Source organism: Brumicola pallidula DSM 14239 = ACAM 615, assembly GCF_000428905.1.
GTDB classification, from domain to species: Bacteria; Pseudomonadota; Gammaproteobacteria; order Enterobacterales; family Alteromonadaceae; genus Glaciecola; species Glaciecola pallidula.
Genome location: NZ_AUAV01000023.1, coordinates 57,672 through 110,571, shown reverse-complemented (window position 1 = coordinate 110,571; position 52,900 = coordinate 57,672). Strand labels below are relative to the sequence as shown.

The following is a 52,900-nucleotide window of genomic DNA, read 5'->3' as shown; positions in this document are numbered from 1 at the left end:
ATACTCGATCAGGGCTGGGGAGAATTCAGGCGGCAGCTGGACTACAAGGTGGCATGGAACGGTGGTATGCTGCTTGCGGTGCCGCCGCACCACACCAGCCAAACATGCCCGTGCTGCGGGCATGTCAGTAAAGACAATCGACTCACGCAAGCACAGTTCCTGTGCGTCGATCGTGGTTATGCAAATAACGCCGATGTGGTCGGCGCGATCAATGTTTTAGAGCGAGGATATCGCTTGTTAGCCTGTGGAGAGTCGGCGCAGTCAGGCCGCTCTGTGAAGCAGGAACCCACCGAAGGTAGGGCGCAGAAGTTGCGTTCACCCGCAGGGATCCCCGCCCTTCAGGGCGGGGAGGATGTCAAAAGTATCCTTATCAATATCAAATACAGGTTTTAGTAAAGGGATTACCATGTCAATCTATGAAATAAAGCACCCGCTCATTCAACATAAAATTGGTTTGATGCGCGCTTATGGTGTCAGTAGTAAAGATTTTAGAGAACTCGCGAGTGAAGTCGCTAACTTACTCACATATGAGGCTACGCGTGAGCTACAAGTTGAAGATATCAAGATTAAAGGGTGGGCAGGTGAGCCTATTTCGGTCAACCAAATTAAAGGCAAAAAAATAACAGTGGTGCCGATTTTACGGGCGGGTTTAGGCATGCTCGATGGTGTTTTGAGCTTGGTTCCTAATGCCAAAATTAGTGTGGTAGGCCTATATCGAGATGAGGAAACGCTGCAGCCGGTGGCTTATTTCGACAAAGTAGTTAGTGATATTGACTCACGCATTGCTCTGATTGTTGACCCGATGTTGGCCACCGGTGGCACCTTAATCGCGACAATTGATTTACTTAAAAGCAAAGGTTGTAAGCATATTTTAGGTTTGTTTTTGGTAGCAGCCCCTGAGGGAATAGAAGCCGTTGTCAAAGCACATTCTGATGTTGATATATATGTGGCCGCTATTGACGACCGACTGAATGACCAGGGCTATATTTTGCCAGGCTTAGGTGACGCTGGTGATAAAATTTTTGGTACGCGCTAATTCACAAACCACACAAGAAAAGGCTATTTGCGACCGACAAGATTTATGCTGCAATGTCTGCTAACAGTCAAAAATCGCGTCGAGTCGTGTGATGCTTAAAGATACCTTTACGTGATAATATCTGTAGTTGAATTAAGTCTGGTGACTTTTTGTTTTTAAAAGGGATTTAATCTGAATACGTCCTTACAAATACGTTGGCTTAGGGGAGGGGTAATTGCACTACTAAGTAGTGCTGTTTTGGTACTCGTGACTTTGCTGAGCGGCTATGTGTTTAGAGTGTCACTTGCTAAGTGGGTAATTGCAGACTCCTTGCCAAAGGGCGCGCAAGTTACCTGCCTTGAATTTGATTTAGGGTTGTCGCCTACGCTTTCTATAAATGAGCTATGCCTAAATACACAGTCTGTCGATATTGAAATTCATAATGCTAGCTGGTTTTTAGATAACTGGCGACGTAAAACGAGTCGCTTGAATATCGATAAACTGCGGATTAATCATAAAAATACTGACACTCAAGTAGGCGCTGCACCAGTTTCGCTGGAACTACCCAATATTGCTTTGCCTGCTAGCTTGCCTCGGATTACCATTAAGTCGCTTAACCTTCAGTCATATTTTTTGCAGCAGCCATTGGAGCTTGCGTTAAAACAAAGGTCAGCATCGAATTTTATGCTGTCAGGCGATGTTAACGCAACTGCAGACTACATCGATGGGACACTGCAGGGGACGATAAACTGGACACCGAGCCGAGTCATCGAGCAAAGCCAACTGTTGCAAGAAAAAACCCAATTTTTGCACCAGCGCCTGAACTGGCAGGCTTTGATTAATACCAAGATAGATAGCCAGTTTGCTATGGCGGGAAATCGTATTGAAACGTCACATAGCTTGCACATTAAACCGCAAGTCAAGCTCGAAAGTTGTCCCATTAGCGTTGAGGCTAAAGGTAAACTCCTAATTGATCTGACATTGCCTAATTTTGAGGCGCGCATTGATGCCAGCGATTTTCCAATATCAGCGGATCTGGCAGAATGTCAGCTCATACCAGCACAGCTAAAGGATCTTAAAATAGCCACGGCACTTTTAACCGCAACACAGCCCCTCATTATAAAAGGGAATGCTTTATTGACCAGCAGCGTCGAATTATTCCTGCCTGAATTTCAGCTAAATCCGATAGTGACACTATCAGCTATTGAACTCGGGTTTGATCAAAGTTTATCACTGGATTACGCATTCGATCTGGCCGCGAGTTTAGCTGATTTGCGAAATGATAAGCTGGCGTTAAACGGTGAAGTAGCAATCAACTCCAATGGCAAACTAACCAAAAACGATAATAATTGGACTATGGTATCTGGATCAGCAGAAATGCAGGTCAGCGCACCCGCTACTCGCTGGGCCATTGCAGATAGTCTGACTAACTCATTTAACTATCGAGTATCGTTTTCAAATACTGACAAGCTCGACTTATCGCTGTCGGGTCGGCAACATATAAGCGGCATTAAAACGACATCACAATTGGGTTCGATAATTCAGCTCAGTGAGATAAAGACCGATTGGCAGATGTCAAATTCGGCTGCTAAAACGTGGCAAATTAAACTAATTAACAAGATCCCTGATGTGATTTTTGCGCAGACAAAGCTGGTTAAACTTATCAATACCAGTGATATTATTATCAAAGCGGACAGTGGGCTGCAGTTAACCGGGCAATCAACACTGGAGAGTATTGGGTATACTGATAAAAAGCTCAATAAGCTAACTTTTGAGCATGAGTTAAGCGCAAATCTGTCGACTATGAAAACGGCGGGTAAGCATAGCCTTCAGTTGGGATCTGGTTTAAGTATGCAAATTAATCATACAGAAAAAGACGTCAAGGTGCTGATGGCGGAGCAGCAAATCAAGTCCTTACACAACCTAGTTAATCAGTTCAATAGCAAAGTACAACTATTGGCAGGTACCTTCAGCAGTGAACTTTCAGGCACGTTTTCATCTTCAAATTATTCTGGCACCTTGAAGTTGACAGACACCAGCTTAACATATGATGATTTTGAGGTACTTTTCCTGCAATTAAATGAAGGTTTCAGTTTCAATTCAGCTGGGCTTCAGCTAAGCCGTGGCAAAATTAATATAGAGGAAATCAATGTTGGTATCCCGATCCGTAAGGTAGCATTGATTGTGGATATTGTTGATAGCGTAGCGAAACTTGAATCAGCTGAAGGTGAACTTATTGGTGGCACTTTTAAAGTCACCAACCTATGGTTTGATGGCAGAAAGCAGCGTACTAATATCAGTGTCAGCAGCCTAGACTTAGCCGATATAGCGGCGCTGCAAAAACAGCAGGGTATACAGGTGACTGGAGAAATGTCCGGCATATTACCTTTTCAGCTTGGCTCTGAGAATGGAATTATTCAACATGGCATGCTTGCCAGCGATGGCCCGGGGAAGCTAAAAATACAGGATAACGCAGCCTTTGATTTAATTAAAAATCAACAGAAAGAGCTATCATTTTTGCAAAACGTTGAGTATCGCAAACTATCCAGCAAAGTCGAATTAGCTTCTGATGGCTGGTTGGATTTAGAACTCTCCATCGCCGGACGTAATCCGGAAAAGGAGCAAGAAGTGATATTTAACTATGGTCATAAAGAAAATATATTTACCTTGCTGAAATCCCTTAGGATAACCGGTTCAATACAAGACTCTATTGAAAAACGAATTGAAAAACGCTACTTGGAAAAAGGAAAATAAACGTGAGAATCTTAGCTATAACCATCGGTTTTGTGCTCTTAAGTGCATGTACTCATACGGTACAGCTTGAAACAAAAGAGCCCATTACTATAAATATTAATGTCAAAATAGATCATGAAATTCGGGTCAAAGTTGACAAGGAACTGGATGATATTTTCAGTGACGACAGCAAATTATTTTAGGAGTAAAACATGAAAACAATGACAACTTTAAAAACGCTACTGCTTGCCGCCATTCTATTCAGCGCTACCGCTTTCGCAATCGAGCTTGATTCGGCAAAAGCAACGGGCTTAGTAGGCGAACAGGAAAATGGTTATCTAGGAGCGGTTGTTATGAGCACTGAAGTCATGACATTGATCACTGATATCAACGCAAAACGTAAAGCCAAATATCAGGAACTGGCGACTAAAAACAGTATTACCTTGAGTCAGGTAGAATTACTCGCTGCTAAAAAAGCGTATGAGAAAACTGAGGCTGGCCATTATCTGCGTAGTAATGGACAGTGGATCAAGAAATGATATAAGCGATCCGCCATAAAAATTGATATGAGTCAATACTGACGTTGTTAAGCCTCTGAATTTATTATTATACTTGCTTTACCTATAAGGTGGCGTTGCATTACGTGATATTATTAAGTGGATAAATACTTAGGGGAATGCGCGAAACATGAAACTGAAGATTTCACTCTTATTTTTCGGACTATTTTTTTGGTTATTTTTGCTAAATATGCCAAGTGCTCACTCTGCTGAAGCACAGGCAAGTCACCTTTCATTTTCAGACGCTTGGAAGCTCCTGCAAAAAAGCAACAATTCTTTGGCTGCTCAGTCCGCTAATGTTGACCGTTACAAATATTTACAAGAAGCTAAAGAGGATTTGAACTTACCTTCAGTTTCATTAGGTGCTAATTATACGCGCCTAAACGATGATATAACTTTGTTAGGCAGTCAAATTTCAGAGAGTCTTGCCGGGCTTACCTCAACGGTTGAAGATAAAGATGTGTATTTCTCGTCCGTGCGTGTCATTTGGCCCATTTATACCGGCGGTAAAATAACAGCAGCTCAAAATGCGGCAAAAGGGCGATTCGATGAAGCGCAAGGCCAACTTGGTATGGAAACCCACGTTCGATTTGAAGAACTGAGTCAATATTATTTTTCAGTTTTGTTGGCTGAAGACGTCCTAAAAGCACGAAAAAATGTTGAAACAGGCCTTAAACAGCATCTTGATTTTGCCATAAAACTCGAAGAGCAAGGGCAGGTTGCCCGTATTGAGCGTTTACAAGCAGAGGCCTCTTTGGATAAAGCGCATGTTGATTACAAGAAAGCGCAAAAAGATTTAGATATTACGTCATCCGCGCTAAGCCAAATCTTAAATCAAGAAACGGTAGTTCTACCCAGAGACGCACTCTTTATCAACAGCACAATGCCATCAATGCATAGCTTTATTGAGAAAACACTCAATACCTATCCTGGTTTAGATATCCTTGATTCTAAAAAGAAACAAGCGAGCAGCTTAATCGCGGCTGAAAAAAGTAAATACTACCCTAATGTGTTTTTATACGGCGATTATAATATTTATGAACAAGACTCATTAACCAGTGAGCTAAAACCTGATTGGTTTATAGGAATAGGTGTAAACGTCACATTATTTGATAATTCGGGTCGCGCTGATAACGTCAAGGCAGCGCACAGTGCGGTTTATCAAGTTCAATATTTAAAAGCACAAGCTAAACAAGATTTGAAAGTGTTAGTTCAAAAAACCTATCTTGAGGCACAACAAGCGATTGAAGAAGTTATTGGGCTTGATTCTAGTTTAGCGTTAGCAAGAGAAAACCTACTTTTGCGCAAAAAAGGATTTACCCAAGGACTGTCTAATTCACTTGATGTTGTTGATGCTGAGCTATACCTATCAAGCATCCAAACCCAACAATCTGTTGCTCGATTTCAATACATAAGCTCATTAACCAAACTGCTTGCATTAAGCGGTGAAATGAATACGTTTACGCATTATCAAAATACGGCCTTATCAACAGACTTCTAGGAATAAAAGGACATTATGAAAAAGATAAAAATTGGCGTTATGGTATTAGCAGTCGTGTTATTAATCGGCTGGTTATCTTTTCGTTTTTATCAAGCGTATCAACCTCAGCCTGTTCGTCTTCAAGGTCAAATTCAAGCTCAACAATATAGTATTTCCTCCAAAGTATCGGGTCGGATTGACCAAGTGTTCGTGCGAAAAGGGGATATAGTAAGCAAGTCACAATTGATATTTACATTATTTAGCCCTGAAATTGCAGCGAAGCTTGACCAAGCCATTGCTGGGCAAAAAGCCGCTGGCGCCATGGCGAAAGAAGCAGAAAAAGGTTCCAGAACACAACAAATTCAGGCATCAAAAGACCAATGGTTAACAGCAAAATCAGCTGCGCAATTAATGGAAAAAACTTACCAACGTATTAATAATTTATACAATGATGGTGTTGTTGCCGAACAAAAAAGAGACGAGGCAAATACTCAGCGACAGGCAGCAAAATATACCGAGAATGCGGCATTTCAAATGTATCAATTAATGCAAGAAGGCGTGCGTGAAGAAACCATAGTGGCAGCCCAACAGAAAGAAATTATGGCCGCAGGCGTTGTAGCGGAAGTACAAGCTTCTGTTGCTGACACAAAAATAACCAGTTGGTTTAACGGTGAAGTTTCACAGGTCCTACTCAACAGCGGAGAACTCGCGCCTCAAGGATTTCCAGTTGTCACCATCATCGATACAAAAGACGCTTGGGCGGTGTTGAATGTGCGAGAAGATTTACTAAACAACTTTGAAAAAGGAAGGCGCTTTACGGCTTATCTCCCTGCTTTAGATAAGCGTATCATTTTTGAAGTGTCGCACGTCGCCGTAATGGGCGATTTCGCTACATGGCGCTCAACAGACGCAACACAAGGTTTTGATTTACGTACCTTTGAAGTTGAAGCAAGGCCGGTCGAGTCAATTGATAATTTACGCATGGGTATGAGTGTGATGGTAGAACTCTAAGTTAATTTATTTGGAAGAAAGCAATGACTTTTCGAGCACAATGGCAACTGTTTTACCGAGATAAGTGGCTATTCTCTTGCCTTACTTGGGTACCTATTTTATTGGCACTTTCTATTTGGGCAATTTTTTTTCATGGCACTGCCCGCGATTTGCCTATCGGTGTTGTTGATTTATCTCACAGCCAATTATCCAGAACAATAAGTCGTCAATTAGATGCCAGTGCGACTCTAGCGGTCAATGACAACTATTCAGATGTAAGCCAAGCAAAAAATGCCTTAATCAGCGGTGATATTTACGCATATGTTGTTATTCCTGGGCAATTTGATCGAGATATTTATAGAGGACAATCGCCACAAATTTCGGCCTTTTATAACAGCCAATATATTTTAGTTGGCAAACTAGTCAGCTCAGCGATTATTAGCGCCGTAGGCACTGCTAATGCACAAATAGAGGTGTTGGGATCTCTTTCTGATGGCAATACTACAACACAAAGTGCCGTCGGCAGAGCGTTGACTATAAGAACTCAAATTACGCCGTTATTTAATAAAAACACCAATTATACGCAGTTTCTTGTTTCCGCCATTATTCCCGCGCTCTGGCAAATTTTTATTGTTGCTGGCACGATATTAATTATCACTGCCAATGCCGCCAATAAAGGCGCTGCCGCCGGGTCAACTAGATTATCCGTAGGGCAGGTGATGACTACCTTGAGTTTTTATATACCGTTGTTTCTGCTGCAGGGGGCACTTTTTTTACTTTGGTTTTATGTTGGCTTTGATTGGCCAATGAATGGCAGTTTTGTGGCCTTACTGTTTGCTCAATTTGTCACCTGTATAGCGTGTATGATCATGGGCGCATTTTTCTATTTTCTAACGCATGATGCTGCCAGAGCAATCAGTGTAGCTGGCGCGTTTACGGCACCCAGTTTCGCATTTATGGGTATCACATTTCCGGTTACTGATATGAATACGGCCGCTCTAATTTGGCGAAGTTTATTACCTATCAGTCACTATATTGAAGTGCAAGTGAGTCAGGTTAGCTACGGTGTTTCTTGGATAGTCGCATTGACGCAATTACTGCCCATGCTTGGCTACTTGTTGCCTTTATTCCTAACTTACTTGTTGATAACAAAACGGCGTAATAGCAGTGAGCTTGCCGTATGAAGAAGCTTGCCGTATGAAGAAGCTTGCATTATGAAGAAGCTTGCATTATTGATGCTTGAAATTAAAGCAATAATGGGCAATTCTGCTGTGGTGTTAACTATGTTTGCTGGCGTGATTTTCTATTCATTTTTATATCCACTGCCTTATGCGAATCAGACGCCCAGAGAACAAAACATCAGTATCGTTAATCTAGATAAGAGTCAGGCAAGTTACCAGTTAGAACGAATGGTGGATGCAACACCGCAAATTACAGTGGTGCAAAGGGATTATTCAATTAAAGCGGCAGAAGAAGCCCTTTTAACACACCGCAATAATGGTATTAGCGGTATTAGCGGTATTCTCGTTATTCCAGAACATTTTTACAAAGACCTATTACTTGGAAAAAGTCCTGTATTGGCTTATGCAGGAGACGCCTCTTTCTTTTTAGTGTACGGCACCATAATAGAAGGATTGGCGAATGCTGGTAGTACACTTGCGGCAAAAACGAAGGTATCGCATTTATTAACACAAGGTCTGCCTGTAGATTACGCGGGTGACCATGTATCTTCCGTGAAATTAAACATGAAACCCACGTTTAACCCTGGTATGGGCTATATACATTATGTTGTCCCTGCGGTATTTGTGCTTATTTTGCAACAAACCTTAGCAATGGCAGCAGGATTAATGGGAGGAACGCAAAAATCAGGCCACGGGTATTGGCGTCAATACAGTTCGGGTCAGGTTTTTGCTGTAAGAAGCATAACGTTAGTCGGTATTTATGTCTTTTTAAGTTTATATTACTTTGGTGTTGGTTTTGAAATGTACGGCATTAATCGGCTTGCTGATATACCCACAATGTTGGCTATTTTGATGCCGTTTTTACTCTCAACTTGCTTTATTGGTATCTGGTTAGGCGCGATTTTACCAAGACGCGAATTGGTCACTTTTGTGGTCCTGATAAGCTCAATGCCGCTTATATTTTCTGCGGGTGTTATTTGGCCACTTGAAATTATTCCAAGTCCTATTATTTGGCTATCATCATTATTTCCAAGCACACCTGCGATCCAAGCTTTTGTTGCTGCCAATCAGATGGGGGCAACACTTTATCAAATAATGGATAAGCTTTTATTACTGTGGGGATTAACGTTTCTTTGGGGTGTCGTTGCATTTATATCCTTTAAACGTAGCAATGAGTCGGATTAATTCAACCGAGTAGTGGCTCTCAACATCCATAATGAAGTAAAGCCAATTAATAAACCGATAAGTAAAACGTTCGCTATTTTCTTGTTATTATTGGCCTTCAGGTGCATTGACTGAGTTACGGTTCGAGCTTAATCACAGAACGATTATTTTTTGATTTCGGAAACCGTAAAATCAAGTCCCTCATAAAAATCGCCAGTCTCTCCAGAGAGAACGACCACGCTAAGGATTTCTTCTTCAAGCGTGATGGTTTCGCTGCCCAAGTAATTTATTTTCAGCTTATATTTTCCTGGTTTTAGGTCTTGTAAGACATAGAAACCGTCATACTCAGGCGTTATGCTGGTGTAATATTCATTATTTTTTTCAACGACTATTTCAACATAGCTAAAAAACTTCTTAGTTATTTTATCTTCTGTTTCTGGTAGGAGGATAGACCCCATGATCAAGGATAAGGGGACAAGTCCAACAGATATCTTTTTACCCGATGCAGGCAGCAGCGTTATTGTTTGATCACTATCTGCGGTGAGTGTCGGATCGAGCATGATACCGGAATAATCATAAAGCAATTTGTTACTTCTATATGGCTTTACATCGCTAAGATAAAAAATACCTGCGCTGTTGGTCTTTACTTTATTTTGACCTATACCCACTCCTACGCCGACAAGAGGTTCTTCGTCGTTATCCTTTTTGCCATTGGCATTTTTATCAATAAAAATGGTTCCCTCTACATATCCACTATCAGGATATTTGGCATTATTAGCCACCAATGGTTTTTTCAAATTGATCACCGTTTCATAGCTAGCTCTCACTTTGTATTGCTTTTCTCTATTGCTTCTGTAGTTAGCATCTGTTTTTAGAAAGTCGTTAAATTTATATTCAAAAGACATTTCTAGGCGTACATCATCGCTTTCATCATAACTCACCTCAAGTTGATAGGCATAGTTACTATCCTGACGCAGCCTCTTTCTTAGCCTAGCGGTATACTGCCACTTAGCGTCACGGCGCTGATCATAACTCGCGTCGACATTGTAGGTGAAATCTCCCTGGTTATAATCTAAGCCTATTTCTCCTGTGTAATTAGACTGGCGCTCATTTTGGTTGCGTACGGTTTTGCCTAGATCTACATTAATGCGTATTGCTTTGCTGACATCATAGCTAAGTCCGCTATCGTAAATATTTTCTGTTCTGTCTTGGTATTTTTTACTTGAGAATCTGAAAAAATAATCACTTCTGCCATAATTGCCGCTCATTTCTGCTTCTTGATAACTGTCCTTGTTTTCATCTTGAGCCAATTGATGACTATAACGCTCATAACTGTATGATAATTTATGAGAAAACAACTCACTTTTTATCTCACCAATATAGCCCTCACTATCGTCTAAAAGTGAATCATAATAGGAAACTTTGGTTACTAAGGGGACAAATAAATTTGAAAAGCGGTATCCCGCCATGTGCTTACCGTATTGATAAAGCTTGTCTTCATTACGCGTGTCATAATAGTCAAAGGCATACGTTAGATTGTTGGTCACACCATAAGCGATGCCGAATTTTTGGTCGTCCCAGGCTTTATTCTCTCCCTGCGGGTTTTGGCCATAGAAAAAGTTATAGTCCCATTCGCCTTGACTTAGAAAATCACGGCCCTGCATAACATTGACTACTCTGTCTTCGAGCAAGACACCGTTGCGGTCATATATTTTTATTTTGAACGCATCGTTGTTACTTCTCATCTCTAATGTGAACTGATATTCACTTCCCTCAATACGCTGATAATCTGCTACTTTGCCGTTTTGGTAGACTTCAACCATGGCATTTCTGGGTGCTTCGCCCCTGATGGTCACGTCCCTACCTGAACGACTGACTGTGTAATCATTGTCACTTACTGATAAACCACGGATCCTAGTGTTGTAGCCCAGAATATCGTTTTTCTGTATAAAACTGTCACCAATAGTGACCGTCTTATCTTTAAAGATATAGGGGTATTTCAGACTGATATCTTCTAACTCGCCTGTGGCATAAATGTTATGTCTAATATTAAAGTCGCCGTAAAGTAGCTGCGAGCTATATTCTGCTTCCACATCTCCTTTGTCTTGTTGCGCTCCGTTTTTAAAATAAGTACTTATATCATCTATGTCATAGCGCAGCTTAAGCATACCGAGGTCGACGAGTCTCCTGTCTTTTGGCATAAAAAAGTCAGTCTGTTGAAGATTTTCTTGGCTATTTTTGTCTTCTTCAATTGCGCGCTTTCTTTTTTGTGCTGCAACCTGATAGTCCAGCGGCAGATTAAAATCCGGTATTATTGCCAATGTATAGCTCTCTGGCAGCCACTTTATTGACTTGAGGGGAAACAAGTCACTGATGGCCTGTTCATCAAAATATAGGCGCTCGTTTACGATTATAATATTGAGATTTTTTACTTCTTTACTAATGTGCCTTGCTTTTGTATCGTCAAACAGACTGCCTGCCATATGGAGATGTATATTTCCGCCTTCGATAGTAAGTTGGCTATATTGGCTAAGCTCGGTCATTGCCAGAAAATCATTGATATCGAGATAAATGCCGCCATCAAAATCGCTTTTTACTTCATAGAACTCTAACTTCAGGTAGCGGCCTACCTTAAGGGTGATCATATTGTCAAAGTAGTCATCTTGCGTGTCGGCAATGGCAGGCTTAAGAAGCCCTAGGGTGCATATCATGATCAGTAAAGCACTTGCTGAGATCATCGCCGTTTTTTTCATGATAGATAAAACAAAAATGAGACCACAAGTTAATTTAATTACCATTTTTAGAGTCGGCGACGTAATCAAGGGGATGGCATAAAAAAGATAAAAAGATATACAGTGCATGCGAAAAAAGGGGTGGCCTTGTAGGATGTTTTTTGCAAAGAAACGTGCCTGCAGATAAGGTCATAGTATCCTTCTTTTATTTAATATGAAGGTAGGTAAAACGTAATAGGGTTATTAACTCAGTCGATTTAATCAACATAGTTGACTTGATATTTAATTGATTTCCTATACTTACCGCTGACATGCTTTTCTCCTCGTAGCGAAAAACCTATAGCAAATTCCCCTTCCCCGTATCTATCTAGGGTGATAATCGGGTCTTTGGCACGAAGATCTACAACTCTGATCCCTGGTGCAAAATAGATAACGCCACTTTGTTTAATATCCAATTTAACCCGTTTATTGGCTTTACCTTGCACAGAAACCAGCGCTCCCTCCTCAGGGTAAATTGTTAACCGGCTACCGTTATAAAGATAGAGGTCTTGCAGTTCTGCATTTTTCACCCCGATAATCTCTAGCGAACAAGCTGATGCTGAATAGACAAGCATGAATAAAAATAAAAATTTGTTCATTGTTTTGTAACCAAAATAAAAAGGGCAGCCATTAGGCTGCCCGAAAATGATTAAGTTTATACGGCTGCTGCTTTATCTGATGTTGTATCAGCAATAGCATTATATTTAACAGTGAAGGTAACAATCTCACTAGTATCTGCATCAGTCATGTCGGTGGTATTTAGACCAACATCAAAGCTAAGCGTTTGTTCTGTCGTATCAGCGAAATCCAATGTACTACCAGCATCAGAAAGTGTCACATTGTCACCATCGGATGCAATAGTGTAGGTAAATGTTTCGCCAGCTTCACCATTTATCGTAGCAAGTACCGTCTCAACATCAATAACCGAATCCGTAAAAACATCCCCAAAATTAATTGTTGATGTATCTAAACCAAGCGCAAGCGGTGTTACATACTTAGCCGTTACCGTTAAGGTATCTGTTACCGCTGTATCCAATAATGGAGAAGTATTGGCAGCGATTGCCGTTGATGAAATGGCTAATATAGACGATGCTAATAATAACTTTTTCATCGGTGTTGCTTTGAATAATTTATTCATTGTATTTTGTCTCTCTTTCTTACTTTGCTTCAAAATGAATAAACGTCCAACCTATGAAAGGACATTTATTCGTGGATATCGTTGTAGGCCACCTGCACAGTAATAGTGGCGGATAAATCGCCGTTCATATTTGCTGTATCGAAGTCTACATAAAATTCGTGGGCTTGGTCAACCCCGTTAGCAGTCTGTATATAAGTAATGCTATTTGCGGTATACCCTGCACTGGCGTTGCGCGAAACTTGCACAATACCCATGCTGTCGTCATTACTTATCTCTACCGTATAGTCATAGCCATTTTCGGCATTGACCGAAAAATCTACCATCTCACTGTCGACCTCCGTATCATTGTAAACATCGCCAAAATCAATATTGCTGACACCCAACGTCAGGGAGATGGCTTTTACTGCATTGCCATTAATATAAAAATCACCTTCTTCAGCCCACACAAAACTTGAAAAAAACAGCAGTGTAAAAAGAACTTTATTCACTTGCTGTTTTTCCGAATGGAAAACTGGATCCGATTGGAAGAGTGAATCGCTGCGAAAAATCAAGCTTTTCATTGGCAAAAACAATCTCTACACGATCAGCAACTGCATTCATCAAGATTGATTTATTTAGCTCGACTAAATGCTCGCGATAGAAACCCTGCTTAAAGCTTTCTTCTTTGACGATCTTCTCATTTTGGTAAAATTTAATGTTGATATAAAGTGGGTAAGAAAAGTTGCCATTGTTTTGTGCCGCTCCCAGCAGCTGATAGCCATTTTCAATTTTTGTCATACGTAAATTGTCAAAATCCATGGCGGTTTCCAGCTTGCCTTTTCTACCGTAGTAAGGCACTCCCAGATTCATCAGCATGGTGACCTGAGCGTCACTGTTTCGTGGTGGCAGTTCTTTAAATACCAACAAGGCCACATACTCACCGTCTGCTAATTCTTTTTTTATCCGTGGGGCTATCTTTACTTGGATTTTGCCCTTAGGCGGAATAACCACAATTTTCGGATAAGCCACTAGCTGATCGCCCAAATAATACTTATCTTTGGCCCATTTCGGTTTTTCAAAATCCACCCTGACCCGTACCGGCTTATTACTCTGGTTGATCAGGGTCGTGTCTTGAGTCACAGGTCTGTCAAGATCCACCCCAAAACTTGTCTGAGTGACCATAAAGGCACTGAAACTACTAATTGAATACGTGCACAGCAATACTGCTATCGCTAGGTGTAGGTAATTGTTAATTTTAACGGCGGTTCTTCCTATTAATTTTTGGTAATTATTTTCAACATACATTACAAAATTTAAGGCAAAAAAAAGGTCTTCATAAAGAAGACCATGTGTAAAACAGCTCAAAAAACAAAAAGTGCTAATTCACTTTCGGCAACTGGCTACCATTTTACAGGTCCTTTAGTTTTGCGTCCCTAAGTTTCCCTAGGTTTGCGATGCATCAATGCGACAATTAAATTATCGGTTGGATAATGAAAATAAGCTTGAGTGTTAACATTTTGTTCATTTATAAACTATTTTTTTTCTCACTTTAATAGTCAGTGTGATGGCGCGCATCTGTGAACATCATGTTTTGAATAAAATCGATTTCTTCTCTGTCCAGCCGTGAAACAACATTTTTCCCTTTTTTAGTTGTTACGTTGCCCTCGACAACTAACGATGTAATCGCTTCAACAGCGGCTGAGCAAAACTGTAGCCTTTCTTGTGAACTCGATATGCCAGTGCCTCGCATCGTGAGCAATAAAGAGTAATCTGCCGCGCCTTTTATTTTTTCGTTATCACTGTAAGCTCGTCGATAAAAGTGTATCAATGAAATCAGGTTCAGGGTGGTTTCATGCAATTGAGGATGCATAATCAACAAACGGCGCTATTTCTGATTTCATTAAAAAAGTAGCCCTGCATCATGCACTGCTGTTCTTTGCAAAAAATGTATTTGTCAAAGCTGTCAACACCTTCTATCACGATAGTATTGGATTTTCTTTTAATCATTTTGATCAGATGTTTTAGTAAAATTTTATCATTTTCGTACAAGTCCCAAAAAAGCTCCTTGGACATTTTAACGCCGTCAAAATTGAGCATATTCAAGACATCAAAATTTGATCGGGCAGACCCAAAATCATCCAACCAGATACGTACTTTCGGATTTCCTTTAATTTCATTTAATCGGTTTTGAATTTGGATTATGGATTGTAAAGAGCTGGTTTCCAATAGCTCTAATATGATTGTACTGTTGCCAAATGCTGACAAAAGCATGTCAACGTGATGTGAGTTTAAAAAATTAATATTTATATTAAGTGACACAGTTGACGTCGTTTGTGTTTCTAGACTTTCCAGTATATGACGGTAAATCACATAGATTTCATCATTACTTAATTCATTAAAAAAACGCATAGGGCATAATTGTTCTGAGTCTTTCATCACAATGCACAACACTTCGAAAATGCCTTTCTTGTTCGATATGCAATCTGTAATCAACTCAACTCTGGGATAAACAAGGTATTGTATATCTTGTTTTTTAATAGATATTGAAGGGACTGTTATCATGCAAATCGACCTTTATTTTTATTAAACATTTGATATCCTTTTCCGTGGATTGTGATTATTTCCAAATTAGATTTGTTTTTTAATAAAGCGCGTAGCTCAGAAATAGCCACAGTGACATTATTGTTAACTTTATTATGTCTTCCCCAACCATATGCTAATAAAAACGCTCTGCTCACTACCTCTCCTTCATACTCGTGAAAAGCACAAAGAATTCTGAACATAGGGTTGGATATTCTGTGTTTAGTCCCTTTTACTGACACAGCGTGTCGTTCAATAAACACGCCTTTGTCGATATAAATAGGATGACGTTGCTTTGGACATAAAACGCAGTGCTCATCACACACATTTGTTGCCACGGCTCTAGTTGTTTGATGAAGGCCTATGAGCTGATTTTTACCGCATTTATTAGATTCTGCCACAGGGCCAGAATTGAACATTTACTCTCCTAATATTTGTATCTTGACTTGTTTTTACAATTAATCCATTCATGCAAAGTTAACTATATTCTAGGAATGTAATATCATACGTTTTGTGCGGCAAAAGTAGTAATCCACATACCCGTTATATACTTTAGTTGTGTTTAAAGTCCAAATTTATAAAATTTATAAAATTTATAAAATTTATAAAATTTATAAAATATAGACCTTTGTAATTGCTGGTTTTATATGTTTATTGATGTCTAATATTTTGGTCGCTTTTAATCTGTTTTTAAGGTCAAAATTAACGCTCCTTACAACTAACACCCTTGGTAGTCAGATAAGCCGATAAAGTTCAATTAGTTTGTGATGTTGGTAGACGATCCTGCGGCTGCAAATCTGCGTCTGCAGATAGGAGTAGGCGCATAAAAGTGAGGTTTTAGCCATAAAAGCCAACCTCTCATTATGTCACCGAACTATGGCACTATTCATTTCCGATCAGCGTAAGTGAGCAGAATAGCCCAGTAGCAAAATTTGGATTTATGCTTTGCTATTGCGCATTATTTTCTTCTTGAAGCTTAAAACGCACCAGTTCAGCTAGCGTTTTAACGGCTAACTTTTTCATCACTTGCGAGCGGTGTACTTCAACTGTTCTTTCACTAATACCAAGGTCATGGGCAATAACTTTGTTCATGTCACCTTTGGCAACGCGTTCGAATATTTGTCGCTCGCGCTCTGAAAGTAGTGCTAGCTTACTTAATATAATGCTGCGGTCGCTTTCATGCTTACTTCTGCCTGCATCGATAGACAAAGCTTGGTTGATCCTATCTAGTAAGTCTTGTTCTCTAAAAGGCTTACGAATAAAGTCCAGAGCGCCTTGTCGCATCGCTTCAACCGCCATGGGTATATCGCCATGCCCAGTAATGAAAATAATGGGTAAGGTTGCACCTAGCGCGTTCAGTCTTGTTTGTAAATCTAGGCCGGTCATGCTCGGCATGCGTATATCTAAAATAAGGCAGCCACGTATTTTATTATGGTAGTCATCTAAAAAGTCTAGCGCACTACTATATAACTTGGTTTTTTGGCCGGTAGTTTCTAGCAGCAGGCTCAAGCCCTCTCTGATACCTTCATCGTCGTCAACTACATATACTATTTGCTCTTCTTGCATAGTCGTTACCTCGCGTGTTTTTAGTCATCTCGCACAGCACCGGGCAACGTAAAATAAAACGTTGCACCACAAATTGTATTATTGTGAAAGTTAATTCGTCCGTTGTGTGCTTGGATGATTGCGCGGCTAAGCGACAAGCCCATACCGCTTTCTTGGGCACTTAAAAACGGTTCGAACAGCTTTTTTTCAACCTTAGCCGATACGCCCTCACCGCTGTCAATAACCGCAATTTCAACTTCGCCAATACTATTTAGGCTAGCCCGTAAAATAACTACGTTACCATTATGGCGAGTAATTTTTCGCATAGCTTGCATGCTGTTGCGTAGCAAATTGAGTATCACTTGCTGCACTTGAACCACATCAACTACTACCGATGGAAGTTTTTTAGCAACACTCACCTTTATTTCAATGTCATGAATACTTGCTTCGGCCTTTGCTAGTTGAGCAACTTCAGTCACTAAAACATAACAATCGGTGGATTTCTTTTCAGTGTCATGCAGTTTAGCCATCGACTGTATGCGTTCAACAATAGCACCTGCTCGTTGGGCATGCTGACTTAACTTATCAAACACCTCTGCTACTCGTTCGTATTGACCACTGTCAAGCAGCCGCTTGCCTGCTTGAGAAAATAAAGAAATAGCCGCCAATGGTTGATTTACCTCATGTGCAATGTCTGACGCTATTTCACCAATAATAGTCAGTCTAGCCACATGAGATAGCTCTTCTAGTTGCAATTGGGCTTCATTTTGAGTGGTCCCTTGCTTAATAATTGATGTGCGCTTGAGCATATTTTGACGACACCTCCAGAGTGAATATTTTCACATTGTATTGACTTCTAGCCCTTTATCCAATTGTGGTTATCCACATAAGCGTAGGGTAATTACTAATTGTTGAGTAGCGGTACCGGCTGATAGCTTAAACCGCATGCTTGGACCGCTTCGTTGAACGAAACGCTAAGTAAACGCAAGTTGGTTCATCGTCGTCAATGATCTGATTTGGTCGCGTATGGTGCACGACTACCTAATGGTCGAACGTACTCATATTAACGATTTAATGGCGTGGAATTTCGATACCACCAGAATGCCCTACAAAATGCATTCACAATACTTACGTAAGCTGTTTTTAAATAATGAGTTATCCGAGGGTCTATATATTGTTGATGGCAAACCGATTTCTATATCTGATATTCGGGCCCCTGTATTTGCGGTAATGTCAGGCGATGTTAACCCTTGTGATGAAGTCGCTTTACTTGGTGCTATGGAAGCAAAAAATAGAGGCGTAATTGAGCCCATATTAATTGGTCCAAAAGATAAAATTATAGCTGTTGCCATAGAAGCATCATGCAATTTAGACGGCATAAAGATAATCGATGTGCCACATAGTGACGCAGCCGCTGCTGCAGCTGTAGATGCAGTTCACCAGAATGTCGTGGACGCAATAATGAAAGGAAAATTGCATACCGATGAGCTAATGGCTCCTATCGTGGATGCCAAAAAAGGCTTACGTACTGAGCGCAGAATGAGCCATATATTTGCTTTAGATGTGCCTACTTATCATAAACCGCTGTTTATCACCGATGCGGCGATTAATACTGCTCCCGATTTGGCTACAAAGCGGGATATTGTACAAAATATAATTGAATTTACAGCCGGCATTGGTGAAAATTCAGCGCTAATACGTGAACAAACTTGTGAGCGTCTGACATGGTTAGGGGTCACGCTAGAACTAAGTGCAAACCGGCTCAACAAGAACGTTATTAGTCACGTGAATTCGCTGGTGAAGGTGTTGGTAATACCTACCAATGAAGAGCTGGTGATGGCTCAGCTAAGCCAATCACTGATGTTGACTAAGTAAGCAGGGCTTACCTAGTCGCCTATTTTTTTATAGTATAAGTGGTGGCTATAAAACCAAGGTGTAAACAATCAAAGTACTATCTTGTGGATGTGTTTTTGCGGTCATACCAAGATGCTCAGCTAATTTATGCATTCTATAGTTCGTGCTTAAATCGGTAGAAAAAAGCGTTTTAACATTATTACTTTTCGCGTGTTTAACTAAGGTATCAATTAACACCGTTGCAATCTCATCGTACGGGTAGTCATCGGCAACAGTGATCGCCATTTCGCATTCACCTGGCGTTTTGTCTGCCGCATAGCGGCACACACCAATTTCTTTTTCGCCGGCAGGGCTAGCAATAGTAGCAACATAGGCCATCGTATTTATGTAATCGATGTTGCACAACACGTTCAACATCGATGGTGACAAATCATTGATCCCTTCAAAAAAGCGCTCATATTTTGTTTGCAGCGACAGGTTGCGTACAAAAGAGGCTTCTATCTCCTTGTCTTCAGGCGTTATAGGACGGATGGTAATATCAAGGTCGCCAATGCTAACGTGCTTATGATCGCTAATGAGTTGCTCAGTCATGTCAAATCCTCCGGTGACGAATTTATTAGTTATTGTTAAGTAGACGCTTTTCATTCCCTTATTCTACAAGCGCCAGTTTTACTCAACAATTAGGGGTAACCACATTTCACTGTCGGACATCCCTAATATGTGCACATCCAACCTTGGCCCTGACGGGGTAGGTAAATCAACCCTTATGGGTTTAATAGCAGGTGCTCGCAACTTGCTATTATTATTTGCTTGGGCACTGTATTTTTCGTTGCTAGCCTTGCATTATTTCGTCGTTCTTTAGAGAAAATTACATAAGTAAAACAGAGCTACGATCGTGTTTTGTGCTGTATGACAGAGGTGTAAAAGCGATTGCTGAGTTGTCTATTCGACCAAAGGCAATATAAAGTAAAACACCGATCCTGTCGGTGTATTGCTGGCATAGTGAATAGTACCGCCATGCTCCTCAATGATACTTTTAGAAATAGACAAACCAATGCCCATGCCATTTTTTTTAGTAGATGAAAACGCGGTAAATAACTTATTAGTCATATCGCTGGATAAGCCACAACCGGAGTCAATAACCGAGATCTTAATTACGCTCTTGGGAGGGGCTTGCGGAGGTATCTGCGGGGCTATCTGCGGTGATATTTGCATACGTAGTTCAATCATGTTCTGATTTTCTGTATTTGAAGCCTGCATCGCCTCCATCGCCTCCATGCCGTTACGCAATAGATTGAGCATTACTTGCTGTATTTGTACTGTATCGACAAATACGCTTGCGTTGACTTCGCGACCGCTTATTTTAATAGTAATATTTCGTATCCTCGCATCCGGCTCGGCTAATTTCACTACGTCGTCAACAAGTATGTTGCAATCAACCTGCTCTTTTTGCCTTTCTCCCTGTTTGGTCATTGCTTGCATGCGTTCGAGCACCGCACCAGCTCGGCGTGAATGTTGACTGACCTTTTCAAGTATCTCAGGCAGGCGCTCAAATTTACCGCTATTACATAAATTTTTACCCGACTGCGAAAATAATGATATTGCGGTTAAGGGTTGATTCACTTCATGTGCAATGCCCGCGGCCATTTCGCCAAGGGAATTCAGCCTCTCGGCGTGGGCCATTTGTTCAATGTGCTTACGCGTCTGATCCGCAGCCATGCGCTGCAGAGTGATGTCCCTAATTAAACCGACAAACATGGTATCTTCATTGGATTGGATTTCGTTCACCGATAAATGAATGGGAAACATGCTACCGTCTTTGCGCAGGGCCAGAAGCTCGCGCCCAACACCAATAATGCTGGCTTTTTGATTACGTAAATAGTTAGCCAAATATTGATCATGCTGGTCTGCAAAATTACGTGGCATTAAGGCTTTAACGTTTTTATTTTTTACTTCATCAAAGGTGTAGCCAAACATAGCTTGTGCAGCATTGTTAAAGCTTTTAATAGATCCTTTTTGATCAATTGTAATAACGGCTTCAACTACCGAATTTACAATCGCATCAGAAAAAGCATGACTACGTACAATCTCTTTTTCAGCTAGTTTAATACTCGTAATGTCGGTAATAAACCCCTCAAGAATAGCTTGGTTATTAAGTATAGAAGAAACCGCTTCGCCTTTCTCCCAAACCAATCGAATGTTATTGTTCTTGGTGATTATACGATATTCAAGTTCAAAAAAAGTTTTTTGAACTATGGCTTTATTGACAACTTCATTTACGTGCTGGCAGTCATCAGGGTGGATCAGCTTTCCCCACATTACCGTACCCGATTCAAACGCCGCTTTCGACCAACCTGTTAATTCTTCGCATACTTTACTGACGAAAATCATTGGCCTGTCTTGCTTATTGTAAGATTGGTAGGCAATGCCCGGCAGATTCTTCAGTAGATGGTCTATTTTATTACGGTCATCTATCATGGCTCTCGCTTTGTTTCTTGCAAATAACGCTGTATAAGCGGCTAAGCCCACAAAAATAATTAACAAGGCACCGAGCATGGTTAAAATAGCCATCATTCGATAGTGAGCATCACTTAAAAAAGCGTCTTTTGGCACTATGCTTATTTCCCAAACGTGGTCATTTAGCAGAAAGCTTGCTTGTTTTTTCCAGGTGCTGTTGTGTACCTCGGGAGTGATGTCATCTGAATAAATGCGTTGTTCATCGATAAGTAGTGAAAATTGATGATCGGCTAACAAATATAAAGGCAATACCGTATTAATATACTCATCAAACAATAGTAGGCTGGTAACAAAGCCTTGTAATTCTTTGTCTAGCGGTAGCTTTTTATTCAGCGGTAGCTCTTTATTCAGCGGTAGCTCTTTATTTGGCGATAGCTCTTTAAATATAGGAACATAAATACCGAGGCCAGGCCGTTCTTGGATAGAAGTCGGAGGAATACTTACTGATGCGGTCCGTTGCTGTTGTGCTTTGTGCGCTGCTAATAACTCATGAGAATTAAGTGCTAAATTAACGCCCTTAGCTAATTCATTGCCCTCATTGGGCATCACTCTGCGAATGTAATAGTTATTATCAATCCATCCAATCGCTTGATAATCACTGCGAATATTATATAGCGTTTTACTGGCAGACTGCCACTGATCGTTAGTCATATCGCCAGTTAATTGTGACAGTTTAGCAAACTCAGACAGCGACTCGATACGGTGATTCATATCGTACTTTAGCAGCGAGGCAATACCATCTGCGGTACTCTGGGTTAACCGATTTATATGCGTGCGGCTGTGAGCTTCAATAGATACTAGTGTAAACACAATTAACAAGGCCGCAATGACAATGGGCATGAGGGAGTAAAATAGAATAGTTCGCCAGGGTGAAAGGATATGTAAAAACCCCAGTGAAACAGAGTTCCCTTTAACCTTGTCGTTAGTATTCATAATCAATGTAAACTCAATATTAGTTAACGCAGCATTTACATTGTCAAATACTGTAAGAAAACCCTGTTTGAAGTTAACGACATTTTTCTACTATGTCCCCTTTCGTTGTGACAACAATAGACTGCATGAACGCGCCATGCAATGCCACTATCGACTTAGCTTTCGTATTTCTTGCATTTTTATAGAGGAGAGGAGAGTTGAGTTGTCTCTATCTACAAGTTTCTATCTACAAATTTCTATCTACAAATTTTGCATAACGTAAACGGTCGTTGACTTGAAAAACGATCAACCGCACTATATTCAACATCATTCAACATCATTCAACGTGAACTGATAAAATCACACTGGTTCGCGTCATGCATATTGTATAACTATGAGGAAAATATTATGAGTAAGGCAATTCGAGCGTCTGATACACCCTATGCTGTTGAGGTAGAATCTGGCAAAAATTACTTTTGGTGTTCTTGTGGTAAAAGTGGTAAACAACCTTTTTGTGATGGTTCTCACAGTGGTTCTGATTTTGCACCAGTGAAATACACGGCAACAGAGTCTAAAAAAATATTTTTTTGTGGTTGTAAATTAACTGCATCGCAGCCGATGTGTGATGGCAGTCATAAATAAATGTAAATAATTAATGTTTTTTACTGACCTCCAAAACCACGTCCATATCAATTTTTCTAGTGTTTGAACTATTGAATGATGAGCCATTTTAAGGCGTTATTTTCAACTAAATCGGAGGCAACTAAATGAGTCCTATTATTTTACTCGATGGTGGCATGGGGCAAGAGTTATTACGCAGAAGTTCTCGTGCAATAACGCCAATGTGGTCTGCTGACATCATGTTAAATGAGCCCATGTTGGTGAGAGATTTACATCGTGAGTTCATCAACAGTGGTGCGCGCGTCATTACCCTCAATACCTACACTGCGACACCACAACGGCTTAAACGAGAAAATCATCTTGAGCAATTAGCACTGTTGCATCGGCTAGCGATGAGTGCAGCCCAAGAGGCAATTGACTTAGCGCAGTGCAATGACGTCCAAATAGCAGGTTGCCTGCCACCGTTAATTGCTAGCTATCGCCCTGATGTATCGCTGTCGTTCGAAGACTCTCTTGCTACCTACCGTTGCCTTGTTGAACTGCAATCGCCAGCTAGCGATCTGTTTATATGCGAAACCATGTCGTCCATAACCGAAGCACGCGCGGCCTGCACTGCTGCACTTGAAAGTGGCAAACCGGTATGGCTTGCATTGACGGTCAGTGACGATAATCCAGAGCAATTACGCAGTGGTGAATCGTTAAAAGACGCGTTACAAGCGCTCGAGTCTTTCGATACCCAGGCAACGCTATTAAACTGCAGTCAGCCGGAAGCAATCAGTGCATGTTGGCCGCTATTGAGTGCGAAAAGGGAAAGAGTTGGTGCATATGCTAATGGTTTTGTATCGGTAGACTCCTTATACCCTGGTGATACTGTCGAGACGCTTGAAATGCGCAAAGATATGAGCCCTCAACAGTATGCTGAGCATGCTGTGAGTTGGGCGAAGCGCGGTGCATCTATTATTGGTGGCTGCTGTGAAATTGGACCGCAACATATTAAAGCCTTGCATAGCAGGCTATGCAAGGAGGGATATATTTAGGTGTTTTATTTAGGTGTTTTATTTAGGTGTATAGAGGGCGGTCACTACTTTTCGATGAAGGCCATTTCAATCACATATTCCCCTAAGTTACGTGAGTTAGCCTTGCTAAAGCCTTTATCATCTAGGATCTTCATTAGATCTTGCAACATATCGTTATTTCCACAGATCATGAATCTGTCATCTTCAAGGTTAATATCCGGCATGCCTAGGTCTTGAGTGAGCTGACCGGATATTAATAAGTCCGTAATACGAACATGGTGACTTGCATCATTCTCTTGTTCGTTTACTGATTGATAATGGAAGTCTTCTCTTGTTACGGTTGGGTAATACAGTAGCTTCTCTTGAACGTCGGGACCAAAAAATTCATTTTCAGGTAATTCGCGCTCAATCACATCTTTATAGGCAAGTTCGGATACTAAACGAACGCTGTGTACTAATATTACCTTGTCAAATGCATCATAAATAAAAGGGTCTTTAATGATGCTCATAAAGGGCGCTAATCCGGTACCTGTGCATAATAAATATAAATGCTTAGCTGGTTTTAGATAGCCTGCTACTAGCGTACCCGTTGCCTTCGTCGTGAGTATTACCTCGTCACCAATTTGAACTTTTTGGAGCCGTGATGTTAACGCACCATCAGGTACCTTGATGCTAAAAAATTCTAACTCGTCTTCATAGTTAGCGCTGGCGATACTGTAAGCACGTAACAAAGGCCGGCCGTCTACTTCAAGTCCTATCATCACAAATTGACCATTTTCAAAGGTAAAACTTTGCGAGCGAGTAGTTTTAAAGCTAAATAAGGTATCGTTCCAATGATGTACGTGGGTGATGGTTTCAGTAACTGTATTGCGCATGCGTTCCCTGAGGTAGTTCGTTCTGCGTTGTCTCGTGTAACCTCGCTAAGTGCGGGATACCTAACAACTCATTGAAAGTGTATTTGCAAATAATAACACACTAACCAGCGGTCTAACTATCAAGTAAGGTATCTAAAAAAACATTCGTCTGTTAGGTATTGAATACACCACACAACTAGGCCCCGAAAACATGCTCAGGCTTTACAGTCGAGTTCTTAAAAGGTAAACCATAAGCATATAGATTGCGGGATCAAGATTGATAGTATAAGCTTTTAAACTAGGCCTGCTTACGTTGTGAGTTACCAGCCTGCTTATTATAAGTGGGTCGTATTGCCATAATTGTGTAAATAGTAATGGGCTATAACATCTTACTAACCGTAAGAATCTGATATTATTATTCTAGGCCAAAGTGAATTACTTATGAATAAACCTACCAAAATAATCGCCATGTTACTTGCGTTCGCGGGGATTGCGTTTCTTGTACATATTGCGGGCGAGCTTGCGTTGTCTGGTAAACCCTTAATTGCAATTCTGCCAGTTGGGGTGGTGCTGTGTGTTATCTTGTTGTATATCAAGTTCAGTGATAAAAAAAACTGATTGCCTTTGCTGGTTTAGGTGGTTTTGTAAAATAGACCACCTAATTATAGCTTCACATAAACTGTCTAATTCCGCTTTTTCTGTTTCCAAGTGCCGCCATATACATAGTCAGGTTGCATTTTTGCTTTTGATTGGCAGCCAGAACAGGCAAAAAGCCAAGCTTCCTGACACTGCGGCTTAATCCTATAAAGCACCGGTTCGCTGAGCCCGCAGCTATCGCAGGATTTTTGTCTGCGGTCTCTTGTTAATTTTCCCATGTAATTATAGTCGTCTCGTCTCGCTTAGATTCGGTTTATCTGCTCTAACGCAATCCGTGCTTAGTATGTCTAGATAAACCCAAGAAATATAAACTCTCCACGATTTTATACATAAACCAGCGCGTACGGATCCGAGCCTACACGTTTTAGCGTTTTCCTTTATTCTTTAATAATAACGACCATATGGCGTATATTCATAAGGTTTTACTTTATATTTAGATTGCAAATAGGTCACTAAATCAACCAATTCTGTGACCGTCATAACATCATTGTAATTTCGCATTTTTGACATGCCAGAGTCGGTTATTGCGTCGAGCATATAACCTTTTGCAATCTTATGCGACGGATTAATTATGCTTGTCACCAGTTCAGCGTAAGTAGTCACTTTAGTTGCCTCTCCTCCTAACTGGACCCGAAGTTGTAGCTCAGGTTCAATAGTCTCTACGCTGACTCCCTCTAATGTATGACAGGCCAGACACTGATGTTTGACCAGTACTTGTTCCCCTTTTACGGCATCGCCTTCAGGCAAACTGAACCCGCGAGGAGAGTCTGGACCGGAATCACAAGCGGTCAAAGAAATAACCCCAATTGCCATCAGTAAAACAGAATATTTGTTCATCTTTTTTCCTTTATTATCAAGTTGTGGGTCAACTAATAAGTTTCACAAGCTTTCACACATCTAAGATAGCGCTTACGTGTTTTTAATTATTGATATAGATCAAATTGAAGGTGCTTGGCTTTTAGTCGCCGCCAAAGGCTCAAGTAATTCAATATCCTGAGTGGTTTTAGATATAAGTACCTTCCGCAATTGAGTTATGTGATTAAGTTGCGTAATTAAATTTCTATATTTGCGTGCCGTACTGTTGACTGCCAGATGTTTGTACTTTTCAGCTTACAAACTTTATCTCTGTGAGTAATCGTCAATTATCAATTTTGGACTCTCAAGCCTTAAATTATATTTTCTCAAGGGGCGTGCGCTCGAATCAATCGGCATTTAGTCTGCACAGTAATAAGTCGCTTAAGGCGGTTTTTTGAAAAAGCAAACTAGTAATTATTAATTGAATAAGTAAGTTCAAAATTTTAGGGCTTTGCAGGCATATATGAAAATTTATAAACGCGTCATCACTGTGATCGATGTCTACTCAGGATATAACCAAGTGCTCAGAAGTGCTCAGAAGTGCTCAGAAGTGCTAATGAGGGCTCAGCCGAGTAAAGTACCAATGCGAAAATGATTTACGAACGCTTCAATTATTACAGTAACCTACTAAACCTACTCAATCTGCTTTTGAGCTGGTTATTTTCTTGTTTCAGTTTCTCTTTCTCTTTCATTAAATCTATCACCAGGCTGATAGCTACCCAATCCAGTAAAAGCTGCTGGTTTAACTGAATCGCTTTTTTAATCCAATGAGCACTTTCTAAATCGAAGATCCACTCTGACAACGTCTCCCCACTTTGAGGGGTTGCGATGCCATATTCAACGACTTCTAAAATCACCTCTTGGTTGATGCCTGCGTTTGCGCATAATTCATCAATAGCAATGTATAGGGTGATGTTGACCATATCTTCTAACTCCAGTCAGCTCTAGGATTATACTTGTCGGCCTCAGCTAACTCGCTCCACAAGCGTTTCGTTTCAGTATTAGTTAAGGGTGGAATATCAATTTTTATAAGCGCAAGTAAATCTCCCTGACCTGTTTTACTTTTGAGTCCTTTACCCTTTATTCTTAATTTTTGACCAGAGCGGCTATTAGCAGGGATATTGAGTTTTACTTTACCGTCTAGGGTGGGAATTTCAAGTTTGATGCCTAGTGCAGCCTCCCAAGGAGTAAGAGGTAAACTCAATATCAAATTACTACCTTGCAGGTCAAATAGTGGGTGGGGAACTAAGCGAATAACTAAATATAAGTCACCATTTAGTTTGCCCTGACGCCCAAGTGCGCCTTGTCCTTTTAGCCTGATGCGTTCGCCATCGGTCACACCGGCAGGAATTTTTACTTTAAGTGACTTTTTGATTTGTTGCCGTTGATTATTCGTTATTACCGGTACATGATAATCAAGTGCTTTTGTGGTGCCAGAGAGGGTCTCTTCTAAAAAGACAGGTAATTCCATTTCGAGATCTTGGCCTTTAAATAAATCAGGGCTATGCCTCTGTGAACCCTCGTAATTTTGCCCTCTATCAGCGAAAAATGAATTAAAAAACTCAGAAAAATCACCATGCTCGTTGCCCTGATACTGATTATTACTGGTTGTAGATTGCCAACCGGGAGGTGCATCAAAACCGTCAGTTGAACATCCACCATAGCGCCTCAACTCATCATATTCTGCTCTTTTCTTTGTATCTTTTAATACTTCATAAGCTTCGGCTACTTCTTTAAAATTTTCGTCGCCATCGGGTTCGGGGCTAGTATCAGGGTGATATTTAAGAGCAAGTTTACGATAGGCCTTTTTGATTTGTTTTAAGTCTGCAGTGTCGCCTACCTGTAAAATTTTGTAGTAGTCTTTAAATTTCATCGATTAATCCTTTTGTATAAACAACCGTGGCTCCTGTGTTTATCGTGATCCATTTGGCAGTTTTTCAAACATCAATTTGACCGTTTCATTAATCTTAAATTCAAGGTTATCGTAGGTGCTGTTGGATACTTTGCCGATGGCCACGCTTTCCCATAATAAAAGATTCGTTTTTTGATCAATTAGGTCAATGTTAAGGCTACCTTCAGTATATTGTCTAATGCGTTCTTGCATCATTGGGTAGTCTCCCCATACACCGTAACCACGTCTAAACCGGTAATATAAGGACATCGATGGGGCGCTATCTACTTCTAATTTGTCTTTAACAAACACAGTAAAGTTTATCCATAGTTCAGCATCTTGTGTTTGCGTAAAACCTTTTTCCCGCATTTCATTTTCTATTGCCAGTTTTATATAACGAAAAGACAAACTATCGTAATCGCTACCAGTTGGGGTGATATTGGGGTGAAAAGCGTAGGTTTGGTAACTATCGAATTGGGCTGTATCGTCAACTAAACTGCGGATCTTTGGGCTTGACGTGCAAGCAAATAAAATTGACATGCAAACTAATAAAACAACCGTTTTACATGTTGAGGTTACTTTTGCGACCATGGTGGCTCTCCCAAAAACTGGATAAATAAAATACTTGACTGGTATCGCGATGCTAACTGTACGTTTTATTTGCAAAGGTATTTTGATACAGGTCAACATAATAGATGTTTGTTAAAAGACGGTGAATTTGGCCTTCCTGAGGAAAATATTTCCAGACGTGAAAGTGACGACATTAGTCCAACATAAATCGCTCGGCAAAATAGCGAGTACAACGATGATTATGCCATGGGCACGGTGCTCGCTATTTTAGAATTCTTCAAATACGAGCGACGGATATTGATAGGGGTCAAAAACTATACTCCGCTAATAAAGTAGTCTTATATGCACTACTAGAGGACAAGGAAAACTAATGGCAACAATTACGTTTCATGGTGCAGCACAGAAAGTGGCGGGGCCTTGTCACATAGTTGAATCATCTAGTTTTGGGTGTGTCCTGCTTGATTGAGGGATGCATCAGGGAGGGCATAATGTTAAACGAATTCAAAAAGAGGTTTTTGAGTTTAACCCGGAAAAAATGTACGCAGAGCTAGAAAAGGTAAAGACCCGCTTCTGCCTGAATATACTGAGGAAGATGTAGAAAGGACGCTTAGGCTTTGTAAAGGTATTCAATACAAGAAAGAAGTTGAGGTGTTAAATGGCTTAACTATTCAATTTCAAGATGCGGGGCACATACTTGGCTCGGCAATTGTAACGCTTTTTATTCATGAACATAATGTGCATAGAAACCTGGTTTTTCGGGAGACTCAGGAAATACTATTCTACCTTGGCATTTTGCATAACGAGGGGCTCTTAAACAACGAATTTGGGATCCTCGAAATACGATTATTTTCTGTGGCTACCAAGCCATATGCTGCATTCCATAAATTGGATAAACTGTGTATGGCCATGGAGTAACTTTGTAATATGGTTGTATGTAGGAAACCACATCTATTAATTCTGAGACCGTCAGAACATCGTTGTAAACAGGCATTACAGAATGCCTATTTTCATCTATGGTTACCCATTGAGCGCCCCTGGATATCCTATGTGAAGGATTGATAATACTCGTAACCAATTCGGGATAGGTTTTCACGATTGCTGAATTTGAACTAAGTGCAATTGGAGGTTCATGCTCATGTTCGACACTGTCATCTTCTAAGTCGGCGATGCTATGACAAGACAGACATTGATGCTTCACAAACACAAGTTTACCTGCTTCAGGATCGCCCTCAGGTAAACTAAAGCCCTTTGGCGAGTCGATTCCTTTTTCACAACTAGCCAATACGAAAATACATGTTAGGCCAAATAACATAGTGCGTTTACTCATGACAATATCCTTTTCAAATAACGTGCGTTATGAAGACGGCGTTCACGTTTCAACTTGGTATTATTACACCTAATTTAAAATAAACTAAAAATAGGATTTAGATTTGATTTGGGTCAATTCCCACTGACTTTACTTTGATAATATAAGGTTACTTTTAGATAAACTGCCGATACACGATCGCACGTGTGATTGAACGGCTTCAAGGGAAGAAAAATATGAGTAATTATAAAAAGATAGTAGTCGCAATAGATATTAGTGCAGATTATGAGACCGTTATTCACAAAGCACTGACTGTTTGTCAGTCTCCAGACGATCTAAGGCTTGTATATATCCCGTTATCGGCGGTTTATATTCAACCTTATCTTTATGGGGCAGATTATAGCGTGATTGATGATTCTGATCGGATGGCTAGGGCTCAAAAAAAGCTAGATGATATTGCTCATAAATTTGGTATCAAACAGGAAAATGTTCATTTGAAGGCCGGCGATGCCTCTGATGAAATACAAAACTTTGCAAATGAAATTCATGCTGACTTAATTGTGATCGGCACGCATGGTCGAAGTGGGATCAAATTACTTCTTGGTTCGACAGCCAACGCAGTGTTGCACGGCGTGAAACAAGATGTACTTGCGGTTCGAGTGCATGATCAAAAATAAGTGGTGTTGTCATTTCAGCCCTGCTAGTTGACTTTACAGACGAGCTAATCATTTCAATAAATTTTGTGACTTATTCGCAACGACTTAAAGATAAACTCAGTAACTTTGCAAACTTACAAGTCAAACTCAACTTGCCAATAAAGCTAAATAAAGAGAAAGAGACAGGCGTCAAAGTGTAGATCTTTTAGAGACTCATTCGGTAATAACCGATGGATTACTTATTTAGCTTTCCTAATTAAGTGTATGTTCTATACTTCCTTGTCTTAGGCACTTTATTTTATTTTTAGCGCACTAGTGCGAGAGGCTCGATGTAGATGTTGATTGCTAAACATATTAGTAAAAAATTTGGTGCATACCAAGTGTTAGAAAATGTTTCATTCGAAATAAATAAAGGTGATATTGTTGGCTTCTTAGGTAAAAACGGCGCAGGGAAAACCACCTTAATGCGCATACTGACGACTTTCCTCACTGCGTCCGCTGGTACCGTTATTATTGATGGTGAGGACATTGCCAAGCATTCTTTATCGGTTAGGGAAAAAATAGGTTATTTACCCGAAAAACCCCCTTTATATAGCGACATGACAGTCAAAAGCTACTTAAAATTTGCAGCTCAAATAAAAGGAGTCTCAGCAAAAAAAGAATCATTTCAGGTTGCTAAGGTACTGGATGACTGCGATTTAAATCGGGTTGAAAAGCAAAAAATTGCGACCTTATCCAAAGGCTATCAGCAACGTGTAGGTATCGCTCAGGCTATTATTCATGAACCTAAATTACTTATTTTGGATGAACCGACGAGTGGTCTTGATCCAATACAAATTCTGCAAGTGCTTGCTTTAATTAAAAACCAGAGAGATCAGAGAACTGTTTTATTAAGCACCCACACCTTAAATGAAATTGAGCAAGTTGCGCAGCGTGTATTAATGATGAAGTCCGGAAAAATTGTGCTTGATGAACCCTTAAATGAGTTGCTGGAAAAGAAACAATTAGCTCAATCATATCCTATTACCTTGGAACAAATCTTCATCGAGTATCATCAAGAGACACCACCAAGACCTCTTGTGTCTGCATCATCAGTGCAGGGGTAGTGTAAAATGAATAAAACCTTCGCAATAGTAAAAAAAGAATTACACAGCTATTTTAGCTCACCCATCGCATACATCATTCTGATAGCCACGCTTTCGCTGTTTAATGTTTTCTTTTTTCTCATTATTGACCAGAATCACGAAGCATCTTTGCGTGATATTTTCATACTGATGGAGTTTATGTTTGTGTTCTTAATTCCGTTACTCACGATGAGAATGTTCTCGGAAGAAAAAGCCAATGGCACGATGGAGTTTTTACTCACGTCACCACTAACGCTTACCATGATTGTATTGGGTAAGTATTTCAGTATGTTGATCTTTTTCACCTTATTGATAGGCATGACCGCAACTTACTATTTTATTTTGGACTATTTTGGTGATCCAGATCCAATCAGTATTCTTTCTGGGTATGTTGGGATTTGGTTAGAAGGGGCATTTTTTATTGCTATCGGCTTACTTGTTTCTTCTTGGACGCGTAATCAGATAATTGCAGCATTAGTATCTTACGCGTTGATATTTTCACTTTATTTTGCGGCTAGTTTCACTAAGTATTTTACCGGTTCTGTAGAGAATTTTTTTATGCAAATTAGCACTCGAACACACTTAGAAAATTTTGCGGTTGGCATAATTACGCCCAGTAATATTACGTATTATCTAACTGGCATCATTCTTTGTTTAGTTTTAACAAGGTTGAGTATCGACAATAGGCTGTGGCAATAATGAGCAAATCAATTTTTAGCATGCGCTCATCTTTGCTTGTACTGCTGCCATTCTTTTGTGGCTTGTCACTCTTCGTTCTTGCCCTAGGCGTCGCTCTTTTTTATATTGAACAAGAGCTTTCTTATCTAAGCACAGGCTTGCTAATTTGCAGTGGCATGGTGCTTATTATTTTACTAGGCATGGCCATAACGTATCGATTTAATACAGCCAACTCTAGGTTAGTAACGATTTTTGAGCCCAAACGTTGGAAAAAATTTGCTACTGTTATGATGATAACTATTGCCAGTGTGACGTTTATTGGAGGTAGTAATTATTTAGCTAATAGCTCGACACTTCGATGGGATATAACAAAAGACAAGCAACATACCTTGTCTGCAAACACAGTTGAATTTGTTAGCGTACTTGAACGTGATGTTCAACTAACTGCATTGTATGTGGGGGTTCCTCCGAAATATTTGCAAGACCTTTTCAACGAATATGAGAGAGCGTCTGGCGGAGTAGTGACAACTGAAATCATCGACCCTATTGAACAAGTTGCCTACGCCGCAACATTTGGCAATGTGATTAATAGTCAAGAGCAAAAAGTGATTGTTCAATCTGGCAACAACCGCAAGGACGTCGACTTTACTCAGGACTCCTTGTCAGAAGAACGTCTAACAAATGCGATTGCGAGTGTCAGTCGTGCTCAAAAGACGGTTTACTTTCTGACCGGGCATGGCGAGTATTCAATGGAAAATGAACAAAATACGGGCTTGTCTAAGTTTACTCAGTTACTTGCGGCCAACAATATTTTAAGCAAACCGTTGATGCTTGGTATTAGTCAGTCGATTCCTGATGACTCCGATGTATTGATTATAGCGGGTCCAAAAAATGAACTAACCGAAGAAGAAGAAAGCTTAATTGAAGGCTATTTATTAAAAGGCGGGGACGCTTTATTTCTGATTGAACATACCGTTGTTACTACACCAGATAAACCCTTGAATGCAGCGCAGATGCGACAAAATCCTGATTTAAATTCACTTCTCAACAAATGGGGACTCAATGTTGAATCGGATATTGTGGTTGATTTAACTAGCCATGTTGGTGACGACGTTGGTAGTCCAGCAACCAAAAATTATCAAAAGCATAAAGCCATAACCGAAGGTTTGGATTATACTTTCTATGTTCGCCCGCGCTCGATCAATTTATTGGAAAATCGTCGCCCAAACATAAAACATGCCGTCATTGCCTCAACCGCATCGACAAAAAATAGTTGGGCTGAAAGTGATCGAAATTTAGAGGTGAAATTTGATGAAGGCATTGATACAGCCGGTCCTGTCCCTTTTTCTTATGTTGTTATTGAAGAAAAGGATGCCCAGAGTATAAAGCAAGGTAAAACCTCAGATACCCGATTAATAGTGTTCACCGATGCAGACTTTTTAACTAACGTTTATATTGACCAATATAGTAATGCACAAATGGGACTGAATATCGTGAACTGGTTGTCAGAGCTAGATTACAAAGCATTTCTTGGTAACAAGAAAATTGCTGTCGAGCGTCTAGATTTAACCAGTAAGCAAAAACGACAAGTTATCGTTATACTCTTTTTGTTACCTTTTACTTTCATTATTGCAGGCTTAATTATATGGTTGCGAATTAGGTATATAGTGTAAATTTAAAAAAGAGACTTCAGTGGAAACAATTATTACACAAAGTGCAGTTGAAATTATCCAGTTGGCCCTGGCCCCTATTTTTCTTATTGTCGGTATTGGTAATTTGGTCAACGTAGCCACTGGCCGCGTATCTAGGATCATAGATAGAGCAAGATGGTTTGGCAATTTGGCAAGGGAAGAACCAGAACGTATAAATGAGAAAGCGATACTAGAAATTAAAGCGTTAAACAAACGCATGAGACTTGCTAATTGGTCAATAAATTTCTTAATTGCATCGGCTGTAGTGACGTGCTTTACCGTTATGTTAGTGATGATAAATGGCTTGATCAGCACGAATTTGGATATCACAATTATAATCACTTTTATGATGTGTATGATCTTCCTAACCGGAGGCTTGATTGCTTTTTTTCTTGAAGTTAGCTTAGCCACGGCAACATTAAAAATTAGAGCCGTGGATGTAAGTCAGTTTAACCAGAATTAATTATTAAGCATTAACCGATGCTCCGAATAAGCTGATACCTTGCAGTTACCTGTGTTTCTTTTTTAATAGTAACGTAACTTCTCAGCCTTACCTCTAAACGTATAATATGAAATCACGGTGTAGCCGCCAATAAACGGCAATACAAATAAACTTCCAACTAAAATAATACGCAGTGACTCGGGCGCACTTGCGGCTTCAAATAGAGTCAGTTCGCCAGGCACAACATAGGGATAAAAGCTAAAGCTCAAACCTAAGAAGCAACAAATAAACACAATGACCACCATATAAAATGGTAATGAAGCACCATGATCGTCCGCTAACGGTAACCGTGATAGCACTAAGTAGCCCAAAATAAACATTAAAAAGCACAGTAGTGGGATAGCTGCATAAAGATAAGCCCATGGTAATTGAGTCCATATTTTAAGCACCGACTGATTTACCAACGGGTTGATTAAGCTGACGGTCAAAATGCCTAATGCACTTAACACGCCGGCTTTTTTCGCCCAGCCGATTGCTCTTTTCTGAAATTCCTCGGTCGTTTTCATTATTAGCCAAGTTGACCCAATAAGGCTATATGCCGCAACAACACAAAACCCGCTAAAAGTGGCGAACAATATCGAATATACATTGTACTCAAGTCCCATCACGTAGAGTCCTAGCATGAAGCCTTGCATAAAAGCAGTTATGTAGGAACCGACTTTAAATGTGTAATCCCAGACAATTTTACGCGTCTGCTTAACTTTTGCTCTAAAATCAAAAGCGACGCCTCTTAATATTAACCCAATTAACATTAGGGTCGCGGGTAAGTAAAGTGCTTTCAAAATAGCACTATGTGCTGCAGGGAAGGCTACCAATAACAATCCTACAGCGAGCACTAGCCAGGTTTCATTGGCGTCCCAAAAAGGCCCTATAGACGATATAGCGACATCTCTTTGCTCTGCGTTGTCCATAGGCAATAAAATACCAACACCTAAATCATAGCCATCTAATATTGCATACAATAAAATTGAAATAGAGATTAAAACACCAAAGACAATAGGTAGGCCTTGCGCTGAAAACATAAAATCCATACTAAACCCCTTTTGCTTGAGTTAACGGAACCGAACGAGTCGTTGGATCCCCTGTTGCTGCGACCTTATGCTCACCGGTTTTCTCGCTCTGAGTTGCAGCAATACCAGGTGGAGCTAAATCATATTCTTCGACTTCGATGGCTTTACGCGCTAGTAAAAACAACGTTTTTACATACACGGTGAGCAGCACAATGTACAACGTCACATAAAGTATAAAAGTAAAGAGCACATTGTCTGAGGCTATTGTTGTGACAGCATCAGCGGTTTTCAGTACGCCACTGACCAGATATGGCTGACGACCAATTTCTGTTACATACCAGCCAGCTAACGTGGCAACCCATCCGATGAAAGTCATCCCAATTAAAATACACAATTGCGTTTTAGCCAGTGCTTTTTTTCTAATTAGACTGTAACTGCACCACCAAGCGACAAGTATCATACTAAACCCAATGCCAACCATGACTCTAAAACTATAGAAAACAGGAGCAACTGGGGGATGCTTACCCTCAAACTCGTTAATACCTTTGACTTCACCATCCAAGTCATGGGTTAAGATAAAACTAGTCATCTTAGGTATTTCAATTGCAAATTTATTGGTTTTTGTTTCCTTATCGGGAATACCAAATAACACTAATGGTGCGCCTTTCTCAGTCTCCCACAAGCCTTCCATAGCGGCGACTTTCTGTGGTTGATGCTCCAATGTATTGAGGCCATGTAAATCACCTACAAAAACTTGCATAGGAGCCAACAAAGCCGCACTAAAGATAGCGGTTCGCAAGGTTATTCTGGGGGCTTTTTTATTATCACCTCGATAAATTCTATAAGCTGACAGCCCCGCCACTAAGAAACAAACAGTCAACGAAGACGCCATTAGCATGTGCGTAAATCGATACGGAAATGAAGGATTAAATATAATGGCAAACCAATCTGTGGCGTGGACCACTCCGTCAATTAATTCAAAACCTGCTGGAGTTTGCATCCAAGAATTAAGTACAATTATCCAAAACGCTGACATCGTAGTGCCAAAAGCCACTAAAAAAGTTGCTCCGGTATGCACCCACGAAGGCACACGACGAAATCCAAATAACATAATGCCGAGCATGGTGGCTTCTAAGAAAAATGCAGTCAGTATTTCGTATGCGAGTAATGGCCCTGCTATATTTCCGATAGTTTCCATGAAACCAGGCCAGTTGGTGCCAAACTGGAAAGACATTGTAATTCCACTGACAACGCCTAAGGCAAACGTTAACGCAAATACCTTTACCCAAAAACGATATGCACGCATCCAGACAGGGTGTTTTGAAAGGTCATAACGCACTTTAAAATAGAATAGTAACCAACCAAGTGCGATAGTGATGGTTGGAAAAAGAATATGAAAGCTGATATTAGCAGCAAACTGGATCCTGGAAAGTATGAGTATATCAAACATGATAATCTCCTGTAGAGATAACAAATCCGTTTAGGAAAAGACAACAAAAGAAGGCGATCGCCCTACTTAATTTGTCGCCTTGAAAATAACAATCTAGCGATAATTGCCTTATATAGTGAAACTGCTTACATGGCTCTTATTATCCTTCCTTTTTCATTAACAGCTTATCTCTCATGTCTAATACTTTTCCTACACCAGAACCTAGCTTCATTAACGTATTGAGTTTTTCTGGACTCAACGACTGTAAACTCTGTGTCCAATGTGTAATGTTTTCTAATAGATCATGAATTTCTGATATTTGACTTTGCGCGTACTTCTCAGAGTCATTAGCAGCTTGGTCAAGTAAAATATCGCGCAATAGGGTTAGGGTGGGATCAATTTCACGTTTGCGTCGCTCTTCAAAAACTCGATTAGCCATATCCCAAATATTACCTTTGTTTTGATAGTATTCTTTGCGATCACCCGGTTTGTGAATAGTTGCGGCAAGTTGCCACGCATTTAGTTCTTTCAGTCCCATACTGACATTGCCTCGTGAAATACTCAGTGTTTCTGCAATTTCATTGGCAGTGAGAGGGTTCTCAGTCATGACAAGTAGTGCGTAAATTTGCCCTACGGTTCGGTTAAATCCCCATTTATTCCCCATCTCGCCAAAGTGCATTACAAAAGATTCAATCATGGGTGTCATCATTACCTTTCTCCATATTCAGTGTGAGATTATTTCAGAAGTGCGCTTATGTTCTGAAGTTTCAATAATTTTTGAAAGTATAATGCATTATTGATTTAAATCAATAGAATCTTTTGAAAACCGGGTAATGTAGACGACATTTTTATATGGTCGGGTGTAACGCGATGCTGACATTTTTGACAACAACACCGTGCGCAGCAAATAAGTGAGCTAATATCATCTAGTTAGTTAACGTGTCGGTTAGTTTAGTTTGAGTTCGGTGTTGCTAGAAAAGCATCGTTGTTGTTGTGTCACAGGGTCAATAAACTGTAATTTTTGTGCTAATAGTTGCAAAGGTTTAGCGTAATCATCTGGCTTACTAGGCTGTAACTCAGGGTAGTAAGTATCATGTAATAAAGGCCAACCAAGGCTCTGCATATGTAGACGCAGTTGGTGGGTTTTGCCAGTGATGGGATGTAGCTCAAATAAGGCCTTGTCGACCGAAGTTTGCAGGCAGCGAATGCGGGAATGGCTGTTCGCAAGGCCCTCAACAATGTGCATTAAAAACCTGGGTTCGGTTTTCTGCAAACGGTTTTTAATCTCCCATTGCTGGTTTTTTATTGGGATATTGTCAATCGTGTTAGCGATGGCCTGATAGGTTTTGTTGACCTGTTGTGTTTCAAATAGAGCATGGTATTGCTGACGTGAATTGGGATTAACTGAAAATAATACCAAACCTGCGGTGGCTTTATCGATGCGATGCACTGCTTGCAGGTTATGATTGCCTAAGGTGTTACGCAAGCGATTTTGTAGGCATTCTTCAATATACTTACCACCTGGTGTGACGGGCAGAAAATGAGGCTTATATGCCACCACAATCAAGTCGTCCTGAAAAATGATTTTTTCCGCAAAAGGGATCACAGGCTCATGTTCAACTTCGCGATAGTAATAAACCCGTTGCTGGGCCACAAAAGGAGTTTGTGTATTAATTAAAGACCCGTCATGCCAATGAACTTTGCCATCAGTCATGCGTTGTTGCCACGTAGCGTTCGTTATGGCTGGGAACTTGAGAATAAGAAATTCCAGAACAGTAGTTACACCCGGATTATGCTGAGGAAGGCTGAGCTTGGACGGGGACTTGGCTATTACCATAATTATGCTCGTAGTTGACCCTATAAGAGCCTTTTTGATCGAAGTTGATGCCAACAGTATATAACGTTTTTATCTTTACTTGTGAGAGAAGTGAGGAGGGTGGCACAAAAACGGTAAAGCAAATATTCAAGGTAGTCTGGGAATACTGAAATGGCGATGAAAAAAAACAATGTTGGCTAATCATCATCAACGCTGATTAAAGACAGCGCAATATACATTGCAAACTGCAAATCTAAGGGTTACAAAAATTGCAATAAAACGCACTTCCTGTTTTACATTCATTGAGGTCGGTTTGATGATATCCGCAATAAGAACAGGTGGGACGCAGCGGCTGCATTTGATTAGTCGGTAATGTGCATATTTCACACAACAAATAGGTAGCCTTAGCGTGCTCGGGCGAGTAATCTACCTTGGCGCATTGAGGGCAAAAAGAACTCAGTCGTTGTATCAAATTCTCCCCCACTTTGCTGATCACTACTTGGCGCTGTGGGCAATACATGGCCCGAAAGTCGGGCTCAAGGTAAACAGGAAAGGTTAAGGTTTGTGCCATTAGATGACTCACGCTGAGTCCTTTTTCCCAGCCGTCCATAGTTTTTAACATCCAATATTGATTGTGTTCAAACATGCTTAACTTATCGTATAGTTCATCTTTATGCTTTGCATCAATAGGCCCCAGCTTGATGGGTTGTTGTACTCTAGCCACAATCTCAATATTGTTTTGTGTGTCTACAAAAGCTAAAAATTCTTCATCTAACAAGCCAATCCCAAACAAACTACTAATACTGCCTTCGCTACCCAGGCCCTGTGAGCAATGTGTCAACTCGCAAGCTAAGTAAGCCTTCTTCAATGCTGTTTGTGCTGCTGACAATTTGCGTTCAGTAACGTGATCAAAGCTACCGAGCGTATCTGTGTCGAAGGCATTGGTGTGCTGAATTTGGCTATTATAAGTGTTAGCAAAAATAGGAGAGAGCAGGGCTTCTTTGCCATGTTTAGTTAAAAACGCAATCTTTTTATTTGGGATTTGAGAGCTTTTATTCATATTAATTAGATCAGTCTAGAAGTAACCTTCGCGCTTTTTCTTCTCCATTGAGCCGGTTTGATCTTTATCTAACAAGCGACCTTCACGTTCGCTTGTTTTACTCGAAATCATTTCCAGGACAATCTCTTCTCGTGTGGTGGCTTTGCTTAATACAGCCCCAGTTTGTGGATAACAACCCAATGTCCTAAAGCGTATCCAGCGTTTTTGTAAACTGGCAGTTTCATTCTTAGTTAAGTGCGGTAGCATCCTATCGTCGTCCAAACCGAGTAACTGTGCGCTGTCTTCGTCTACCCAGCTCATGCGTTCGGCGGCGAAATATAGCGGTACGATATCGATTTTTTCTTCAAGAATATAAAGCCAAATATCGAGTTCGGTCCAGTTTGATAATGGAAATACACGAACCGATTCACCCTTATTTATTTGCGTGTTGTAAATAGACCAAAGTTCGGGACGTTGTTGTTTAGGGTCCCATTGGTGGTCTGCATTGCGCACTGAAAATATTCGCTCTTTGGCGCGGGATTTTTCTTCATCACGTCTAGCACCGCCTAATGCAGCATCAAACTTATACTTATCGAGTGCTTGCTTTAGTGCAATGGTTTTCATGTGATCGTTATATTTAACCGAGCCTGACTCAATAGGATGAATGCCTGAATCGAGCGCTTCATGATTCGTATGCACGATTATATCTAAGTTGTGCTTATCTTGCAGATTATCGCGAAACGCACCCATTTCATGAAATTCCCAAGTGGTGTCCACATGCAAAAGTGGAAAGGGAACTTTATTTGGATAAAAAGCCTTACGCGCTAAATGCAGCATCACCGTTGAATCTTTACCAATTGAATAAAACATACATGGATTCTCAAAGCCAGCGGCAACCTCGCGCATAATGTGAATAGCTTCTGCTTCTAACAATTTAAGGTGGGCCATGGAATTCCTTTATTCATACGATTTCGAGCGTTGATAATTCAAGAGTTTATAATAAGTCCAGGTGCAGAATAAGTGTAATTTGCACTTTTGATAAGTCGTCATTTATGTTGTTGTTACTTAGGTTTTTGTGATGCAAGAGATTTAGGTGGCGCTTCGCTGTCAGGTGTCAAATATGTGCCTGACACTAAACTGTCGTCGTTTTTACGTTTATTTAATGTCATTCTGAGCTCTGTTAATTAGGAGACATAAAATGATAAATAATAAAGTCACTTACAAAGAAAAAATATTCCCATACTGGCGCACTAAATTTATTAGCTATTTTGATATTGGTGAATATACAGTAAAGATTGATTTGTCGACGCTGACGGCCAGAGAAAGCGTTTACGTCGATAACGTATTAGTGTCGAAAAAGCAAAACTTAGGACAACATTCGATACATAGTTTTTCTATTGATGACAACAAGTATGAGCTTTTAGTGGACATTAAAAATTCATTTACTGGTCCTATCGATATAACTTTGCGAAGTAAGGGTATTGATATTGACGGCGATCATTGGGTATTTCCTTGCGCCCGCCCGGGTTTGATCACTGGTTTATTGTTTGCTGCGATCGGTTTCTTTAGCGCTATTATTTTTAATACACTTTTGTAAGGCTGATGAGCAATGGATTTAAATTCGACTAAAATTAGAGAGATAAGAACAAGCAAAGGTTGGACTCAACAACAACTTGCTGAAATAAGTGATTTGAGTCTACGAACGATCCAGCGTGTTGAAGTTCAAGGCCTTGGTTCGTTAGAAACCAGTAAGTCACTAGCGGCTGCATTTGAAGTAGAAAGAGACGTACTATTAACTGTAATTAATCGATCGACAAAAGACACAGAACCGTCCAAAAGAATAGATATTTACTTTCTCTTATTGAGTTTCATGGCCGGCTCGTTTATCGGTGCAATGGGCTTATGGTTAATCACTTGATCGTTCTATACAGTATGCATGTTGCAATCTACAACGTTCTACCATTACCTCAGTAATTCATGATCAGCGGGCAATTTGCTACTGATCCACATGACTAAGCGATGTTTTAAACTAGCCAAATCCTCTTTGTCATGGGGTAAAGGGGGGATTAATTTGTCATGTACTAAAAGCCGATACAAACTTTCAACTTTTTGTTTTGCTGAATCATTAGGTGAAAAAGCCTTGTAGCCTCGTTTTATAGCATAGCCTTCGGCAACTGTAAGGGCTTTTTTTAGCAGCGCACTTTCATTTTTGATTTTTTTCATTTATTACTACCTCAATAGGTATCTCGAAAGTTGCATGCAAAAAGAATAAACGCTATACCTGAACTATGCAATAGGAGCGGATTTTGACGAGTTTATGTTTGAATAGATACCTAATCTTAAAACCATGGCTGAGGTAATTATTGATCCGTCTATATGCGGAGCCAGCGAGCTGAATTTTGTTGTCTATCACGGCGTTATTGCCATTAGCCTCGGGTACCAAGGCATTGCGACTACTGAAGTAGAATGAGGCATTTATTAAGCCCGTATGTTGTCAAAAAGAGATTTAAATTAGCCCTTCAAAGGACTAAAAAATTATTTTTTAAATCACTATCTAATTTAAAAAAGTGGAGTAGAATCCGCAAATTATAACCTTATCAGTCTATTTCTAATGATCATCGGTTTTCACGAGAAAAAAGAAAAGCGCTTATTAACACTGTCTTTCTACGTGGCTGGATTATTTGTTTTTGTTGCTTTAGGCTTTGCACTTATTACTCATTCTGGTGCTATCCTTTTTGACGGTATCTATTCCCTGATTGCTTTTTTCATGGCTTTGCTAACGCTCAAAGTGGCTAACCTTGTGCAGATGCCCGACGACGATCGATTCCACTTTGGCTATACCGCCATCGAACCCACTCTGAATCTATTTAAGTCATTAATTATCATTGCCACTTGTTTATATGCCGTTGTCGGGTCTATTACTAGCTTATTAACAGGGGGCAATTCAGCTGAATATGGACTGGCGATGATTTATGGTGCTATTGCAACAATCGGCTGTTTTGCCATATCTGCTTATATGAAACATCAAAGCAGTAGTTTGCGTTCGGACTTGGTTGGCGTTGATGCGCGCACTTGGTTTGTGGATGGCGTGCTCAGTGTGTCGATTTTACTTGGTTTTGCCCTTGCTTATTTTATTGAACAAACCCGCTTTTCGGCATACGCCCCTCTTGTTGACCCAATATTACTTATTTTATTAGGAACGGCTATTTTACCAATACCCGGCAAAATCATGCTCGATAGTTTGAAAGAAGTGATTAATAAAGCACCGCCGGAAGCTGTTACTGCGGTTATTGAGAAAAAACTTAAGCAAACGCTTGTCGCTGTGCCTTATGAACATGTCGAAGTGCGGATCAGCAAACGCGGGAGAGACCTTTATATATTGGTGCATATCATCGTCGATGAGTCATTTTCAGTTGCCACTATTAGTGAACTCGACGACATTCGCATCAGTTGCGAAGCAGCAATGCGTGAGTGGGACCCATCGATTATCATGGACATATTATTTATTAAAGACGCCAGGTTAGCAGGGTAGGCTACATAAATTGATGCAACACCTTTCAATGTCATTCCTGAAGATAAATCGGTTGACGCACTTATTTGGTCTATTGCTAAGACCAACTCGTATGTGTAATCTACGCAATTCCCTCTAATAAAGTAGATAAGCATGTACAAACGTAAACTTTTTTACTTCGGCCTAACCACTGCTTTTATTCTCTTTATCGCACTCATCAGCACCGCTATATCAGCGCATTTAACGCGCGGAAATTTGCAGCAAAGTAACATTGCGCAATCGCTGCTGGTCGAGCATGAAAAGCTATCGAGTATTTCATATCGATTATTTAAGCAACTTACCGACGAAATAATTTTTGGACGCAATGCGAATCAGGCATACGTTAGAAAAAAGCAAAAAGTTATTCAGGAATCATTGGAGCAAATTAGGCAGTTAGAGCTAGAGCAACGTAAAGCATTGGGCGTATCTTTTACGCAAGGTAGTGTTGAGGATACCGACGAGCTAGTGCGTTTGATAGATGAGATTATTGCCGAATTTGAAGCGGTTGTGATCAGTAATAATCAGGCGCCTCTTAGCCAGCAAGAACAACTTCGTCGTTTGCTCGAGGTCACCATCGATGACCAGTTTAGAGAAGCGATTAATTCAGCTGTTGCTCGCCAAAGCAGAGTAGTGGCAGCAATTAACGCTCGAATCGATACCTTGAATACGACTATTGTGTGGTTTACTTTTGGCCTAGGTGCGTTGTCGCTACCGCTCATACTTTATGGCTGCTATTGGCTTTTTAACCAATTATATCAGCCACTAATTTTAATTGGTAATGCTACCAATGCCATTGCTTCAGGGAATTATGGGCAGCCTATATCGGTTAAATTGGACGATGAATTTGAGGAACTAGCGGCGTCGATAAATCAACTTGCGCGACGCCTTCAAGAACATGAAAATAATGAAGCTGCTTTACGTAAACAACTTGAACTGGAGGTCAAACAGCGTACCAGTGAGCTTACTGATGCCAACCTACAATTAACTAAAATTGATTCTCGACGCCGTCAGTTTTTAGCTGATGTTTCGCATGAGTTACGCACACCGCTGACGATCATTAGAGGAGAAGCGCAAGTTACCCTCAGAATGCAGTCTGCGTCGGTAGAAGACTTTAACCAAACCTTAGCTTCTATACTCGAACAAGCAGTCAACCTGAGCCGATTAGTGGATGACCTATTATTGTTAACTCGCGCGGAAATGAGCCAACTTAATTTAGACATGGCGCCAGTTCAAATTATGCCGATGCTCGAGTCAGAAGTAAGCAAGTGGGAAAAGCATGATGTGAACCGCAGCATTTTATTAGTTTTAGCAAATGAGTCAAATAACGCAATTGCTATGATAGATAAACAACGCATTGGCCAAGTGCTGTCTATTTTACTTGATAATGCGACAAAATATTCAAAATCGAATCAACCGATAGAAATAACATTAGAAAAAACGGATACATTTATTACTATTTCTATCAAAGATTCAGGTGAGGGTATTTCGGCTGCAGAAGTAGATAATATATTTGAACGTTTTGTTCGCTTTAGTAAACATAATGAGGGCTTAGGCTTGGGTTTACCTATTGCAAAGGTCATAGTCGAGGCCCATGGTGGCCGAATTTCTGTTGAGTCATCGCCAGGACAGGGCTCCGTATTTTCAGTTATATTACCTATTGGTAAACTATCATGAACATCCTATTAGCAGATGACGAAAAGCCACTCCTTAGTTTCTTAGCTCGCGGTTTGCGAGCTGAAGGTTACGAATGCACGTGTTTAAATGAGCTGCATGAAGTGTTGCCATTTATTAAGAAGCATATGCCACCAGTAGTCGTGCTGGATAGGTTGTTTGGTGCTCAAGATAGCTTGTCGATTATTGACTCAATCAAGACCTTACCAAGCCCCCCCATGGTCCTTATGTTAACAGCGTTGGATGAAGTATCTGAGCGAGTCAAGGGATTGGAAATGGGAGCTGATGACTACTTATGTAAACCCTTCGATTTTGACGAACTACTAGCTCGCATTTCAGCCCTAAGAAGGCGAATGAGTGCACCACAGCAAACCAATCAAAACAACATAAAAATGGGTAGCTTAGAGTTAGCGTTGCAAGAGAGAATTGTTTTTCTTAACGGAGAGGAGTTAGCATTAACCAAAATCGAATTTGAGTTGTTATTATACTTTGCAGAGAATCAAAATAAAGTGCTTTCGCGAGAGCGTATATTAAGTCGTATTTGGCAGACATACAGCGATCCTAACACCAATATTATCGATGTTTACGTCAGTAGGTTGAGGAAGAAATTAGAAAGAGAGCCGCAGCTCTCTATTCAAACATTGCGCGGTAATGGTTACCGTTTAGCACTAAAATAGTGCGAACTATCTGCAGTAGTTCGCACCTATATTTTAGTTAGTAATAGGTGATAGTAGCTTAGGGTTTTGCACTAAATTACGCACACCATGCGCATGGTCCTCTTTGAACACGTTGTCATCACACCACTCGCTAACACTGTTGATATCTACAACAGCCACTTGTGGTCTGACACTCCAACTTACTTTCAATGGTGATGCTTTCTCATTGAACGCTGGACCCGTGGTTGAACCTAAATACTGAATTGGTGTGCCCATATTAGTCGGCACGTTTGGCGCTTGGTAATAACCGTCTACTTGAGTCACTTCTGCTAATTCACTGAAGTCCATTGCGTTTGTATCGTTAGCAAGCACAATCACTTGACCTTCAACTCGTAAACCTGGATTCATTGTACTTTCAGCCAAACAAGCGCCTAGTGTTGGACCTGGTGCAACTTGTGCAGAAGAATATACAAAATGTACTTCCAAGGTATCTCCAGATTGTAAAGCGTCGCCTTTAGCTGCACACACTTGGTTGCTGACTGGTTTCATTTGTGCGGCCGACAATTTACCGTTATATACATAACCTGTGTTGGTACCTTTGCCGTCACCGTTGCCAGCATGAGTAGTAAAATCCCCGCCTTTATGCTCGGCATTTTTGTGAAAATGAATGTTGCATAGGTTAAGATCACTGCGCTCGGGAGCCGTTCCAAAACTGCGTAAATTAGTCCCCGCATTTTGGCCGATATCACGTGGTGACTGTGGACCAAAACCTTGACCATCTGTATTTTTTTCAAGGGCCGCACGTTGTTCAGAAACAACATTGTCTGCTACGGATTTGGCACTGACTGTACCAGCACATAAAACCAGTGTTGAAAGTGCAATCGCAATTACGCTTGTGTGAGCAGAGCTTCTTTTATTAGTAGCGTTGTTATTAGTAGCGTTGTTATTAGTAGCGTTGTTATTAGTAGCGTTCTTATTAGTAGCGTTCTTATTAAAAGCTTTCATTTTTATTCCTCTATGTAAAGCTGTGAACAGTGAATGTAACAATTGATTGTGCACCTTAAGTGTAAATCATGCTTACTTCGTGTTCATTGTCTTTAAGGTTGTGTTACCGTCATCGACATCCATCACGGCAACATTATTTAGCGATTATTTTAGTGTATATTTGCTAATCTACTGAATTAAAACCGATAGCCAACAGCAACGGTGTAAACCCATGGATCGATTTCGATAGATTCAATGCTGCCTTGTGCACCGTTAAGATTAAAACTTGCTTCGGTGTCAATATCTATCCAGCGAATTGAGGCGTTAACCAACCATTTTTCATCTACCATATAGTCTGCACCTAATTGCGCAGCCAAGCCAAATGAGTTATCCAATGATAAGTCTTGCAGGCCAATGGCGTCATTTTGAGAGGTAAATTGTTCGTCAAAAAATAGGGTGTAGTTTAAACCAACGCCTGCATATGGCTTAAATGCAGTGTTACCAGCATTGAAATAATAGTTAACGCTTACCGTGGGTGGTAAATGTGTCACTTCAGCAAGCTGATTACCGGTACCTAACGGATTAGCTACACCAAAGTTTACATCATGCTTAAATGGCGTTGCGGCTAGCACTTCAATATTAATATTGTCGGTAATGAAGTAGGCGAAATTCAATCCTAGTTGAGTGTTGTTGTCGACACCAACATTAACACCAAGATCACTTCCTACTATGATATTGGATGAAGATTCATTAGGGCTAACTGTTGCTAAACCTCCTCTAACAAGTATGTCGCCTTTTTCAAAAGCAAAAGCAAAAGCGGTCTGGGACGCAACTAATGTAGCGAGCGCCAAAGTAACAACACCTGTTTTTTTCATAATGCACCTGTAATAGTTAAAGTTTGAAATGCATATTATATTGTAAGTATCTAAAAAAGACTTTGCGGGAATATTAAAATTAGATTAAAAATGGTAACGCGTCTTTTTATCGTATGACTTGTTGCGAGATACTGTGGGGGAGAGTTAGGAGGCCTTCTTTTAAATGAAAGCTCCTATACAGGGCGGTTATTTTTTATAAACAAGGCCATCTTTCATAACAAACTGAACGTTTTCTAAGACTGCAATATTCTCCAATGGATTTCCTTTCACCGCAATGATGTCGGCTAAATATCCTGCTTTGATTTGCCCAAGATCAGCGTCTTGTTTTAGAAGCTTTGCACTATTAATGGTTGCTGCTTGTATTGCTTGCAAAGGTGTCATACCAAAGCGAACCATGCGCGAAAATTGCTTACCGTTATCGCCATGAGGATAAATGGCGGCATCAGAACCAAAAACCATTTTAACGCCTGCTTTAACCGCTTTTGTGAAGCTATCACGCTGCGCTTTTGATACTAGTTTTTCCTTGTTAATGTTTTCTTCTGGAACACCATTGGCCTCGCCAAAAGCAAGAGTATATTCGGTATTATAGATATCGCACGAGAAGTAAGTGCCCATTTTAATCGCTAGTTCAATTGCTTCATCATCCAGAAAACTGCAATGTTCTATTGAGTCGATGCCAGCACGAATAGCGGCCTTAATGCCGTTGGTGCCATGTGCGTGCGCAGCCGCTATCAATCCACGCATGTGCGCTTCTTCTACCGCAGCTCTAATTTCTTCTTCCGTTAGTTGTTGAATGCCAACTTTCGTGCCTTTTGAAAATACGCCACCGGTTGCACAAACCTTAATAGTATTCGCTCCGTATTTGATGTTTTCACGCACTTTAGCTCTTATCGCCCAAGGCCCGTCGGCAACGCCCGTGGACTTACTTTGTGCTTCAGGAGGTGAGAAGTTATCGTCGCAATGGCCTCCCGTGACGCCAACTGAATAACCCGCTGCCCATATTCTTGGTCCAGGGACTTCACCCGCATTAATGCCATCTCTAACTGCAATAACCGAATAACCTTTGGCGCCTAAATTTCTGACCGTAGTAAAACCAGCCATGAGCGTTATTTCTGCATTTTTAACTGCTTTGACCGTTACTCGCGGTACTGAATTTCCTTTAGCGGCTAAAAAATTGTCAGCAGCATCGCTGGTTAAATGAACATGCATGTCCATTAGACCGGGTACTAATGTCATTCCTTTTAGGTCAATTACAGCTGCATCAGCTGAATTGATACTGCCTTGCTGACCCACGCGAATAATCTTATTGTTCTCAACTAGCACTGATACATTTTCGACTATTTCACCATTTGAAACGTCGAGTAATGCATCAGCATTAATTAATGTTTGCTGGGCAAATGCTCGGTTGCTGAGTATGCTTAAAAAAGTAAAAGCCATAAACCAGTAAAAACGTCTTATTTTCATTTGAATTCCTGATTAAACGAGTTGATGTTTGTTTGCATGCTTAATGCACGCTTGGTTTTTAGTATAACTATATCGATAGAGCTTACCAAAAATCAATAATTAAACAAACGCTAACTATCACGGTCATTGCATCGACTATTGTCGTTGAGTTAACAATCGACAATAAAGTCTCAGACTTTAGGGCTAGAAAAGTCGCTGAATAGTCTAAATAAAATCATTTGTTCCATCTGGTTTTGCCGAGCTAACATGAAATCTGATTTCTGCAACCTGAGTATCTAAGTTATGTAAACTCTCTAAGACAATAGTAGTAAATGGTAAACAACAAAAACGTCACAATTAAGCTGGAGTCGGCGCACTTGGCAACGTTGCTAGATAAGTTTGATTTCCAGCGTTTTTACTAAACACTAAAAGAACCACTCTGCTGGTTGCGATAATCATATTTAAGCCCTATTCTTTTTTAATACTGGAATATTGGCGTCATTACTACTTATTGCCAATAAGCCACCAACGGTTAATTAACTCCTCAATATTAAGGTGAATAACGATTATGTTTAAAGGTATTTTAATAGATAAAATTGATGATAACTACACGGTTGTATTACAAGATATTGATGAATCGATATTGCCTGAGGGCGACGTAGATATTGATGTGATGTACAGCACCTTAAATTATAAAGATGGCTTGGCTATTACTGGGAAAAGTCCTGTTGTACGCCGTTTCCCTATGGTACCAGGCATCGACTTGGTAGGTACTGTGACCAAATCCAGTAGCGAAAAGTTTAGTGCCGGCGATGAGGTTCTACTTAATGGCTTTGGTGTGGGTGAGGTGCATTGTGGTGGCTTAGCTCAAAAAGCCCGTCTGAAAAGTGATTGGCTGATTAACCTACCCAGTGGCATCACGCCAGAAAACGCAATGGCAATTGGGACAGCGGGTTATACTGCTATGCTTTGCGTTATTGCGCTAGAAAATAATGGTGTAACGCCAGAGTCTGGTGAAATATTAGTAACAGGTGCAAATGGCGGGGTAGGTAGCTTTGCTATTACCATATTGTCAAAATTGGGTTATAAGGTTGTTGCGTCTACAGGCAGAATGAATGAAAGCGACTACTTGACCAAGCTTGGGGCAGTTGAAGTGATTGATCGTAATACCTTGTCTGAACCAGGTAAACCGATGACCAGAGAACGCTGGGCTGGCGCTGTAGATTCAGTTGGCAGTCATACCCTTGCAAATATATGTGCAAGCACTAAATATGGCGGTACGGTTGCTGCTTGTGGTCTTGCTCAAGGAATGGACTTTCCAGCTAGTGTTGCTCCTTTCATATTGCGTGGCATTACTCTGAAGGGAATTGACAGCGTTATGCGCCCTATTGCTGATAGAGTTGAAGCTTGGGAGCGATTGGCGACTATTTTGACGCAAGACGACTTCACCGATATTTCTACTGTGATAGGACTTGATCAAGTTATCCAAACAGCTGGTCAACTTCTTGAAGGAAAAGTAAGAGGGCGCGTCGTTGTCGATGTAGCAAAGGGCTAATAGGGTGAGAATATCGGTACTGCTGAACTTGAATAATCTGAATGATGACACTGGTCATTAGAGTAAACAATGTCTGATAAACATGATGAACTGCAGTTTCTATTGCAAGAAATTTTGAACACATTTCAATCGCAATTTACTGCGGGTATTAGTGAGTTCGAATTAATCACCTTGTTGAAACAGCCGCCGTATTCGCTATTTGATGAGGATGCGTTGCGCGATCCGCTGACCTTGTTTCAAACCCACTTTGTGCTATTTCACTCACTCTACCATTTGCGAAATGAGTGGCGAGAGCAAAAAGTGGGTGAGTTAGATATTAGGGCAACGCAAATAAAGCTGGCTCCTATTTTGTCATTCGATGCGGGTTTGCAGGCCTCAGACCCGCTGGCTGATTATTACCTTGATTGGACAAACTTAAGTGCTACCGATCAGGCTGGCGTTAATGATTTACTCAATAGTTTTTGGCAGAAAATGGCAGGCGTTGATGGTAACCACTATTTTTCACAAGAAGCCGTAAACGAAGCAATATTGACCCTGCAAATCACGTCGATTGAATGTCTATCTTTAGCGCAACTCAAACAGCAATACCGCAAGTTACAACATGCAAAACACCCCGACAAAGGTGGCAGCGTAGAAGACTCGCAACAGGTGTTACAAGCCTACACCACGCTGTATAAATATATGTCGAACAGGTAACTAGGGTTAATTGATGAGCCGCTGCTAAGAAGGCCTACATAAACGCTCTCATTCAGGCGCTTTTTTGCTCAAGTCGATTACTCATCATCTGAATTAGCATCGTTCATGCGTTCAACCCTAGCTTGTTCCTCTTCAAATGCGGCTTTGATTTCTTCGAGTACGGTGTCGACATCAGCTTCGCTTTCGTCAAATTCAAAATAACCCGTTAATTCGGTTTCAGGACTTAGTTCACCTGTTTGAAATAATGCCCACATTTCTTCGGCATAATGGGTTTGTTTCAGTTCCGGAGCAAATTCAGCATAGTAGTCGGTCATGTTACGAACATCTCGTTGTAACATACTAAATGCGTTGTTATTTGCAGCAGCATTGACCGCTTGCGGGAGGTCGATAATAACTGGGCCATAGCTATCAACAAGCACGTTGAATTCAGATAAATCGCCATGCACAATGCCGGCACATAACATCAATAAAACGTAATGCATAACTTGTGCGTGGTCTTCTAAGGCTTGTTCAGCGGACATTGACACATCATTCAGTCGTGGGGCGACGTTTCCTTCATCGTCAGTCACTAATTCCATTAACAAAACGCCGTCATAACAGCCAAAAGGCTGGGGCACCCGAACACCTGCCTTTGATAAAGTGAACAGAGCATCGACCTCAGCATTCTGCCAAGCATCTTCTTGTTGTTTGCGCCCGAAACTTGAACCCTTCTCCATGGCTCTTGCACGGCGGCTATTTTTAACTTTTCTGCCTTCTTGATACTGCGCCGCTTTTTTAAAACTGCGTTTCATGGCTTCTTTATATACTTTGGCGCAACGAACTTCGCCCTGACTGGTAACAGCGAACACAGTGGCTTCCTTGCCACTCATGAGCTGATAAAGTACATCATCAATAAGGCCATCTTCAACGAGAGGCTGTAAACGTTTTGGAATTTTCATCCCGCGGTTATACAGCACTCGTGAGTATTTTTAAATGTATTCTCAAAATATTCTTTTGATAATTTTTTCAAAACACTCATTCTATTGTTGTTGATTAGCTCAGATCAAAGCGATCTGCATCCATTACCTTGACCCACGCATTGGTAAAGTCGGTTACAAACTTCTGGTTAGCGTCGTCGCAGGCATAGACTTCCGCGATTGCTCTGAGTTGCGAATTCGAACCAAAAACGAGATCAGCACGTGTTGCTGTCCATTTATTTTTGCCCGTTTTAGCCTCCTTACCAATAAAGTTAGTTGCACTCTCATTAGTTGGCTTCCATTGCGTATCCATGTCGAGTAAATTAACAAAAAATGCGTTATTCAATTGCCCTGGAAATGGCGTCAAGACGCCTTCATCTGTA

General features: G+C 40.6%; 55 protein-coding genes and 1 riboswitch (1 of these 56 running past the window's edge). Of the genes, 25 read left to right on the top strand and 30 right to left on the bottom strand.

Going from position 1 to position 52,900, the window contains the following annotated elements:
• The 9 genes from G399_RS0109500 to G399_RS0109460 form a co-directional block, all read left to right on the top strand.
• Positions 1-393, top strand: a 393-nt coding sequence (locus G399_RS0109500) for a zinc ribbon domain-containing protein (RefSeq protein WP_026843614.1), incomplete at its 5' end; no start/stop codon positions are given.
• A 13-nt stretch (positions 394-406) separates the two neighbouring features.
• Positions 407-1,036: a uracil phosphoribosyltransferase gene (upp, locus tag G399_RS0109495; RefSeq protein WP_006015240.1), complete on the top strand. Its 630-nt coding sequence runs from the start codon at positions 407-409 to the stop codon at positions 1,034-1,036.
• Between the two features lie 246 nt (positions 1,037-1,282).
• Positions 1,283-3,769 (top strand): intermembrane phospholipid transport YdbH family protein, encoded by a 2,487-nt coding sequence (locus G399_RS0109490; protein ID WP_006015242.1) that lies wholly within the window; start codon positions 1,283-1,285, stop codon positions 3,767-3,769.
• A 2-nt stretch (positions 3,770-3,771) separates the two neighbouring features.
• Positions 3,772-3,951, top strand: coding sequence for a YnbE family lipoprotein (locus G399_RS0109485; protein ID WP_006015244.1), 180 nt, complete (start codon positions 3,772-3,774; stop codon positions 3,949-3,951).
• Positions 3,952-3,960: 9 nt separating this feature from the next.
• Complete coding sequence (locus tag G399_RS0109480; RefSeq protein WP_006015247.1) at positions 3,961-4,287, top strand: YdbL family probable chaperone protein; 327 nt, start codon at positions 3,961-3,963, stop codon at positions 4,285-4,287.
• A gap of 148 nt (positions 4,288-4,435) precedes the next feature.
• A complete protein-coding gene (locus tag G399_RS0109475) occupies positions 4,436-5,806 on the top strand; it encodes a TolC family protein (RefSeq protein WP_006015250.1) in 1,371 nt (456 codons plus the stop codon).
• 15 nt (positions 5,807-5,821) lie between these two features.
• Complete coding sequence (locus tag G399_RS0109470; protein ID WP_006015254.1) at positions 5,822-6,796, top strand: HlyD family secretion protein; 975 nt, start codon at positions 5,822-5,824, stop codon at positions 6,794-6,796.
• Positions 6,797-6,819: 23 nt separating this feature from the next.
• A complete protein-coding gene (locus G399_RS0109465) occupies positions 6,820-7,959 on the top strand; it encodes an ABC transporter permease (RefSeq protein ID WP_006015256.1) in 1,140 nt (379 codons plus the stop codon).
• 30 nt (positions 7,960-7,989) lie between these two features.
• On the top strand, positions 7,990-9,141 hold the full coding sequence (locus tag G399_RS0109460; protein WP_006015258.1) for an ABC transporter permease: 1,152 nt from the start codon (positions 7,990-7,992) through the stop codon (positions 9,139-9,141).
• A 143-nt stretch (positions 9,142-9,284) separates the two neighbouring features.
• On the opposite strand, the gene G399_RS0109455 is transcribed toward G399_RS0109460, so the two are convergent.
• From G399_RS0109455 to G399_RS20470, 10 genes are all read right to left on the bottom strand, one after another.
• Positions 9,285-11,858 carry a fimbria/pilus outer membrane usher protein gene (locus G399_RS0109455; protein WP_148277488.1) on the bottom strand — a complete coding sequence of 858 codons (2,574 nt, stop codon included), beginning with the start codon at positions 11,856-11,858 and terminating at the stop codon, positions 9,285-9,287.
• A 251-nt stretch (positions 11,859-12,109) separates the two neighbouring features.
• Positions 12,110-12,490 carry a hypothetical protein gene (locus G399_RS0109445; protein ID WP_006015265.1) on the bottom strand — a complete coding sequence of 127 codons (381 nt, stop codon included), beginning with the start codon at positions 12,488-12,490 and terminating at the stop codon, positions 12,110-12,112.
• A 56-nt stretch (positions 12,491-12,546) separates the two neighbouring features.
• Positions 12,547-13,029, bottom strand: a complete 483-nt coding sequence (locus tag G399_RS0109440; RefSeq protein ID WP_006015269.1) for a hypothetical protein — start codon at positions 13,027-13,029, stop codon at positions 12,547-12,549.
• A 65-nt stretch (positions 13,030-13,094) separates the two neighbouring features.
• Positions 13,095-13,517, bottom strand: a complete 423-nt coding sequence (locus G399_RS0109435) for a hypothetical protein (protein WP_006015272.1) — start codon at positions 13,515-13,517, stop codon at positions 13,095-13,097.
• Complete coding sequence (locus tag G399_RS0109430; RefSeq protein WP_226989025.1) at positions 13,510-14,190, bottom strand: fimbria/pilus periplasmic chaperone; 681 nt, start codon at positions 14,188-14,190, stop codon at positions 13,510-13,512. The genes G399_RS0109435 and G399_RS0109430 overlap by 8 nt, the downstream gene beginning before the upstream one ends.
• Positions 14,191-14,396: 206 nt before the next feature.
• A riboswitch (cyclic di-GMP riboswitch) is annotated at positions 14,397-14,472 on the bottom strand.
• Between the two features lie 85 nt (positions 14,473-14,557).
• Positions 14,558-14,878, bottom strand: a complete 321-nt coding sequence (locus tag G399_RS20480) for a hypothetical protein (RefSeq protein ID WP_006015277.1) — start codon at positions 14,876-14,878, stop codon at positions 14,558-14,560.
• A 2-nt stretch (positions 14,879-14,880) separates the two neighbouring features.
• Complete coding sequence (locus G399_RS0109420) at positions 14,881-15,570, bottom strand: EAL domain-containing protein (protein ID WP_006015280.1); 690 nt, start codon at positions 15,568-15,570, stop codon at positions 14,881-14,883.
• Complete coding sequence (locus tag G399_RS22355; protein WP_006015282.1) at positions 15,567-16,007, bottom strand: winged helix-turn-helix domain-containing protein; 441 nt, start codon at positions 16,005-16,007, stop codon at positions 15,567-15,569. The genes G399_RS0109420 and G399_RS22355 overlap by 4 nt, the downstream gene beginning before the upstream one ends.
• A 529-nt stretch (positions 16,008-16,536) precedes the next feature.
• Positions 16,537-17,154, bottom strand: a complete 618-nt coding sequence (locus G399_RS0109410; RefSeq protein WP_006015286.1) for a response regulator transcription factor — start codon at positions 17,152-17,154, stop codon at positions 16,537-16,539.
• A 20-nt stretch (positions 17,155-17,174) separates the two neighbouring features.
• On the bottom strand, positions 17,175-17,942 hold the full coding sequence (locus tag G399_RS20470) for a sensor histidine kinase (protein ID WP_006015287.1): 768 nt from the start codon (positions 17,940-17,942) through the stop codon (positions 17,175-17,177).
• A gap of 235 nt (positions 17,943-18,177) precedes the next feature.
• Here G399_RS20470 and G399_RS22520 point away from each other — a divergent pair, with 235 nt between their 5' ends.
• The gene (locus tag G399_RS22520; protein ID WP_006015289.1) at positions 18,178-19,008 is read left to right on the top strand and encodes a phosphate acyltransferase; all 831 of its coding nucleotides are present in this window, start codon (positions 18,178-18,180) and stop codon (positions 19,006-19,008) included.
• Positions 19,009-19,053: 45 nt separating this feature from the next.
• Here G399_RS22520 and G399_RS0109395 read toward each other — a convergent pair whose 3' ends face one another.
• Positions 19,054-19,578, bottom strand: coding sequence for a GNAT family N-acetyltransferase (locus tag G399_RS0109395; RefSeq protein WP_006015292.1), 525 nt, complete (start codon positions 19,576-19,578; stop codon positions 19,054-19,056).
• Between the two features lie 351 nt (positions 19,579-19,929).
• The gene (locus G399_RS0109385; protein WP_051288526.1) at positions 19,930-22,437 is read right to left on the bottom strand and encodes a PAS domain S-box protein; all 2,508 of its coding nucleotides are present in this window, start codon (positions 22,435-22,437) and stop codon (positions 19,930-19,932) included.
• Between the two features lie 387 nt (positions 22,438-22,824).
• Here G399_RS0109385 and G399_RS0109380 point away from each other — a divergent pair, with 387 nt between their 5' ends.
• A complete protein-coding gene (locus G399_RS0109380) occupies positions 22,825-23,058 on the top strand; it encodes a CDGSH iron-sulfur domain-containing protein (protein ID WP_006015301.1) in 234 nt (77 codons plus the stop codon).
• 125 nt (positions 23,059-23,183) lie between these two features.
• Positions 23,184-24,074 carry a homocysteine S-methyltransferase family protein gene (locus tag G399_RS0109375; protein WP_006015303.1) on the top strand — a complete coding sequence of 297 codons (891 nt, stop codon included), beginning with the start codon at positions 23,184-23,186 and terminating at the stop codon, positions 24,072-24,074.
• Between the two features lie 44 nt (positions 24,075-24,118).
• Here G399_RS0109375 and G399_RS0109370 read toward each other — a convergent pair whose 3' ends face one another.
• The gene (locus G399_RS0109370; RefSeq protein ID WP_006015306.1) at positions 24,119-24,928 is read right to left on the bottom strand and encodes a ferredoxin--NADP reductase; all 810 of its coding nucleotides are present in this window, start codon (positions 24,926-24,928) and stop codon (positions 24,119-24,121) included.
• 420 nt (positions 24,929-25,348) lie between these two features.
• Here G399_RS0109370 and G399_RS22275 point away from each other — a divergent pair, with 420 nt between their 5' ends.
• A complete protein-coding gene (locus tag G399_RS22275; protein WP_006015309.1) occupies positions 25,349-25,525 on the top strand; it encodes a hypothetical protein in 177 nt (58 codons plus the stop codon).
• A 423-nt stretch (positions 25,526-25,948) separates the two neighbouring features.
• On the opposite strand, the gene G399_RS0109360 is transcribed toward G399_RS22275, so the two are convergent.
• The 5 genes from G399_RS0109360 to G399_RS0109340 form a co-directional block, all read right to left on the bottom strand.
• Positions 25,949-26,401, bottom strand: coding sequence for a c-type cytochrome (locus tag G399_RS0109360; protein WP_006015311.1), 453 nt, complete (start codon positions 26,399-26,401; stop codon positions 25,949-25,951).
• A gap of 632 nt (positions 26,402-27,033) precedes the next feature.
• A complete protein-coding gene (locus tag G399_RS0109355; protein WP_006015313.1) occupies positions 27,034-27,342 on the bottom strand; it encodes a chaperone modulator CbpM in 309 nt (102 codons plus the stop codon).
• Between the two features lie 5 nt (positions 27,343-27,347).
• Positions 27,348-28,292 carry a DnaJ C-terminal domain-containing protein gene (locus tag G399_RS0109350; RefSeq protein WP_006015314.1) on the bottom strand — a complete coding sequence of 315 codons (945 nt, stop codon included), beginning with the start codon at positions 28,290-28,292 and terminating at the stop codon, positions 27,348-27,350.
• A 39-nt stretch (positions 28,293-28,331) separates the two neighbouring features.
• The gene (locus tag G399_RS0109345) at positions 28,332-28,901 is read right to left on the bottom strand and encodes a DUF4136 domain-containing protein (RefSeq protein WP_006015316.1); all 570 of its coding nucleotides are present in this window, start codon (positions 28,899-28,901) and stop codon (positions 28,332-28,334) included.
• An 835-nt stretch (positions 28,902-29,736) separates the two neighbouring features.
• Positions 29,737-30,207 carry a c-type cytochrome gene (locus tag G399_RS0109340; protein ID WP_006015320.1) on the bottom strand — a complete coding sequence of 157 codons (471 nt, stop codon included), beginning with the start codon at positions 30,205-30,207 and terminating at the stop codon, positions 29,737-29,739.
• 215 nt (positions 30,208-30,422) lie between these two features.
• Here G399_RS0109340 and G399_RS0109335 point away from each other — a divergent pair, with 215 nt between their 5' ends.
• The 5 genes from G399_RS0109335 to G399_RS0109315 all read left to right on the top strand — a co-directional run bounded on the left by G399_RS0109335 (position 30,423) and on the right by G399_RS0109315 (position 34,798).
• Positions 30,423-30,863, top strand: coding sequence for a universal stress protein (locus G399_RS0109335; protein ID WP_006015322.1), 441 nt, complete (start codon positions 30,423-30,425; stop codon positions 30,861-30,863).
• Positions 30,864-31,177: 314 nt separating this feature from the next.
• Positions 31,178-31,948 carry an ABC transporter ATP-binding protein gene (locus G399_RS0109330; protein WP_006015324.1) on the top strand — a complete coding sequence of 257 codons (771 nt, stop codon included), beginning with the start codon at positions 31,178-31,180 and terminating at the stop codon, positions 31,946-31,948.
• 6 nt (positions 31,949-31,954) lie between these two features.
• Entirely contained in the window at positions 31,955-32,665 is a 711-nt protein-coding gene (locus G399_RS0109325) for an ABC transporter permease subunit (protein WP_006015325.1), read from the top strand.
• Complete coding sequence (locus G399_RS0109320) at positions 32,665-34,317, top strand: GldG family protein (protein ID WP_006015326.1); 1,653 nt, start codon at positions 32,665-32,667, stop codon at positions 34,315-34,317. The genes G399_RS0109325 and G399_RS0109320 overlap by 1 nt, the downstream gene beginning before the upstream one ends.
• Positions 34,318-34,336: 19 nt before the next feature.
• The gene (locus G399_RS0109315; RefSeq protein WP_006015327.1) at positions 34,337-34,798 is read left to right on the top strand and encodes a DUF2721 domain-containing protein; all 462 of its coding nucleotides are present in this window, start codon (positions 34,337-34,339) and stop codon (positions 34,796-34,798) included.
• 62 nt (positions 34,799-34,860) lie between these two features.
• On the opposite strand, the gene cydB is transcribed toward G399_RS0109315, so the two are convergent.
• The 6 genes from cydB to cysD all read right to left on the bottom strand — a co-directional run bounded on the left by cydB (position 34,861) and on the right by cysD (position 41,079).
• On the bottom strand, positions 34,861-35,868 hold the full coding sequence (cydB, locus tag G399_RS0109310) for a cytochrome d ubiquinol oxidase subunit II (protein ID WP_006015328.1): 1,008 nt from the start codon (positions 35,866-35,868) through the stop codon (positions 34,861-34,863).
• Position 35,869: 1 nt separating this feature from the next.
• Positions 35,870-37,297, bottom strand: coding sequence for a cytochrome ubiquinol oxidase subunit I (locus G399_RS0109305; protein WP_006015329.1), 1,428 nt, complete (start codon positions 37,295-37,297; stop codon positions 35,870-35,872).
• 139 nt (positions 37,298-37,436) lie between these two features.
• Complete coding sequence (locus G399_RS0109300; protein WP_006015330.1) at positions 37,437-37,985, bottom strand: GbsR/MarR family transcriptional regulator; 549 nt, start codon at positions 37,983-37,985, stop codon at positions 37,437-37,439.
• A 237-nt stretch (positions 37,986-38,222) separates the two neighbouring features.
• Positions 38,223-39,113: a pseudouridine synthase gene (locus G399_RS0109295; RefSeq protein WP_026843610.1), complete on the bottom strand. Its 891-nt coding sequence runs from the start codon at positions 39,111-39,113 to the stop codon at positions 38,223-38,225.
• A gap of 232 nt (positions 39,114-39,345) precedes the next feature.
• A complete protein-coding gene (locus G399_RS0109290; protein ID WP_006015334.1) occupies positions 39,346-40,152 on the bottom strand; it encodes a DUF6671 family protein in 807 nt (268 codons plus the stop codon).
• A gap of 15 nt (positions 40,153-40,167) precedes the next feature.
• Positions 40,168-41,079, bottom strand: coding sequence for a sulfate adenylyltransferase subunit CysD (gene cysD / locus G399_RS0109285; protein ID WP_006015336.1), 912 nt, complete (start codon positions 41,077-41,079; stop codon positions 40,168-40,170).
• Between the two features lie 250 nt (positions 41,080-41,329).
• On the opposite strand from cysD, the gene G399_RS0109275 reads away from it, so the two are divergent.
• On the top strand, positions 41,330-41,728 hold the full coding sequence (locus tag G399_RS0109275; RefSeq protein ID WP_006015340.1) for a hypothetical protein: 399 nt from the start codon (positions 41,330-41,332) through the stop codon (positions 41,726-41,728).
• 12 nt (positions 41,729-41,740) lie between these two features.
• On the top strand, positions 41,741-42,049 hold the full coding sequence (locus G399_RS0109270) for a helix-turn-helix domain-containing protein (RefSeq protein ID WP_006015342.1): 309 nt from the start codon (positions 41,741-41,743) through the stop codon (positions 42,047-42,049).
• Between the two features lie 44 nt (positions 42,050-42,093).
• Here the strand turns inward: G399_RS0109270 and G399_RS0109265 are convergent, their stop codons facing one another.
• Positions 42,094-42,354: a DUF5062 family protein gene (locus tag G399_RS0109265; RefSeq protein ID WP_006015343.1), complete on the bottom strand. Its 261-nt coding sequence runs from the start codon at positions 42,352-42,354 to the stop codon at positions 42,094-42,096.
• 388 nt (positions 42,355-42,742) lie between these two features.
• Here G399_RS0109265 and G399_RS0109260 point away from each other — a divergent pair, with 388 nt between their 5' ends.
• The 3 genes from G399_RS0109260 to G399_RS0109250 all read left to right on the top strand — a co-directional run bounded on the left by G399_RS0109260 (position 42,743) and on the right by G399_RS0109250 (position 46,029).
• A complete protein-coding gene (locus G399_RS0109260) occupies positions 42,743-43,663 on the top strand; it encodes a cation diffusion facilitator family transporter (protein ID WP_006015345.1) in 921 nt (306 codons plus the stop codon).
• Positions 43,664-43,795: 132 nt separating this feature from the next.
• Complete coding sequence (locus G399_RS0109255) at positions 43,796-45,355, top strand: sensor histidine kinase (RefSeq protein ID WP_006015346.1); 1,560 nt, start codon at positions 43,796-43,798, stop codon at positions 45,353-45,355.
• Positions 45,352-46,029, top strand: a complete 678-nt coding sequence (locus tag G399_RS0109250; protein ID WP_006015347.1) for a response regulator transcription factor — start codon at positions 45,352-45,354, stop codon at positions 46,027-46,029. Before G399_RS0109255 ends, G399_RS0109250 begins: the two co-directional genes overlap by 4 nt.
• A gap of 33 nt (positions 46,030-46,062) precedes the next feature.
• Here G399_RS0109250 and G399_RS0109245 read toward each other — a convergent pair whose 3' ends face one another.
• The 3 genes from G399_RS0109245 to G399_RS0109235 all read right to left on the bottom strand — a co-directional run bounded on the left by G399_RS0109245 (position 46,063) and on the right by G399_RS0109235 (position 49,331).
• Positions 46,063-47,013 (bottom strand): delta-class carbonic anhydrase, encoded by a 951-nt coding sequence (locus tag G399_RS0109245; RefSeq protein ID WP_006015348.1) that lies wholly within the window; start codon positions 47,011-47,013, stop codon positions 46,063-46,065.
• A 176-nt stretch (positions 47,014-47,189) separates the two neighbouring features.
• Positions 47,190-47,867 (bottom strand): OmpW family outer membrane protein, encoded by a 678-nt coding sequence (locus tag G399_RS0109240; protein ID WP_006015349.1) that lies wholly within the window; start codon positions 47,865-47,867, stop codon positions 47,190-47,192.
• A gap of 186 nt (positions 47,868-48,053) precedes the next feature.
• Complete coding sequence (locus G399_RS0109235) at positions 48,054-49,331, bottom strand: Xaa-Pro dipeptidase (RefSeq protein ID WP_006015350.1); 1,278 nt, start codon at positions 49,329-49,331, stop codon at positions 48,054-48,056.
• Positions 49,332-49,878: 547 nt separating this feature from the next.
• Here G399_RS0109235 and acuI point away from each other — a divergent pair.
• The gene (gene acuI, locus G399_RS0109230; protein ID WP_006015351.1) at positions 49,879-50,865 is read left to right on the top strand and encodes an acrylyl-CoA reductase (NADPH); all 987 of its coding nucleotides are present in this window, start codon (positions 49,879-49,881) and stop codon (positions 50,863-50,865) included.
• 69 nt (positions 50,866-50,934) lie between these two features.
• Positions 50,935-51,561, top strand: a complete 627-nt coding sequence (locus tag G399_RS0109225) for a DNA-J related domain-containing protein (RefSeq protein ID WP_006015352.1) — start codon at positions 50,935-50,937, stop codon at positions 51,559-51,561.
• A gap of 77 nt (positions 51,562-51,638) precedes the next feature.
• Here the strand turns inward: G399_RS0109225 and G399_RS0109220 are convergent, their stop codons facing one another.
• Complete coding sequence (locus G399_RS0109220; protein ID WP_006015354.1) at positions 51,639-52,499, bottom strand: PA4780 family RIO1-like protein kinase; 861 nt, start codon at positions 52,497-52,499, stop codon at positions 51,639-51,641.
• Between the two features lie 94 nt (positions 52,500-52,593).
• On the bottom strand, positions 52,594-52,900 hold the final stretch of the coding sequence (gene katG, locus G399_RS0109215; RefSeq protein WP_006015356.1) for a catalase/peroxidase HPI. Its footprint extends 1,904 nt past the window's final position; only the last 307 of its 2,211 coding nucleotides appear in the window; the start codon falls outside the window, past its right edge — the gene reads right to left on this strand; the stop codon is at positions 52,594-52,596.

Excerpts from the sequence above, each read along its gene's own strand:
- G399_RS0109305 (WP_006015329.1), bottom strand. The coding sequence starts at position 37,297 with ATGTTTGATATACTCATACTTTCCAGGATCCAGTTTGCTGCTAATATC.
- G399_RS0109335 (WP_006015322.1), top strand. The coding sequence starts at position 30,423 with ATGAGTAATTATAAAAAGATAGTAGTCGCAATAGATATTAGTGCAGAT.
- G399_RS0109455 (WP_148277488.1), bottom strand. The coding sequence starts at position 11,858 with ATGATCTCAGCAAGTGCTTTACTGATCATGATATGCACCCTAGGGCTT.
- G399_RS0109375 (WP_006015303.1), top strand. The coding sequence starts at position 23,184 with ATGAGTCCTATTATTTTACTCGATGGTGGCATGGGGCAAGAGTTATTA.
- G399_RS0109470 (WP_006015254.1), top strand. The coding sequence starts at position 5,822 with ATGAAAAAGATAAAAATTGGCGTTATGGTATTAGCAGTCGTGTTATTA.
- G399_RS0109260 (WP_006015345.1), top strand. The coding sequence starts at position 42,743 with ATGATCATCGGTTTTCACGAGAAAAAAGAAAAGCGCTTATTAACACTG.
- G399_RS0109270 (WP_006015342.1), top strand. The coding sequence starts at position 41,741 with ATGGATTTAAATTCGACTAAAATTAGAGAGATAAGAACAAGCAAAGGT.
- G399_RS0109250 (WP_006015347.1), top strand. The coding sequence starts at position 45,352 with ATGAACATCCTATTAGCAGATGACGAAAAGCCACTCCTTAGTTTCTTA.
- G399_RS0109380 (WP_006015301.1), top strand. The coding sequence starts at position 22,825 with ATGAGTAAGGCAATTCGAGCGTCTGATACACCCTATGCTGTTGAGGTA.
- G399_RS0109300 (WP_006015330.1), bottom strand. The coding sequence starts at position 37,985 with ATGATGACACCCATGATTGAATCTTTTGTAATGCACTTTGGCGAGATG.
- G399_RS0109275 (WP_006015340.1), top strand. The coding sequence starts at position 41,330 with ATGATAAATAATAAAGTCACTTACAAAGAAAAAATATTCCCATACTGG.
- G399_RS0109395 (WP_006015292.1), bottom strand. The coding sequence starts at position 19,578 with ATGACTGAGCAACTCATTAGCGATCATAAGCACGTTAGCATTGGCGAC.
- G399_RS22275 (WP_006015309.1), top strand. The coding sequence starts at position 25,349 with ATGAATAAACCTACCAAAATAATCGCCATGTTACTTGCGTTCGCGGGG.
- G399_RS0109245 (WP_006015348.1), bottom strand. The coding sequence starts at position 47,013 with ATGAAAGCTTTTAATAAGAACGCTACTAATAAGAACGCTACTAATAAC.
- acuI (WP_006015351.1), top strand. The coding sequence starts at position 49,879 with ATGTTTAAAGGTATTTTAATAGATAAAATTGATGATAACTACACGGTT.
- G399_RS0109410 (WP_006015286.1), bottom strand. The coding sequence starts at position 17,154 with ATGCAAGAAGAGCAAATAGTATATGTAGTTGACGACGATGAAGGTATC.
- G399_RS22355 (WP_006015282.1), bottom strand. The coding sequence starts at position 16,007 with ATGTTCAATTCTGGCCCTGTGGCAGAATCTAATAAATGCGGTAAAAAT.
- G399_RS0109465 (WP_006015256.1), top strand. The coding sequence starts at position 6,820 with ATGACTTTTCGAGCACAATGGCAACTGTTTTACCGAGATAAGTGGCTA.
- G399_RS0109360 (WP_006015311.1), bottom strand. The coding sequence starts at position 26,401 with ATGAACAAATATTCTGTTTTACTGATGGCAATTGGGGTTATTTCTTTG.
- G399_RS20480 (WP_006015277.1), bottom strand. The coding sequence starts at position 14,878 with ATGCATCCTCAATTGCATGAAACCACCCTGAACCTGATTTCATTGATA.
- G399_RS0109295 (WP_026843610.1), bottom strand. The coding sequence starts at position 39,113 with ATGGTAATAGCCAAGTCCCCGTCCAAGCTCAGCCTTCCTCAGCATAAT.
- G399_RS0109220 (WP_006015354.1), bottom strand. The coding sequence starts at position 52,499 with ATGAAAATTCCAAAACGTTTACAGCCTCTCGTTGAAGATGGCCTTATT.
- G399_RS0109330 (WP_006015324.1), top strand. The coding sequence starts at position 31,178 with ATGTTGATTGCTAAACATATTAGTAAAAAATTTGGTGCATACCAAGTG.
- G399_RS0109255 (WP_006015346.1), top strand. The coding sequence starts at position 43,796 with ATGTACAAACGTAAACTTTTTTACTTCGGCCTAACCACTGCTTTTATT.
- cydB (WP_006015328.1), bottom strand. The coding sequence starts at position 35,868 with ATGGATTTTATGTTTTCAGCGCAAGGCCTACCTATTGTCTTTGGTGTT.
- G399_RS0109235 (WP_006015350.1), bottom strand. The coding sequence starts at position 49,331 with ATGAAAATAAGACGTTTTTACTGGTTTATGGCTTTTACTTTTTTAAGC.
- G399_RS0109480 (WP_006015247.1), top strand. The coding sequence starts at position 3,961 with ATGAAAACAATGACAACTTTAAAAACGCTACTGCTTGCCGCCATTCTA.
- upp (WP_006015240.1), top strand. The coding sequence starts at position 407 with ATGTCAATCTATGAAATAAAGCACCCGCTCATTCAACATAAAATTGGT.
- G399_RS0109320 (WP_006015326.1), top strand. The coding sequence starts at position 32,665 with ATGAGCAAATCAATTTTTAGCATGCGCTCATCTTTGCTTGTACTGCTG.
- G399_RS20470 (WP_006015287.1), bottom strand. The coding sequence starts at position 17,942 with ATGCTCAAGCGCACATCAATTATTAAGCAAGGGACCACTCAAAATGAA.
- G399_RS0109290 (WP_006015334.1), bottom strand. The coding sequence starts at position 40,152 with ATGAATAAAAGCTCTCAAATCCCAAATAAAAAGATTGCGTTTTTAACT.
- G399_RS0109350 (WP_006015314.1), bottom strand. The coding sequence starts at position 28,292 with ATGAAATTTAAAGACTACTACAAAATTTTACAGGTAGGCGACACTGCA.
- G399_RS0109240 (WP_006015349.1), bottom strand. The coding sequence starts at position 47,867 with ATGAAAAAAACAGGTGTTGTTACTTTGGCGCTCGCTACATTAGTTGCG.
- G399_RS0109445 (WP_006015265.1), bottom strand. The coding sequence starts at position 12,490 with ATGAACAAATTTTTATTTTTATTCATGCTTGTCTATTCAGCATCAGCT.
- G399_RS0109440 (WP_006015269.1), bottom strand. The coding sequence starts at position 13,029 with ATGAATAAATTATTCAAAGCAACACCGATGAAAAAGTTATTATTAGCA.
- G399_RS0109420 (WP_006015280.1), bottom strand. The coding sequence starts at position 15,570 with ATGATAACAGTCCCTTCAATATCTATTAAAAAACAAGATATACAATAC.
- G399_RS0109475 (WP_006015250.1), top strand. The coding sequence starts at position 4,436 with ATGAAACTGAAGATTTCACTCTTATTTTTCGGACTATTTTTTTGGTTA.
- G399_RS0109430 (WP_226989025.1), bottom strand. The coding sequence starts at position 14,190 with ATGGTCACTCAGACAAGTTTTGGGGTGGATCTTGACAGACCTGTGACT.
- G399_RS0109370 (WP_006015306.1), bottom strand. The coding sequence starts at position 24,928 with ATGCGCAATACAGTTACTGAAACCATCACCCACGTACATCATTGGAAC.
- G399_RS0109340 (WP_006015320.1), bottom strand. The coding sequence starts at position 30,207 with ATGAGTAAACGCACTATGTTATTTGGCCTAACATGTATTTTCGTATTG.
- G399_RS0109460 (WP_006015258.1), top strand. The coding sequence starts at position 7,990 with ATGAAGAAGCTTGCATTATTGATGCTTGAAATTAAAGCAATAATGGGC.
- G399_RS0109325 (WP_006015325.1), top strand. The coding sequence starts at position 31,955 with ATGAATAAAACCTTCGCAATAGTAAAAAAAGAATTACACAGCTATTTT.
- G399_RS0109385 (WP_051288526.1), bottom strand. The coding sequence starts at position 22,437 with ATGAATACTAACGACAAGGTTAAAGGGAACTCTGTTTCACTGGGGTTT.
- G399_RS22520 (WP_006015289.1), top strand. The coding sequence starts at position 18,178 with ATGGTCGAACGTACTCATATTAACGATTTAATGGCGTGGAATTTCGAT.
- G399_RS0109265 (WP_006015343.1), bottom strand. The coding sequence starts at position 42,354 with ATGAAAAAAATCAAAAATGAAAGTGCGCTGCTAAAAAAAGCCCTTACA.
- G399_RS0109225 (WP_006015352.1), top strand. The coding sequence starts at position 50,935 with ATGTCTGATAAACATGATGAACTGCAGTTTCTATTGCAAGAAATTTTG.
- G399_RS0109355 (WP_006015313.1), bottom strand. The coding sequence starts at position 27,342 with ATGGTCAACATCACCCTATACATTGCTATTGATGAATTATGCGCAAAC.
- G399_RS0109345 (WP_006015316.1), bottom strand. The coding sequence starts at position 28,901 with ATGGTCGCAAAAGTAACCTCAACATGTAAAACGGTTGTTTTATTAGTT.
- cysD (WP_006015336.1), bottom strand. The coding sequence starts at position 41,079 with ATGGCCCACCTTAAATTGTTAGAAGCAGAAGCTATTCACATTATGCGC.